This is a genomic window from Actinomycetota bacterium, assembly GCA_030776625.1.
Lineage (GTDB): Bacteria > Actinomycetota > CADDZG01 > CADDZG01 > WHSQ01 > MB1-2.
Genome location: JALYHL010000006.1, coordinates 35,197 through 92,867, shown reverse-complemented (window position 1 = coordinate 92,867; position 57,671 = coordinate 35,197). Strand labels below are relative to the sequence as shown.

Below are 57,671 nucleotides of genomic sequence, written 5' to 3'. Positions count from 1 at the left end.
GTGATCAGCCCGCGTCCGAGCAATAGCTCTCCGAGCTGTCCCCCCGGGCGTGCTGTGGTCACTGTCGAGCCTCCCACCTCAGGGGAGCCGGTCATGGTTCGCCCCATAGCTAGGTTTATCGACCTGGGAAAGCGAGACTAAAGGCGCGACCCGGTCAATCTCACATGTTGACAGAAGTCACGAGGACGGGTCGCTCGGAGGTCGCACGATGTTGTCCACGATGTACTCCAGTCGGTCTTCCAGATCCTGGTCGAGAGCGGGGATCGTGTGGGTTCCGTCGTCGAAGCCGAGCTGTATGCGAGCAGTCCTCGTGGTGCTGTCGGTCGAACCCGCCGGCGGTGCCTCGAGAGAGGGCACCGGCACAGTCAATGGCTTCCTCGCCAGCGGGCTCGCCGCGGGTGCGGGTACGGGAGGCGGAGGTGGGGGTGGCGGCGGAGGTGGCGGCGGTGGCGGTGGCATTAGGCGCGGGCGCGCCGAAGAGCTTCGTCCCGCCGTAGTCGCAACAGGACGAGATCTCGCGCCTAATAGCCGGTTGAGCAGACGACCCAGCAGCGACCGGCCTCCTGGCCGGGTGGCGCCGTAACCGGGGCGGCGACCCAGGGACCTAGGCCTCGGCCGCAGCGGGCGTCTTCTCGAGCCGGTTCAGTACGCCCATGAGGATGTGCAGCATCAATGTCTTGACGTCCTCGCGCTGCCGCGGGTCGACTCCGATCACCTCGACCGTCTCGGGCACCTCCAGGACCTCACGCACCTTGCTGAACACGACCTCGTGGTCCGCGCTTTGCTCGTCGAGGTGCGACACACCCACGACGTAGGGCACGTCCGCGTACGCGCGGAACTGGTCGAGGATGTGAGACGCCTCCTCCACAGAGCGATCGTCCGCCGCATTGACCAGGCAGATGAACCCGATCATCCCCTCCGACAGGATCTCCCACATGACCTCGAAGCGGCGCTGCCCGGGCGTCCCGAAGAGGAACAGGGAGAGGTCCTCGCCGAAGCTGAGCCGCCCGAAGTCCATCGCGACCGTGGTCCGCGTCTTCACGGCTCGGGTCTCGTCGGTGACGTCGCGCTCGGTTCCGACGATCGCGACCTCGCTGATCGTCTTGATCAGGGTGGTCTTGCCGGCTGCGAAAGGACCGGTGATGACAATCTTCATCGGCCGGTTGACCTTGCCGTTGCCGGTCCGTTGCTTCCGGACCATGTTCGCCCGCGCTTTAGCCACGAGCTCGATCCTCTCGATCCGTCACAGCCGTTCGCATTCGCGCCCGCGGCATAGCCATATGTGTTGCCCTCCTGGGCTTAGAGACCTTTGACGCCGTCGATCAGCCGAGAGATAAGGCCTCTGGTGACCTGCTCGTCGTCTTCGACGCGCTTGCGGGTGTCGGGGGCGGCAGGTCCCTCTGCGGGGGCGGCAGCCCTCTGGCGGGATGGCCTCGCGCCCTCGTCGTCTCCTCCTTCGCTGAACAGACCCGCGAGCTCCCGGACCGCCGAGATCCGATCGACGCTTGGTGACTCGCCTGCAGGCTCGGAGCTAACCGGGATCTGAGGAGCTTCTGGCTGTGCCGGTACGGGCGCGGGCGCAGGCGGAGCGACAGGCTCGTCTGCGGGGGCCGCCGGAGCCGGCTGTGAGGCAAGGAGGTCGTCGAAACCGTAGGAGCCGGGCCCCTCGGCAAGGAGGTCGCCTGGTCCGGGTGCGTCGAACGCCTCGACCGGCATCTCTGGCTCATCGAAAGCAGGAGCGTCCGGGACGGGATCGAGGATCGGCTCGTGCGCGACCGGCGCCTCCGGAGCCGCGGCCACCGCGTCGTCTGGGACGGGGTCGGACAGGAACAGGTCTTCGCCGAAGATGCCGTTGTCTGGCGTCGCCGGCTCCACCGGCAGGTCCGCTACCGGAGCTTGCGCGGCGAACTGCCCGTGCACGGGGTCGGGGCTGAAGAAGTCCTCGGCCTCTTGCGCGGGGTCCACCCCGAACGGCTCCGGCTGCAGCTGCGGTTCGACCACCGGCTGGGCCTCCGCCACCGGCTCCATCGCCGGCTGGGACTCGGGCTGTGCGACCGGCTGGGCCTCCGCGACCGGCTGGGCCTCCGCGACCGGCTGGGCCTCCGCGACCGGCCGGGCCTCCGCGACCGGCTGGGCCTCCGCGACCGGCTCCATCGCGGGCTCGGGCGCGGGTTGTGCGGCTGGCGAGGGCTCGACTTGCGCCACCGGCTGAGGCTCGGGCTGGGCGACAGGCTGCGGCTCCGGTTCGGCGACAGGCTGTGGCTCCGGTTCGGCGACAGGCTGCGGCTCCACCGCGGTCTCCTGCGGCGAAGCGTGGACCGGCTCCTCCTCCTCGACCGCCGGAGCGGCGGAGCGGTCGACGGCCGATTCCGCGGCACCGGAACCATGATGCCCCGGCACCTCGATCAGACCCGCGGACACCAACCCGTAGAGCGTGCGCATAGCGGAGAAGTCGTCGAACCCCACCATCTCGCCGATCTCTCTGACGCTCCGGGTCCCGTTGACGAGGACGAGGATCCGCCACTCCTCCGGCGTGATGTTGATCTCGACCGCGCCCTCCGGAGGCGTCGCCGCCATGGCGAGGACCGTGTCCGCCGACGGGATCTTTCGCTGGATGACCTCGAGCTCGTCGAGCCTGCGCGACGCCTCCATGATGAGGTTTTCGACGGTGACGTAGATGGCCACGTCGGGAGACGCCTGGACGCCCGGCTCCCACAGGAATTCGCCGAGCTCCCAGCGGAGAAGGTCGAAGGCCGCGTCTTCGATCTGTTGACGGACGACCATCATGATCTGGTCTTCATCTACGACGCCCGAGTCCAAAAGCACCTCGCCGAGGCGTTTACCGGAGCCGGCGTGCTGGTCGAGAGCTTTCCGCAGCTGCCCCTCGGTAAGCGCCTTCGCCCTGACAAGCTTCTGCCCCAGCGGCTCCTTGGACAGGCTCGACTCGGCGTAGTAGACCTCGCCATCGCGGAAGTAGACCCTTCCTTCACCCGCCGACCGCTGCACGGCCAAGCTCCCCGTCTTCTTCGACAGGGACATCAGCCTGAATATGTCGGGCAGCGTGAAGTCGTCGAGCGTCCCCCTCAGCATGACTGGCCTCCTCTAGGACCCGGAGCCGTTACTGCCAGCTCGGGATGTGTGACTCGGTCTCCGCTGCGGGCTCCGGTTCCGGCATGCGCACGGGAGCGACGGGAGCGGCGGCTCCAGCACCCATGACATCGTGGCCCACCACGGGGCTCGTCTCCGCCGGCCGGTGCGCCGGCTCGTCCATAACTCTGCCGATCGTCGTCGCGGCCTTGCGCATCTCGAAGAGAACCAGACCTACCTTGGTGTTCTTCGAGGTCACGGTGACCAACACGGCGTCCAGCCCTGCCTGCATCAATACGACGTAACCGTTCTTGCCCTCCACGAAGACCTGTGCGAGGTCGCCCTTGCCGAGGCCGTCGGCGGCGCGCTCGCCCAGCGTGAGCAGAGCTGCACTCATGGCGGCGAGGCGATCCTCCTCGACGTCCGGAGGAAGGGCCGACGCCATAGGAAGGCCGTCGGCGCTGACGATCGCGGCAGCCTCGACGTCAGGAGATGTGGCAAGAAACTCGTCGAGCGCAGCTGCGAGCTGGTCGGCCTTCGTCATGTGCGTCCTCCTATGGGTCACAGGCGAGGTGCTGCCTCACCTTCGTACGGCTTTTTCGGCAATCCCGGAGGCCCGGTTGAGCCGCTTGTCCGAATTTATTCACCGAGACCCCGACCCCGCGAGCCTACCTGTGTTAATGGCGCGACATCGCGTGCATGGCCGCGACCGACATGGCCTCGAGCGGCGGCTCCTGTCCGGACCAGATCCGAAGAGACGCAGCCGCCTGGTGCACGAGCATCCCGAGGCCGCCCCACCCTGCCGCGCCCCGGGCACGTGCCCTCTCCACGAGCCGCGTGACCGGCGGGTTGTAGACGAGGTCGACCACCGCCTGTCCCTCCACGAGCTCTGCCTCCGCGACGAGATCGCCGTCGGTCCCAAGTGGCGTCGCATTCACGATGAGATCGAACTCGGCGGCCCGCCGCCAGCCGTCATCCCACCCGAGAGCGACGACCCGTGGGGTCGTCGAGCCCCGCCCCAGCCACTGGGCCTGCTCCGGTCGACGCGCGGCGACGGTCACCTGGGCCGCTCCCAATAGATCGAGGGCGGCCACGACGGCGCGGGCCGCGCCCCCCGCGCCTGCGACCAGACATCTCGCGCCCTCCAGGTCGAGCCCCGCGTCGTCGCGTATGAAAGAGGCGAAACCATCCACGTCGGTGTTATGACCGATCAGCTGATCGCCGATCCTCTGGATCGTGTTCACGGCCCCGATGGCGCGCGCGTCGCCCGAAAGATCATCGAGGTGCTCGATCACGGCTTCTTTGTGAGGCATCGTGACGTTCGCTCCGACGGCACCCAGCGCACGCAGCCCAGCTACGGCATCACGGAGGTGCTCGGGCGCCACCGGGAACGGGAGGTAGACCCAGTCAAGGTCCAGCCTGCGGAACGCGCTGTTATGGATCGCCGGCGACAGCGTGTGCTCGAGCGGCCAGCCGAGTACCCCGAGGAGCGACCTCAACAGTCGAGCGCTTGGTAGGCCCGCTTGTCGTTGAGGAAGTCGTTGTAGTCGACGCTGAACGCATGGTGGCCTTCGCAATCGGACAACACGTAGTAGAGCCACTCGCCGTCCGCTGGGTTCACCGCCGCATGCAGCGACTCTTCGCCGGGCGCGCCGATCGGCGTCGGCGGTAGACCTTGCACGAGGCGCGTGTTGTAAGGGGAGTCGATCTCTAGATCCGACTCGAACAGCTCGGTCCGGTGCTCGCCGAGCGCGTAGATGATGGTCGCGTCGATCCCGAGTGCGATGCCCTGATCCAGGCGGTTGTAGATCACGCGGGCGATCTTGTCGCGGTCGCCGCCCACGCTGGCCTCGCCCTCGATCATGGAAGCGACGATCAGCCCCTCGTACGGCGTCAGCCCGAGTGCCTCCGCTTTGGTCGCGAAGTCGAGCTTTTCCATCTGCTTCTCCATCTGTTCCACCAACCGAGTCGCGATGCTGATCTCCGTGTCCTTCTCGACCACCTGGTAGGTCGAGGGGAACAACAGGCCCTCAAGGGTGTCGATGTCCTCCGGCTTGTACTGCGACGGGACCTTGCCGTTCTCCACGATCGAGAGGAACCTCTGCTCCGACAGGTGCGTCTTGTCCCCCAGCGTGTTGGCGAAATCCGTGAGCCACGACCCCTCGGGGAAAGTGACGGTGACGAACTCGGCCCCCAGAGGGCCGCTCTCGATCAGGGCGTTGAGCGCGTCGCGCGGCGTGAGACCGGTCGGGATCTCGTACCGGCCAGACTGAATGTCCTCGATGCCGTCTTCGAAGTACGTCGCGAGCCGGAACCCGAATGCCGACGCGATCACGCCGTTCTCCTCGAGCAGCCGGCCGATCGTCTCGGTCCCCGCGCCGCGCGGGATCTTGAAGGTCACGGGCGGCCCGGGCTCGCTCTCGCCGAAGAAACCGACCGAGCGCAGATAGAGGTAGCCCCCCATCGCCGGTGCCGCGAACAGCACGAACAACACGAACAGGATCACGAGCGCGCGGCCGCGTCTCCGCTCGCTCATCGCGTCGAATCCAGGTAGCCCTGCAGCATGACCTGCGCGGCGATCGCGTCGCGCAGTCGCTTCCTGTCGGTGGGACGGACGCCGGACGCGCGGAGCGCCCGGTTGGCGAGGACGGTCGTCAGCCGCTCGTCGAACTCCTCCACCGCAACTCCCAGCGCGGCACGAAGCCGCGTCACGAAGTCCGCCTGCACCTTCACCGCCGGCCCCTCTGCCCCCGAGAGCCCGATCGGCTTCCCCACGACGACGATAGACGCTCCCATCTCCGTCACCAACTGCGCGATCCTCTCGATCGGATCCTGGCGCTCGACATCGATCACCTCGACCGGACGAGCGAAGCGCGTCTCTTCGTCGGCAGCCGCAACGCCGACACGGCGACTGCCCACGTCGATGCCAAGCATCACGAGGTCAGTGCCTCCTTCACGGTCCGCGCCACCGCGTCGATCGCATCGTCCAATCGCTCTGAATTGGGCCCCCCCGAGATGGCTAGGTCCGGCTTCCCGCCTCCCCCGCCACCGAGCACCGATGCGCCCGCTCCCAGCAGGTCGCGCGCCGAGACGCCCTTCTCGGTCAGGTCTTTCGTGACGGCCGCCACGAGATTCGCCTTGCCTCCCGCCGACGTGCCGAGGACGACGACGCCCGAGCCGATCCTGCCCTTCAACGACTGCGCGAGAGCGCGCAACGAATCGACCGCGACATCGCGACGCGCCACGATCAGCCTGGAGCCGTTGACGTCGACCGCGGCATCGGCAAGAGCGGCGGCGTCCGATTCAGCGGATTGTCGCTCGATCTCGGAGACTTTGCGCTCCATCTCCTTGTGCGTCGCCAGCAGCCGCTCGATCCGCTCTGCCACCTCGTCGGGCGTCGACCGCAGCGCCGCCGCGGCGCGGTCGAGTACGGCGACCCGCTGGGCGAGGAAGTCGAGCCCGTCGCGACCTACCAGCGCCTCGACGCGGCGCAGGTTCGCGCCGACAGAACCTTCACCGGTCACGACGGCGACGCCGATCGTGCTGGTGTGAGGTATGTGGGTTCCGCCGCACAGCTCCTTCGAGTAGTCACCGACCTCGACCACACGGACGAAGTCGCCGTACTTCTCTCCGAAGATCGCCATGGCGCCGATCGAGCGCGCGAAGTCGTAACTGGTCTCGAAGGCGCGCACGGAGTCGTCGAACAGGACACGTTCCTGCAGCTCGGTGGAGATGTCTCGCAGCTGGTCCTGCGAGAGCGCCTCGAAGTGACTGAAGTCGAACCGCAGCCGGCCGGGCTCGACGAGGGAGCCGGCCTGGCGCGCGTGGTCGCCCAACCGGTCCCGCAGGATCCAGTGCAGAACGTGGGTCGCGGTGTGCGCGCGCTCGGTGCTGCGCCGCCGGTCCGAATCGACCCGCGCCTCCACCTCGTCTCCGACGTGCAGCTCGCCCGCAACGACCTTCACCCGATGCACGATCAGGCCGGGCACGAGACGCTGCGTGTCGAGGACCACCGCGCGGCCCCCGGCGGAGACGATCTCGCCGCGATCGCCCACCTGGCCCCCGCCCTCGGCGTAGAACACGGTCCGGTCGAGCACGACCTCGCCCTCCTGGCCCTCTGTCAACAGAGCCGAGGGCGCGGCACCGTCGAGGACGGCGACGATCCGTCCGTCGCAGGTGAGGTGCTCGTATCCCAAGAAGTCGACGGGCCCCTTCTCTTCCGCGACCGCCAGCGCGGCGTCGAGGGACACGCCGGCCTGGTCGGACCTGCGCGCCGCGCGGGCTCTTTCCCGCTGCTCTTCCATCAACCGGGCGAAGGCGTCGCGATCTACGTCCAGCTCGGCCTCGGCCGCGATCTCCACCGTCATGTCGATCGGGAACCCGAAGGTGTCGTGCAGCTTGAACGCGACCTCGCCCGGAACGGCGGTCGCGGCCGATCGCTTCACGTTCGAGATCTCGTTCTCCAGCAGAGTCAGGCCCTGCTTGAGGGTCGCCTCGAACCGCTCCTCCTCGCGCGCTCCGACCTCCAGTGCCAGCTGTCGCCGGTCGCGGAGCTCGGGATAGGCATCTCCCATCAGCTCGATCGTCCCCTCGATGAGATCGGGAAGGACGGCTCGGCTCTGCCCGAGAAGACGCGCCTGGCGTATAGCGCGCCGCATGATCAAACGCAGGACGTACCCGCGTTCCTCGTTGGAGGGAAGGATGCCGTCGGTGATCATGAAGGTGACGGACCGGCCGTGGTCCGCCAGCACGCGCAGCGCCACGTCAGCCCGGTCGTCGCGCCCATAGGTCGTCCCCACGACGGCCTCGGCTCGGGCGAGCATCGCTCGCAGCAGATCCGTCTCGAAGACGTTCCTCACGCCCTGCAGCGCCATCGCCACGCGCTCGAGCCCGAAGCCGGTGTCTATGTTCTTCTTCGGCAGCTCCGCGATCGGCTCGATGGCGGCGTTGCAGTCGTTCTGCATGAAAACGAGGTTCCACAGCTCGACGTAGCGGTCCTCGTTCCCTCCCGGTCCCCGATCGGACGGCGGCCCGAACGCGTCTCCCATGTCCAGCGAGATCTCGGAGCAAGGTCCGCACGGCCCCGCGACGCCCATCGACCAGAAGTTGTCCTTTTTTCCCAAGCGGATGATCCGGTGCGCGGGAACGCCGACCTCGTCCCGCCAGATGTCGGCCGCCTCGTCGTCGGTCTCGAAGACGGTGACCCATAGTCGCTCCGGGTCGAGCCCATATCCCTCCGTCACCAGCTCCCAGCCCCACGCGCAGGCCTCGCTCTTGTAGTAGTCGCCGAACGAGAAGTTGCCGAGCATCTCGAAGAAGGTGAGATGCCGCGCCGTTCGCCCGACCTGGTCGATGTCGTTGTGTTTGCCACCCGCGCGCATGCACTTCTGCGCCGTCACCGCGCGCTTGAACGGCGGGCTTTGCTCGCCGAGGAAATAGGGCTTGAACTGGACCATGCCCGCGTTCGTCAAGAGCAGCGTCTGGTCATTCGGGACCAGCGACGACGATGCGACGCGCTGGTGGTCGCGCTCTTCGAAGAACGCGAGGAAGCGGTGTCGGATCGTGTTCGTGTCCATCGTCCGGAGGCTTGGAGAAGCTCCGGCCTAGCTGGGCCCGGAGCGTTCCTTCTCGAGACGGCGGTTGGCCCGGTCCAGCGCGGAATCGGTCAGGGCGCGCGGGCTCACGCGTTGCTTCAGCTCGCTCACCCACCGCTCGCCCTGGAGGGCACCTATGGCTCCCAGTGCGACAAGGAAGATCGCTTTGATCATGAACCGAACCCTACCGTGACGGGTCCGCGGGCCCGGCGGAGGAGCCGCGGGCGCGTCTCCGCTCCAGCTCTTTCTGTAGCTCCAGCTCCCGGCCCGCGATCGGCTCGAAGAAGCTGTGGTCGGCGATGTCATCGGGCAGGTAGCGCTGATCGACGTAGCCGCCGTGCGCGTGCGGGTACTCGTACCCCGCACCTGCGCCGAAGGCGCGCGAGGCGGCCGCGTGAGAGTCCCGTAGGTGGGCCGGGACCGGCAGTGGTCCCTGGCTGTTCACCACGTCCTCGGCGCTCCAGATCGCGACTGCGCTCGCGTTCGACTTCGGAGCGATAGCGAGATAAGTAGCTGCCTGCGACAGGTTCAGCTTCGCCTCCGGGAGCCCGACGAACTCGAGGGCGTGGTGCGCGGCGATCGCTACCTGGAGTGCCACGGGATCCGCGTTGCCGATGTCCTCGCTCGCGAAGATCACCATCCGGCGGGCGATGAAACGAGGATCCTCACCCGCATCCAGCATCCGCGCCATCCAGTACACCGCCGCATCTGCGTCCGATCCCCTCATCGACTTGATGAAGGCCGAGATCGTGTCGTAGTGCCAGTCCCCCGCTTTGTCGTATGGGAGCGCCCGGCGCTGGAGCGCCTCCTCGGCGGTGGTGACATCGATCGTTCCACTGCCCGTCGATATCGACGCGGCCGCCTCCAACGCATTCAGCGCGGCGCGGGCATCCCCACCTGTACCGCGCGCGATGTGCGCGAGCGCCGCATCGTCGGCCTGAAGCTCCAACTTGCCCAGCCCCCGCTCCTCGACCAGCGCGCGCCTCAAGATCGCCACCGAGTCTTCCTCGGACAGCGGCTCCAGCCGGAACAAGAGGCTCCGCGACATCAACGGAGAGTTGACCTCGAACGACGGGTTCTCGGTGGTCGCACCCACGAGCACGACCCATCCGTTCTCCACCGCCGGGAGCAGCGCATCCTGCTGGGCCTTGTTGAAGCGGTGTATCTCGTCGAGGAAGAGGACGGTCCGCTGACCCTGCTGCGCCAGGCGATCCTTCGCCGCCGCGATCGCCTTCCGCACGTCGGCGACACCGGCCGCGACCGCAGACATCGGCTCGAAGTAGGCCTTCGTGGCGCGCGAGATGACGTGGGCGAGGGTCGTCTTGCCGGCTCCCGCCGGCCCCCACAGGACTATGGAGGAGAGGTCGCCGGACTCGATCAGCGCCCGGAGGGCGCGGCGCGGGCCGAGAACGTGCTGCTGCCCCACCACCTCGTTGAGAGACCGGGGTCGCATCCGCGCCGCCAGGGGCGCGTACTGATCGAACCGCTCCTCCAGCGCGTTCTCGAACAGGTCCACCGGCCCATCGTAGGCCCGGTTCCGCTACGGCCGCCCTCTAAAGACGGCAGCGGTGGTGTCAGGGCCGCGGGGCGGTCGAGCGCAGATGCACCACCTTCAGCTGCGCGTCGTCCACCTCCGACGGCGCCCCCGTCAACGGGTCGAACGCGGTCTGCGTCTTCGGGAACGCGATCACCTCTCTGATGTTCGTCTCCCCCGCCGCCAGCGCCACGATGCGATCGATGCCCGGGGCGATGCCGCCGTGCGGCGGCGGACCGAACTTGAACGCGTCCAACAGGAAGGAGAACTTCTCCTGGGCCTCCTCGTCCGATATCCCGAGCGCGCGGAAGACCCGCTGTTGCATCTCGCGGTCGTGGATCCGGATGCTCCCGCTCGCGAGCTCCCACCCGTTGAGCGTGATGTCGTACGCCTGCGAGATCACCTTGCCGGGGTCGCTCTCGAGGTGCTTCGCGGTGTCGCCCACGATCCCGGTGAACGGGTGGTGGATGAAGTCCCACCGCTGGTCTTCGTCATTCCACTCGAACCAGGGGAAGTCGACGATCCACGCGAAGCGCCACGCGTCCGGGTCCGATCGTTCGAGCTCGGGGACCAGGCCGAAACGCTCTGCCAGCCTCGTCCGCAGCGCCGCGAGCACCTTGTTCACCACCGATACCCGCTTGTCCGCCACGATGAGGATGAGGTCACCCTCCGCCGCGTCGGCTGCCTTCCGCAACGCCACCCGCTCGTCGTCGGTGAAGAACTTGTCCAGCGGCGAACGCAAGCCCTCGGCTTCAACGGCGACCCAGACGAGACCACCCGCGCCCAACGCTTTGGCTTGGTCGACGAAGGCGTCCAGGTCCCTGCGGCCGAGGCTGCCCTGGCCCGGAACCGTGATCGCCTTGATGGCGCCGCCGGCGTCGAGCACGCCCCGGAACACCTTCACTTCCGTTCCCGCGAACGCGTCTCGCAGGTCCGCGAGCTCCATCCCGAAGCGGAGATCCGGCTTGTCGGTGCCGAACCGCTGCAGAGACTCCTCGTAGGTCAGCCGCGCGAAGTCATGGAGCTCTACGCCCAGCGCTTCCCGCCATACGAACTTGAACATCCGCTCCGTCACGTCCAGCACGTCTTCGACGTCGACAAAGCTCATCTCCAGATCGAGTTGCGTGAACTCCGGCTGCCGGTCCGCGCGCAGGTCTTCGTCGCGGAAGCACTTCACGATCTGGTAGTAGCGATCGAGGCCCGACACCATGAAGAGCTGCTTGAAGAGCTGCGGCGACTGCGGCAGCGCGTAGAAGGTCCCGGGGTGCAGCCGCGAGGGGACCAGGTAGTCGCGGGCGCCCTCTGGCGTCGATCGCGTCAACATCGGGGTTTCGATCTCGAGGAACCCCTCGGCGTCGAAGAAGCGGCGGATGGCCGATACGATCGCGTGCCGGAGCTTGAGGTTCTCCTGCATCTCCTCGCGTCGCAGGTCGAGGTAGCGGTACCGGAGCCTGAGCATCTCGTCGACCTCTTGATGTGCATCGATCTGGAAAGGGGGCGTCTCCGAGCGCGAGAGGATCTCGACCTCGTGAGCGGCAACCTCGATCTCGCCCGTGGCGAGGTTCGGGTTGACGGTTCCCTCTCGACGAGCGCGCACCTCGCCGGACACGCGGATGCAGAACTCGCCCCTGAGCTCCTGCGCGAGATCGTGCGAGCTCCGCGACGCTTCGGGAGTGAAGACGACCTGCACCAGCCCTGTCGTGTCCCGTAGATCGATAAAGGTGACGCCCCCGTGATCGCGCCTCGTATGGACCCACCCGCAGAGCTCCACCCGCTCGCCGGTCTGGTCCGCGCCGAGCCGCCCGCACAGGTGCGATCGCATCATGGCCGCACCCGCGCTTCCAACTGATCCATAGGCATCGTCTCTTGCTCCCCGCTCTCTAGGTCCTTCAGCGTCACGCGACCGGAATCGATCTCGTCGTCGCCGAGGATCGCCGCCCAGCGCGCTCCGGACCTAGACGCGTCCTTCATCTGTCCCTTCATGCTGCGATCCATCAGGTCGAGGTCGGCGCCGATGCCGGCCGCACGCAGGCGGCAGGCGAGCTTGAACGATTCCGACTTCGCGCGATCCCCGAGCGCCACGATGTAAACGTTGATCGCACCGTAGCCCGCGCCGTCGTCCGCGCGCGCCAGCATGATGCGGTCAAGGCCCGGCGCGATGCCGATCCCCGGAAGCGGCGGGCCTCCCAGGGATTCCGACAGCCCGTCGTAGCGGCCGCCCCCTCCGACCGCGTCCTGGGAGCCGAGACCCGCCGCCACCCACTCGAACGCGGTGCGCGTGTAGTAGTCAAGACCTCTCACGAGGCGCGGTTGCAGCTCGAAGCTGACGCCGACGTCGCCGAGCAACCCTTTGACGCTGTCGAAGTGCTCGGCGCAGGACGCGCACAGGTAGTCGCTGATAACCGGCGCCTCCGCCATCACCGCCCTCGTCTTTTCTTCCTTGGAGTCGAAGGTGCGAAGAGGATTCGTCGCGACCCGCTCCCGATCCTCGGACGCGAGCGACGACTCGTGTGCCTGCAGGTACTCCACCAGCAGCTTCATGTAGCCCTGACGACACGACGGATCCACGTGTCCGATCGAGTTCAGCATGAGCTTGGTCTCGAGACCCGCGGCCCTATAGAACCGGGTCCCTAACTCGACGACCTCGGCATCGACCCGAGGGTCGTCGGAACCGATCGCTTCGATACCGACCTGGAAGAACTGCCGGTACCGCCCCTTCTGGGGACGCTCCTGCCGGAACATCGCGCTGGCATACGACAGCTTGACCGGGAGCGCTCCTCGGTGCAGGTTGTGCTCTAGGACGGCGCGCATCACCGGCGCCGTCCCCTCGGGACGGAGCGTCAGCGAGCGGCCCCCGCGGTCGAGGAAGGTGTACATCTGCTTCCCGACCACCTCGCTAGTCGCGCCGACGCCCCGCTCGAAGACCTCGGTGTGCTCGAACGCCGGCGTCTCGATCGGCGCGTATCCGGCTCCGGCGAACGTGGTTAGCGCGAGCGAGATGAGCTCCTGCCACCGCCACGACTCCGGCGGCAGGAGGTCTCGGGTTCCCCTGGGCGCGCTGAGAGCGCTGGTGTCCTCGGCCATCGACTCATCCTAAGAGTCGGTTCCGGCGGGGTCCCGTGGGGGCTGTGGTTGGATGGGCGCATCGCGATCTTCACCTTCCAGGAGGCTCGATGCCGGGGACGCACAAAGAGGACAAAGACGGGCTCGCCACGCGCGCGCGCCGTATCCGCAGGCACATCGTCGAGGCCACGACGGCCGCGGGATCGGGGCATCCGTCCAGCTCGCTGTCGTTGGTAGAGCTCGTCACCGTCCTCTATTTCGGCGGCTACCTCCGCTACGACCCGTCGAGACCGGACGACCCGGATCGCGACCGCTTCATCCTCTCCAAGGGCCATGCAGCACCCGGCTTGTACGCGGTGCTCGCCGAGGCGGGGTACTTCCCCCTCGAGCAGCTGAAGGACCTGCGCAAGCTGGGGTCACCATTAGAAGGCCACCCCAACATGTGCAGGCTGCCCGGCGTCGAGGCATCGACGGGTTCCTTGGGACAGGGGCTCTCGATCGGCATCGGCCATGCCCTGGCACTCCGTCTCGACGGCCGCGACGCGCGCGTGTACGTGTTGGTCGGAGACGGCGAGAGCGAGGAGGGCCAGATCTGGGAGGCCGCTATGTACGCGGGCAACCATGGCCTCGACAACCTCACGGTCATCGTGGACCGCAACGGCTACCAGCAGACCGATGCGGTCGACCGCATCCAGCCACTTGACCCGCTCGACGACAAGTTCCGCGCTTTCGGCTTCGAGACCCGCGTCATCGACGGGCACTCGCTGGACGAGGTAGACGACGCGTTCGCGTGGGCGCGATCGGCGAAGGGAAAGCCGCAGGCGATCGTCGCCAACACGATCAAGGGGAAGGGAGTCGCACTCCTGGAGGCCAAGCAGGGCGGTTGGCACGGGAAGCCGATCCCCCCCGATGAGGAGACGAAGGCGCTAGAGGAGATAGGAGCGGGCGCGTGAGCTTCGGACTTAGCAACCTCGACTTCGAGATGGGACCGGCGACCAGAGAAGCTTTCGGCGAGGCGCTCGCCGAGGCAGGAGCCGACGAGCGCATAGTCGTGGTGGACGGAGACGTCAACAACTCCACCTTCACGAACGGGTTCATGGAGAGGTTCCCGGAACGTTTCTTCAACGCCGGGATCGCGGAGTCCAACATGGTCGGCATGGCGGCGGGACTCGCGGCCGCCGGAAAGATCCCGGTCGCGGCTTCCTTCTCCACCTTCTTGATGTCGAACGCCTTCGACCAGATCCGTATGTCGGTGGCGTTCCCAAACCTCAACGTGAAGCTCGTCGGCAGTCACGCCGGCATCTCGATCGGAGAAGACGGCCCCTCGCAGATGGCGATCGAGGACATCGCCCTCGCGTGCGCTCTTCCAGGCTTCACCGTCGTCGTTCCGGCGGACGGCGCCAGCGCCCGCGCCGCTACGTTCGCGATGCTCGAGCGTGAGGGGCCCATGTTCCTGCGCTGCGGCCGCCCAAAGGTGCCGGTCATCTATCGCGATCAGGACCATCTGCAACTCGGCAAGGCGAACCAACTACGGGAGGGCGAGGACATCACGCTCATCGCCAACGGGATCATGGTGGCGATGGCGCTGGACGCCGCCGAGGCTCTGAGCCGAGAAGGCGTGGACGCTCGCGTACTCGACATGCACACGGTGAAGCCCATCGACGTCGCGGCGATCGAGAGCGCGGCCAACGAGACGAAAGGGATCGTGGTCGCCGAAGAGCACCTCGCGTACGGGGGCCTGGGAGCGACGGTCGCCATGGTGACCGCGGAGAGGCGGGCGACACGCATGGCCTTCGTCAACGTCGGCGACACCTACGCGACCTCGGGCAAGCCGGACGAGCTGCTGGCGCAATACGGCCTCACCCCCGGCGCGATCACGGATGCCGCGCGGCGGGTCTTGAAGGATGCGCACCCGGAGTCGCGTACAGGGCGCGTTTGACGCAGGGGGTTCCGAGAGGTCCGACGTACGTTCTGCGCGAGGCGTCGGCTAGAAGGTCTTCGCGCTGTCGAGGAGGATCGTGACGGGGCCATCGTTCACCAGGGAGACCTTCATCATCGCCCCGAAGCGCCCCGACTCACACGGCACGCCCAGCTTCTGGAGCTCCGCGATGCACCTCTCGTATAACGCTTCTGCGTCTGGCCCCTGAGCGGCCCTGATGAAGCTGGGACGCCGCCCCTTGCGGGCGTCCCCGTACAGCGTGAACTGCGACACGACCAGCGCACTGCCCTCGATGTCCAGCAGCGACCGGTTCATCTTGCCCTCTTCATCGTTGTAGATCCGCAGGTTGGCGACCTTGTCTGCGAACCAGCGCACCTCCGCGTCACCGTCATCCGGGGCGACCCCTAGCAGGATCATGGCGCCCGCGTCGATGCTCCCCACGGTCTCGTCGCCGATGGAGACACTGGCCTCCGTGACGCGCTGCACAACGGCTCTCATCTGACCAGCGGCAGGATCGCCGACAAGATCCTCCCCGCCAGCGGCGCCGCGACCTCGCCTCCCACTCCGCCCAGCTCCGAGACCACCGCCACCGCCACCTTCGGAGCGGAAGAGGGCGCGAACGAGATGAACCAGGCGTGGTTCTTCCTCTCGCCGTCGACGTCGACCTCGGCGGTGCCCGTCTTGCCCGCCACCTGCAGGCCGGGCACGGCGGCGCGAACGCCCGTTCCTTCCTCGACCACACCTTCCATGAGCCGGGTCATCGTCCGCGCTGAAGCTCGCGAGATCACGCGCGTGCCCGCTTGCGCGTCGCGCAGGAGGATGCGGGGCTCCATCCGGCGACCGTCGTTGGCGACCGTCGCGGCAACGGTAGCCATCTGGAGCGGAGTCGCTAGAACCTGCGCTTGGCCGATCGCTCCCCACATCAGGTCGTAGTCGTCCTCGGGGAACGGGAACGACGACGTGGCAGCCCCTAGCGGCATCTCGGGGGCGCGGTTGAAGCCGAACGCGTCGGCGTAGGCGGCGAGGTGTTTCGGCCCCAGGTCCTGCGCGACCTGAGCGAAGGCGGTGTTGACGCTTTGCTTCACCGCGGTGGCGAAGTCGAGTGAGCCGAACGCTCCCGACTCGAAGTTCCGCACGCCCTGATACTCCGCAGGGCCGGACAGGGTCGTGTTCGCGGTCACCACGTCCTCCTCGAGCGCCGCCGACGCCGTCACGACCTTCATCGAGGAACCCGGTGGATAGAGACCCGACAGTGCCCGGTTGAACGGCTGAACGCCGGCGACGCCGACGTAGTCGCCGGGGTCGAAGGGCGATGACGAGACCACGGCCAGGAGATCGCCCGTTGCCGGATCCATCACGATGGCTCCGCCGGTCGTCGCGCCGTACGCCTCTTGCGCGGCACCCTGGACCGCTATGTCCAGCGTGGTCTTGACGTCGGTCCCGCGTTCCCCCGCCCTCTGCCCCACCGTCTCGAGCGGATCTCCCCTGCGATCGACCACCACCAGCTCGGACGCAGGTCTCCCCGCGAGCTGCTCGTCCAGGGCCAGCTCCAGACCGGACGCCCCCACCGGGTCGCCCGCAACGGGGCCCGGTGCCGCGTCCTCCGACTCGCCCCCGGCGGGCGTTGTCGCCGGTTCGACGTCGTCCTCAGCGTCGGACGCGAAAGGCTCTATATGGCCGATCGTGGAGCCCGCGAGGGTCCCGTACGGATACCTGCGCGACTCCGGGCGGCCCGCCGCCAGCTTTCGGCCCCTGCGGTCAAGGATCGCCCCCCTAGCGAGCCACTCGTTCACGACCGTGAAACCTGCTGCCTGCGAGACGCCGGGCCACAGCAGCTGCTTGCTCCATGCGACCTGCCACGCGTCCGCTTCCGCGTTCGCCAGCGACAGCTGGAGCTCGCCGTCGAACAGAACCGGATCACTCGCGGCGCTGGACGAGTACACGATCCGGTACGGCGCGTTCGCGAGGATCGGACCTTCCTGGTTCTGCACCGCCTCTGGGTCCGGCTCCGCGACCGGACCCCGCAGCCCGACCGCGATGTCGTCGATCGCGCCCTCAGCGGCAACCCGGTCGAACAAGCGCTCCAGACGCCGCCCCGACCACGTCTCCGCCGCGATCGCGGCACCCATAGCGGCGAAGTCCTCTTCCATCCAGGAGTCGAGGAACGATGTCGCTGCTTCCTCGGCGCTTGGGAGCGCCGGTTCTTGCCGAAGGAGCTGACATCCCGTCCCCGCAGTCAACGCGACGAGGCCCAGCGCCGCCGCCAGAACCCTCAAGTGGGTGCTCAGTTGCGGGCGCTGGAGGGCACCACGCGATACGCGTCGTACACCGAATCGATGCGGCGGATGCTTTGGATGACGTGATCCAGGTGTGACATGTCGGCCAGCTCGAAGCTGAAACTAAGGGTGGCGATGCCGTCCTTCCCCGACCGGGTCGAAGACGACACGATCGAAAGCCCTTGGTCGGAGATCACCGTCGAGACGTCGCGCAGCAACTTCGTGCGGTCGAGCGCCTCGATCTGGATCGTCGCCACGTACGTTCCTTGCTGGCGATCGTCCCACCACACATCGATCATCCGGCCGCCCTCTTCCTGGGCCTGGAGCGCCTTCGAGTTGGGGCAGTCGCGGCGATGCACCGACACACCCCGGCCCCTCGTCAGGAAGCCGACGATCGGGTCGCCGGGAACCGGAGTACAGCAAAGAGCGAGTCGAACGAGCAGGTCATCCAGACCTTCGGCGATGACCCCCTTGCCCCGCCGGTTGCTGGGTCGCCGCCGGGCCGGCTCCGCGACGACCTCCGGCTCCTCCGGCTGCTCCGGCTCGAACAGGCGGATCACCCGCGTCGCAACCGACTGCGGCGACAGGTGGCCCTCGCCGATCGCGACGTACATCGAGTCCACGTCCGTGTACTTGAGCTGGTCTGCCACCTGTGCCAGGAGGTCGCTCTTCGAGATCTTGTCGACTGGAAGCCCCTGCTTGCGCATCGACGACACCAACGCCTCGCGCCCTTGAGCGAGAGCGTCCTCCCGTCGCTCCCGCGCGAACCACTGCCGCACCTTGTTCCGCGCCCGCGGCGTCTTCACCACCTGCAGCCAGTCCCTGGACGGCGCGGCCGGCCCCTTCGACGTGATGATCTCGACGGAGTCGCCGGAGATCAGCTCGTGGCCCAGCGTTACCAAACGTCCGTTGACCCTCGCGCCGACGGTCCGATGACCGACCTCGGTGTGGATCGAGTAGGCGAAGTCCAGCGGCGTAGCGCCTCGTGGCAGCGACAGCACGTCGCCCTTGGGCGTGAAGACGAAGACCTCGTCCGAGTACAGATCGATCTTCAGGGACTCCATGAAGTCCTTCGGGTCGATCGACTCGCGCTGCCAGTCCATCATCCGCTGGAGCCACGCGATGTCCTCGCCGCCCGCCTTGCCCTTCCGCTGCTCCTTGTAGAGCCAGTGCGCCGCGATCCCGGTCTCGGCCGCCTGGTGCATGGCCTCGGTGCGGATCTGGATCTCCATCGGGCGGCCGCCCGGCCCCATCACCGTCGTGTGCAGGGACTGGTACATGTTGAACTTTGGCATCGCGATGTAGTCCTTGAAGCGACCTGGCACCGGGGTGAACAACGTGTGGATCGCGCCGAGGGACGCGTAGCAGTCCTTCACCGACTCCACCACCACCCGCATCCCCACGAGGTCGAAGATGTCTTCGAAGTCCTTGCCGCCGAGCACGATCTTTTCGTAGATCGAATAGAGGTGCTTCGGGCGCCCGGAGACCTCGGACTTGATCTTCACGTCGCGGAGCTTGTTCTGGATCTGGTTCACGACGTCTTCCAGCACGCGTTCCCGCTCGGGCTGGCGCTGTTGGACCAGAGCCTCGATCTCCTCGAACCGTTTCGGATGCAACGTCGCGAACGCGAGGTCTTCGAGCTCCCACTTGATCGCGTACATGCCGAGGCGGTGCGCGAGCGGCGCGTAGATCTCGAGCGTTTCGCGCGCGATCATTTCCCGCTTCTCGGGACGCAACGGCGCGATCGTTCGCATGTTGTGCAATCGATCTGCGATCTTGATCAACAGGACCCTGATGTCCTTCGCCGTCGCGATGATCATCTTGCGCAGGTTCTCGGCGCGCGTTTGCTCCGCCGACCGGAAGCGGATCTTGTCCAGCTTGGTGACGCCGTCGATGAGAGCGGCGACATCGAAGCCCAGCGAGGCTTCGACCTGAGTCAAGCTGACCTCGGTGTCCTCGACCGCGTCGTGCAAGAGCGCGGCCGCGACCGTCGTCTCGTCCAGCCCCAGCTGCGCGACGATGCCGGCGACCCCTAACGGGTGGATGATGAACGGGTCCCCCGACTTCCGCATCTGTCCTTCGTGGGCGGCCTCGGCCATCTGATAGGCGCGCTCGATGAACTTGAGGTCGGCTTTCGGACGCTGGCGTCGCACCTCGCGCAACAGGTTCTCGAGAGCCGAGACGGTCTGCGGGCGAGCGGGCCGAACCTTCTTCAGCACCGCCTTGACGCGCCGTCGAGAAGGATCAGGTGGAGTGGTGTCGACCCGTACCGCGGGCTCCGGTGGAGAGGCCATACCTCATCTTACGAGTGCTAGGGGTCAAACCTTGACCCGGACGAACTCCACCTCGCGCTAGTGGGCTTAGTAGCGGATCAGGCTGAGGAAGTCGTAGTTCGCGAGGCGCTCGCGGCCCTCCAGGAACGAGAGCTCCATGATCGTGGCGATACCCGCCACCTTCCCCCCGCATCGCTCCGTCAGCTTGGCCGTGGCCAAGGCCGTCCCTCCCGTCGCCAGTACGTCATCCACGATCAGGATCCGCTCGCCGGGTTCGATCGCGTCCCTGTGCATCTCGAGATCGTCGGTCCCGTACTCGAGCTCGTACGTCTCGGTCTCCACCTGCCAGGGAAGCTTTCCCTTCTTGCGGACGGGGATCAGCCCCGCCGTGAACCGGTAGGCAAGCGGCGCCGCGACCATGAAACCGCGCGCCTCGATCCCAAGCACCTTGTCGATCTCGTCGCGGTCGTAGTGATGAGCCAGGGCGTCGATGGTGTACGTGAAGGCTTTCTTGTCGGCCAGCAACGGCGTGATGTCCTTGAACACGATGCCGGGCTTCGGGAAATCCTCGATGTCTCTGATGTGCTCCTTGAGCCACTCGTGATCCGGGTTGAACGGCATCGACTACCTCTTCTTCCGGCGCTTGGCCTTCTTGGCGCCCGCACGCGGACGCGACGCCGGCGAACCCGTGACGGCGGACGCGGTCACCGGAGTCCGTTCGGGGATCTCGCCGCCCGCGAGGGCAGGCTCTCCCTCCGCACGGGCGCGCGCCTGGCGCAGCACCTTCTCGCGCACGTTGCGGTACTTGGGCTCCCGCTCCTTCCACACCGAAAGCAGCGGAGTTGCCACGAAGATCGAGGAGTAGGTGCCGACGAGCGTTCCGACGAGGAGGGCGAGCGCGAGGTCCTTCAGCGTCTCGGCCCCGAGGAAGCCGGCGCCGATGAACAGCAGCGCCGAGATCGGCAGCAGCGTCGAGAGCGACGTGTTCAAGGACCGCATGAACACCTGGTTCAGCGCGACGTTCGCCGAGTCCTGGTAGGTCATGCGGCCGCTCGACGCGAGCGCCACCGTGGTCTCCTCGACCTTGTCGAAGACGACGACGGTGTCGTAGAGGGAGTAACCGAGGATCGTGAGGATCGCAATCACGCTCGACGGCGTGACCTCGAAGCCGACGAGCGAATAGACACCCGCGGTGATCAACAGGTCGTGGATCAGCGCGACGATCGATGCGATCGCCATCTTCCACTCGAACCGCCACGAGATGAAGGCGAAGACCACCAACAGGAAGATCACGAGGGCCCGGAGGGCCTTGCGCGTGATCTCCGCGCCCCACTTGCTGCCGATGCGCGAGCTGTCGGTCTCCTCCACCGACGCTCCCACCGTCTCTCCCACCGCGGCGACGACCAGGGCCTGCTGCTCCGGGTCCGCCACCTCTTTCGTCTGCACGACCGCCGTTCGCCTGTCCTCCGTGCTCGCGATCTGGATCTGAGCCCCTTCGGCGCCGAACTCGCCGAGCGCCTCGCGCAGCTCGGCCGTCACCTCGAGATCGGTCGCGCCGGCAAGAGGTCCGTCCTCCGCGATAGGCGCTTGGATCGAGACGCCGCCGGCGAACTCGATGCCGTAGTTCAGTCCCTTCGTGAGGAGCGATCCCAGGCAGAGCGCGACGACGACCGCCGAGATCGCGAACCAGATCCTGCGCTTGCCGATGAAGTCGACATGCGTCTCGCCGCGATAGATGCGCGATAGGCCGCCGCTCACGAGCTCACCCCCAGGGCCTGTTTCATCCCGATGAACCTGCCCGAGGACATCAACTTCGTCTGACCGAGAAGGTTCACCGCCGAGCGAGTGAAGAAGTACGCGATCAGGACGTCGATCAGCGTCGCGATGCCGAGCGTGAGGGCGAAGCCGCGCACGGGGCCGACCGCCAGGAAGAACAGGATCACAGCGGCGGAACCCGAGACGAAGTCGGCGACGAGGATCGTGTTGAAGGCGCGCGCCATACCTCGATCGACCGCGGCTCGCATCGACTTGCCGGTACGGATCTCGTCCTTCAGACGCTCGAAGGCCACGATGTAGGAGTCGGTCGTGATGCCGACGGAAACGATGATCCCGGCGATGCCGGCGAGGCTCAGCGACAGACCCGCCGTCTCACCGAGAAGGGACATCACGGTGTAGAGGGTCGCGGTGAACACCGCCAAGCCCGCCCATACGATGAACCCCAAAGCGCGGTAGTACAGCACGACGTAGATCATCACCAGCGCCAGTCCGAGCACACCCGCGGTGATGCCGGCCTGGAGTGAGTCGCGGCCGAGCGTGGGCGAGATCTTCTGCACCTCGGACTGCTCGAGCGTGATGGGGAGTGCACCGGTCTCGAGAACCAGCGCGAGCTCGCGGGCTTCGGCCTGGCTGCCGGCGTCGATCTGCGTGTCACCGCCGCTGATGCCGACATCGCACTCGACGCCGCCGGTGGGCGAGGTCCTGGGATCCTCCATGCCCGCGGCGGATTCGACCCTGCCGTCGAGGACGATCGCGACCTGGCTCTTGATCCGCTCGCCCTGGTCGCGCAGACAGGCGAGCTCGCTGGTGAACTTCTCCCACGTCTCCGAACCCTCTTCGTTCATGTCGATCGTGACGAACCAGGCGCCGCTTTGAGGGTCCGGCACGGCTTCCGCGCGTTCGACGATGTCACCCGTCAGCTCCGCGGGCTCGAGCCGGTAGAGGATCTCGGGGTTCTCGGCGTCCGGGTACACGACCTCCTCGTCGTTCACCTCGGATCCCACCTCTTCCGTTACCTCCGGCACCTCCTTGTTCTTGCCCGCGGGAGCGTTGGCGGGGATCTGCTCTATGACCTGGCGGAAGGTCAGCTGCGCGGTGGTGCCGATAAGCTTCAGCGCCTCCTCGTCGTCCTCGACGCCCGGGAGCTGGATCAGGATGTTCTCGTCGCCGGCGACGCTCACCTCGGGCTCGGCGACGCCGAGCGCGTCGATCCTCTGGCGGATGATCTCGACCGTCTTCTGGAGGACGTCTTGCTCGACCTGCTCGCCCTGCGCCGTCAGGATGACGCTGAGCCCACCCTCGAGGTCGAGCCCGAGCCGCGGAGCGGTGTTCGTTGCCAGCACCGCGCCGAGGCCGCCGAACGCGACCAGGATCGAAAGGGCTAGATACAGCTTGTAACGCTTCTTCTTCATCTCGCTCCTTACAGCTTCACAGCAGCTTCGCCCCGTTGATGTCGATCTTGAACCGGCACTCGAGGAACTCCGCTGCGCGCCGGCACATCGCCATCCGGGACAGGAATATCTCGAAGTACTCCATCACACCCGCGAGCTCAGTATCGATCGTGAGCTCGAGGGTCAGGGTACGCGCTTCCGAGTCTACGCGGAGGAACGAGTGCTCCACGGCGTGGTTCACCCGATCGTGGATGTCGAACAGGGTCGGGTCCTTGACGCGGACCCTGCTCCGGTGGACGTCGGACTTGTCGGCGACGATCAGCGCAGCCGAGGCCGGGTTGACCGGGTTCCCGAATTCCTCCTCGTGGTTCCCCACCGCGGCGAGGACGATGCCGATGTCGCCGTAGCTCATCCCGATCTCGCGCAGGATGTCGTACGTGATAGCGGCCCCAGTCTGCGAATGCATCGTCCGGGAAACGAAGTTCCCCATGTCGTGCAGGTACCCAGAGATCGCCGCCAGCTCCGCCATGCGGTCGTCGAACCCGAGGCGGTGGAGGACGTTGTAGGCGATCTTCGCGACGAGCCCCGCATGCCTGAACCCGTGCTCGGTGTACCCGAGCTCTCCCAGGTAGCGGTCCGCCAGCGCGATGAAGGTCTGAACCCCCTCGTGCGCCTGCACGTCGGCGAGCGTGACGCCGGAAGAAGGATCGACGGGCTCGGGGCCAGGCGCCGAAGACACCGGAGCAGCCTGCTTCGCGCTGCGGCCGAGTGCATCTACGCCCTCGTTGCCCGCCTGGACGCCCGGCCCCGATGAGGGGTGAGCCGCCCCAGGAACAGGGGTCACGTTCCCGGGTCCCCCGCGGGCGCGACCTCGTCGTCCTCTTCTTCCAGGGTTTCCGGCTCGAGCCTCCTGGCCACGGCCGATTTCGCCATCCTGATAGTGGTTCCCGGCGCGATCTCGACGTGGAAGTGCTCGTCGTCGATCGTTCGAACGCTCCCGAACAGGCCCCCGATCGTGACGATCTCGTCGCCCTCCTCGATGCTCTCGATCAGCCGGCGGTGCTGATCGATCCTCCTCTTGTTGGGCCGGTAGAGCATGAAGTAGAAAACCGCTCCGACCAGAACGAGAAAGACCAAGCTGCTATCGAGTCCTTGCACTTGACGTCACTTCCTCAGCTATCAATGGGGGCTTCGCCGCGACCCGTGAGGCCCTCGCGCGAACAGAGCCGCGCCTGCGGCCCTGTCGTCCATCCTAGCGTCTGACGGAGATCTGACGGCAGGTCAGGAGCCGAACAAGCGGACGGCTGCGGCCCCCTGAGGTGCAGCCACGCCGACGTGCCGGAACGCCTCTTGCGTGGCGACCCGGCCCCTCGGTGTGCGCCTGATGAAGCCGAGCTGCATCAAGAACGGCTCGTAGACGTCTTCGATCGTGTCTGGCTCTTCGCCTACGGCGACGGCAAGCGTCGACAGGCCGACGGGGCCTCCGGAGAAGCGATTCACGAGAGCGTCGAGGATCGCGCCGTCGGTGCGGTCGAGCCCCCGCTCGTCCACCTTGAACAGCTCGAGCGCGCGGCGGGCGACCGCGCCGTCGACGCTCCCCTGCTCGCGCACCTGAGCGAAGTCGCGCACGCGTCTGAGCAGGCGATTGGCGATCCGAGGTGTCCCGCGGGACCGGCGTGCGATCTCCTCGGCCCCGTCGGCGTCGAGCTTCACGTCCAGGATGCGAGCCGAACGCGCGACGATCTGCGCCAGGTCCGCCGGCGGGTAGTACTCCAGCCGCTCGGCAAGCTCGAAGCGGCTCCGGAGGGGGCCGGTGATCAGCCCGGCTCTGGTCGTCGCACCGACCAGGGTGAAGCGCGGCAGGTCGAGGCGGATCGTGTGCGCGCTGGGGCCCTTCCCGATGACGAGGTCGAGCTGGAAGTCCTCCATCGCCGGGTACAGCACCTCCTCGACCGTCCGAGGCAGGCGGTGGATCTCGTCGATGAACAGGATGTCCGAGTCCTCGAGGTTCGTGAGGATCGCGGCGAGGTCACCGGCGCGCTCCAGAGCGGGACCCGAAGTCGGGCGCAGGTTCGCGCCCATCTCGTTTGCGACCACGTGCGCGAGGCTGGTCTTGCCGAGACCCGGCGGCCCCGACAACAGCAGGTGGCCTGCGGGCTCGGAGCGTTCCCGCGCCGCCTGCAACACGATCCCGAGATGCTCTTTGAGCTCGGCCTGCCCCACGAACTCGACGATCGTGCGCGGTCGAAGCGAGCCCTCCGCCTCGCGCTCGACCGGATCCGCGACGACGGAGAGGACCTCTGCGGCGTGCTCCTCGCCCGGGCTCATCCGGCAAGCACCCGGAGAGCGGACTTGATGACGTCGGCGACGTCCGCGCCGTCGTCGGGAGAGAGAGCCGCCAGCGCAGCCCGCACCTCCGATTGCGAGTAGCCGAGGTTCTGGAGGGCCGAGCGGGCTTCGGCAAGCGCGTCGCGCCCCTTTCCGACAACCTCGAGATCCGGAAGCTGCAGCTTCTCTTTCACGTCGAGCACGATGCGGCCAGCGGTCTTCTTGCCGATCCCCGGAACCGACGAGATCGCATCGGTGTCCTCGCTGACGAGCACGCGCCGGAACGCTTCGGGCGAGAACGCCGAGCAGACCTGCAGCGCGACCTTCGGCCCCACTCCCGCAACGCCGAGCAGAGCCTCGAACATCGCTCGCTCTCCTTCGGAGACGAAGCCGAACAGCGCGAGCGAGTCTTCCCGCACGTAGGTGTGGGCCCACAGACGGACCCGCTGGCCGACCGGCGGCAGGGCGCCGAGGGTCGTCGCGCTGCACGAGAGCCTGTAGCCGACGCCGTTGACATCCAGGTAGCAGCCGTCGGGCGACAGGCCCGCCACCTCGCCGTGCAGGAACCCGATCATCGTGTGCTCGCGGTCCGTAGAGCGCGGGCCAGGCCGCTGCGGTTCAGATGGCAGATCGCGAGCGCGCACGCGTCCGCCGCATCGGCAGGCTTCGGCGGCGCCGCCAGCGACAGCAGCGAGGCGACCATCGCCTGGACCTGGTGCTTCGAGGCGCTGCCGACGCCGACCACCGACTGCTTGACCTCGGTCGGCGTGTACTCGTGGACGGCGAGACCTGCGCCGGCGGCCGTAGCCATGACCACTCCCGCGGCCTGACCCACGCCCATCGCCGTACGTACGTTCGCGTTGAAGAAAACACGCTCGAGGGCGACGACGTCGGGGTGGTGTCTCTCGACCAGCCCGAGGAGGGCGTGGCGGAGCTCCAACAGCCGCTCGGCCTGGGCGAGCGACGGGGTCGTCTTCAACGCACCGAGCGCCACCCCCCGCAGTCGGCCGCCCGACCGCTCGACCACGCCGTAGCCGGTCGTGGCGAAGCCGGGGTCGATCCCCAGGACGCGCAGGTGAGCCTCCTTGGCAGAGTCGAACGCTTGTTCGCCCGCCAGCGTAGCGGAGACCCCCGTCGAAACGACGTCTTTAGGCGCAACCGACCTTCCGTGGAAGCCCGGAGCCGGGTCGGCGCTTAGAGCGGCGTGACCGGGATCCCGCCTGCGTCCCTCCGCGCCTTCTCGGGAGCGGACTCGAGCTCGTCGATCGTCCTGTAGAGGACGGTGTCGGGATCGAGCGCCACCGCCGCGGCGTCGGCATCGGTCAGATGCTCGATCAGGCTCTTGGAGCCGAGGATGGCGCCGTCCGATGCCGACTCCTGGATCCGCGCGCACTCGTTGACGGCATCGCCCAGCGCGGTCACCTCGAGGCGACCGCCGGTCACCAGCTGCCCCATGTAGAGGCGGCCCCCCCAGTGAACCCCCACGTTGATCCTGCAGAGCTCGCTCTCGATCAGGCCGATCTCCTCCGCCAGCTCTCCGGCAACCTCTTTGGCGAGGCCAGAGATCTCTCTCGCCGTCGCGATCGCGGCGCGGGCCGCGGCCGACGCGCTGCCGAGGTCCTCCGCCAGGAAGAACGCGGTCACGCCGTCGCCCGCGTGCTTGCCGACGATGCCGTGTTGCCGTCCCACGACCTCGTCGATCGCGGTCGTCAGTCCTCGGATCAGCCTGAAGTAGGCCGCGCTCGGCAGACGGCGAGACAGAGCCGACGATGCCTGCAGGTCCGCGAACAGCACCGCCGCCTGCTTGCGCCCCGGCTCCACCAGGCGAGCCATCCGCTGGAACATCCCCTCGTCGCCGCGCGACACCAGCGCCAGAACCCGGGCGGGCAACCCCGGGTCGTAGAAGATCACCGTGCCCAGGAAGCTGCCGTCGTCGTCGTGCAGCCGGACGAACACCTCGTTGATCGGCGTCGGCGGCAGGTCGCCCTGGATGTAGCCGAACGTGCTGGACCACACCCGGGGAGGCGGCTGTTCCTCGAGGCTGGCGAGCGGCTCCAGGAGCTGCTCCAGCGCCTCTTGTGAGATCTCGGCCGGATCCGTCCACCACTGCGCCGACGGGTGGCAGTTCTCGAGCCCGCGCTTCAAGATCTCGAGCAGCCCGGCGCGTCCGCCGGGCGTGTCGTGCATCAACCGCGGCCACACCTCGTACAGATCGTGCACCTGGCTCTCGATCGTGATCATCGAAGGCCACGGACCGGTGAGCCACGCCTCGACCACGTGCTTCCCGACGCCGATCGCGGCCGCGTCCTGCTCCCCGATCAGCGCCTGGAGCTCCTCGGAGATCCACACGAGCGTCCACTCACCGTCGCACAACATCGCGGCACCGCGCGTCTTCTCGAGCTCCCGCGCTACCTCCGCGAGCCGCGGATCGTCAGGAAGCGACTGCGGCGAGGACATGGTCGGGGATGTCGAAGTTCGCGTAGACGTCTTGCACGTCGTCAAGGTCCTCCAGCGCGTCGACCAGGTTCAAGACCTTCTTCGCATCGCTCTCGTCCAGCTCGACGGTCGTCTTCGGTAGCTGCGTCACCTCGCTGGACTCGACCTCGATCCCCGCACCCTCGAGAGCCTCTCGGACGGCCTTGATCGCCTCCGGCGGCGTCACCACCTCGAACGAACCATCGCTCGCCCGTACGTCCTCGGCCCCCGCGTCGGCCGCCACGAGAAACACGTCGTCCTCGCTGGCGCTGTCGCTCGGGACGATCACCACGCCCTTGGGCTCGAACATCCACGCGACCGCCCCCGGCTCCGCTAGCTTCCCGCCGGCGCCGTTGAAGGCGGCGCGCACGTCCTGGGAGGAGCGGTTCCGATTGTTCGTCAGGCAGTGAACCAGCAGCGCGACGCCGGCGGGACCGTAGCCCTCGTAGGAGGTCTCTTCGTATGACTCCCCCTGTAGCTCACCCGTCCCGCGCTTGATCGCGCGCTGGATGTTGTCGTTCGGCACCGATGCCTGCTTCGCCTTCTGCACCGCCGTGGCCAGCGTGGGATTGTTCTCGATGATCCCGCCGCCCTCGCGTGCTGCGACCTCGACGAACCGCAAGAGCTTGCTCCACACCTTGGCGCGCTGCGCGTCGACGGCGCCCTTCTTGCGCTTGATCGTGGACCATTTGGAGTGGCCGGACACCTACCGCTCCGTCGCTATCTCGTTCACGAACATGTCGTGAACCCTAGCGTCCGGCGTCATCTCCGGATGGAAGGTGGAGGCGAGCAAACGTCCCTGTCGCACGAGCACCGGATGCCCGTCCACCTCCGCCAGCACCTCGACGCCGTCGCCACACGACTCGACTATCGGCGCTCGGATGAAGACCGCGCGGAAGGCGCCGTCGAGACCGTCGATGTCGAGGTCTGCCTCGAAGGAGTCGAGCTGGCGCCCGTAGCCGTTGCGGCGCACGCATATGTCGAGCACGGCCAGTCGATGGGGCGCGTCATGGGCGCCGGCGATGTCGGCGGCCATCAGGATCGCGCCGGCACAGGTCCCATACAGCGGCATCCCCCGGGCGACCCGCTCCCGCAGCGGCGCGATCAGCTCGTAGCGGTCGAGGAGCTTGCCGATCGTCGTCGATTCGCCTCCAGGCAACACCAACGCGTCGACCTCCGCCAGCTGGTCCGTCCGCTTCACCACCGATGGCGTCGCGCCGACCGCGTCGAGCGCCCTCACGTGCTCGCGCACATCTCCTTGGAGACCGAGGACGCCTACCTTCATGACGTCGGTGCTACCAACCGCGCGTGGCGAGCCGGCTCTCTTGTGGGATGTCGGCGATGTTGATGCCCACCATCGCCTCGCCGAGCCCCCGCGAGACCTTGGCGACGAGGTCCGGATCCTCGAAGTGCGTGGTCGCCTCGACGATGGCGCGTGCTCGCGCCGCGGGGTCTCCAGACTTGAATATCCCGGAGCCGACGAACACCCCATCGGCGCCAAGCTGCATCATCAGAGCGGCGTCCGCAGGCGTGGCGATCCCGCCGGCGGTGAAGAGCACGACGGGGAACCTGCCGGTCTCGGCGATCTCTCGTACGAGCTCGTACGGAGCTCGCAGCTCCTTCGCCTCGCTCATCAGCTCCTCGGCCCCCAGAACAGACAGCTTCTTGATCGACGATGTGATCGAACGCATGTGACGAACGGCCTCCACGACGTTGCCGGTTCCGGCCTCCCCCTTCGAGCGGATCATCGCGGCCCCCTCGCCCAGCCGCCGCAACGCCTCGCCCAGGTTGGTCGCGCCGCACACGAAGGGAACGTCGAAGTTCCACTTGTTCACGTGGTTCGCCTCGTCAGCCGGCGTCAGCACCTCGGACTCGTCGATGTAGTCAACGCCGAGTGACTGCAGCACCTGGGCCTCGACGAAGTGACCGATGCGACACTTCGCCATGACAGGGATCGAGACCGACTCGACGATCTCGGCCACCTTCTCGGGGTCGGCCATGCGGACGACGCCGCCCTCGGCCCTGATGTCGGCCGGCACCCGCTCCAGCGCCATCACCGCAACGGCGCCGGCGTCCTCCGCGATACGCGCCTGCTCCGCGGTCGTGACGTCCATGATGACGCCGCCCTTGAGCATCTCTGCGAGCCCGCGCTTCACGCGCACGCCGCCGGTTTCTCTCTGGATATCGGCCATGGGAGTACTCCTCTGCAAGACGATCGGGCGGAGCCCCGATTCTACCGGGGGCGGGGCCAAGCTCCGGAGGATCAAAGGCCTGCTAAATAGAGTGGCGGCATGGGAGAACGTCTGGTCACCGCCGTGATCGGAGCCGGCCCAGCGGGATTGCTGTTCTGCAGCGCCGCAAGCATCATGTTCGAGGGTCGAGGTGGTCATCGTGGAACCTGGCCGATCCTGCTCTTCGACAAACGCATGACCTACGAGCGCACCCACCGCCTTCGCATGGCGGCCGCCCCGCTACTCGATCTACAACGCGACCTAGCGGATCCGCGGTTCGACGACCTCATCGACTTCTTGAAGAGCTGCGATTTCTCGCCTGCAGTCAACCAGCTCGAGCGACACCTATCCGCACTGGTGCTGGATCTGGGTGTCACGAAAGAGCAACTGCACATTGGTCGCGGGAGCGACGAGGTTCCGCTTCTTGGATTACGCCGTCATCTAGAAAGAGAGCGAGGCATACCCGAGCAGTGTCGACTGACGATCGTAGGCGCCGACTCAGTCCACAGCACAGTACGAGAGACCGTGCGAGGAGGTCACGCGATCGTTGAGCACACGCACGAGACCGTTGCCCGTCTCAGAGTGCTGGGACCGGATCTGCCGACCCGGTTAGGACGCGTTGATCAGTACCGGATATCGAAGGTGCTCGGCTCCATCGTCGACTACCGGCTGAACCCAAACGGCTTCGCCGAAGTCGACGTCTTCCTGCCCGCACTCCACCATCAGCGGTTGGAGGCACTCCGCGCCACCCCAAAGCGTCCTGTTGCCCTGCACCGCGCTCTAGTGAGAGGGCTCAACGCTCCACTTTTCGAGAGACTGGTCGAGCACTTCCGTCACGGCCTGACGCCGCATCTGACGGAAGTCGAGCTCCAGAGCACGTTCCGACTGGAGCACCGGTACATCGAGCGTGTTGTTTACGAAGACCGAGCGCAGAAGGCTCATGTATTCCTCGTCGGCGACGCGGCCATCTCCTTACCGTTCTTCCGTGGGACCGCGTGCCTTGTCAGATGCGTGCACAGCCTGGCGCGCGCGCACTTCGATCTCGTGCACACGGCGATCCCGCCGGGCCGCGATGAACCCTTAGCTTCTGTTGGGTTGCGGAGGGCTCAGCAAGATTCCACTGAACTGCTCAACCCTGCGGTTCGCTACGAGCGGGAGGTGTCGGAGATCCGCAAGTCGGAGCTTGCGACCGTGACAGCACGTTCCCGGCTTGTTCGCGGCGCTCGGGAGTTTGCTCGTATCAGCTCGCTGCTGCCGTTCCCGTTGCAAACATGGTTTCTCAGCATCCCGGATGACAACCCACAGGCGGGCCGCATGTCGGCGGGGGCAGCATTGAACATCCTCGTAGCCGTCTCGGCAGGCGCGCTCGCAATCGCCGGATCGCTGCTCGATCCGATATTCGGATGGTGGGCTGTCCTAACGCAAGCAGCCGGAGGGGTCACCTATCGCGCCGCGCAAGAATTAGAGCCTGTGCCTGACACCCTTCTCCGACGGGTTTGGCTCATACAGATCATCGCCCTCTTCTTGTTGGGGTCGACCTTGACCCTCATGTCGTCATACGAGGCCGGCCGCATCTCGAACGTAGGCCCGGCGTCGCTTTGGCTCCTCCTCGGCTACGTATTCATAGCGGGCATGTTGGTGTACGACAGCCTCGGTCGACGCTGGTTTTCTCGCGCGCGCCTCGAATCGGAAGACGTGTGATCGCCACGCTCCAGCAGATCTCGACGATCAGGGTCGCGACGCGGTCTCCCGCCGCGACTTCTAGTAAGAGAGGACGACGTCGCTCTCGAAGCTGAGCCTCACGAGCACGTCCGGCATCGCCATCTCCGCGGGCTTCCCCTCCAGGTCTTGCGCCGACACCCCGCGCGCCTTGCTGGACATGCCCGACAGATAGAAGCGCCCTCCGCCGGAAACGACCGCGTCGTAGGACTCGCGCAGAGACCCCGTCCCGACCCCGGTCAGCGAGTCGAGAACCGGGTCGCGCAGGAGTTGGACCGCATCCGCCGCGAGGAACATGGATACGTCGTGACCGTCCGCCACCGCGGCCTTCGCAACCAGGAAAGCAAGTGCCGCTCGGGTCGGGTCCTCGGGACCCTTCGTGACGTGGACGAGCATCTTTCCCACCCAGACCTCCTTTGGCGACCGTTCGACCTGCGGAACGATAGCCACCACCGTCTCAGCGGGATAGCTACTTCAGCGAGAAAGACCCTTTGATCTCTCCCTTGCGGTCGGGCACGAGCTCGACCCAGATCGTCCCGGGCGCGAACACCATCGTGTCCCCTCGGGTGGTGACGAACCGCACCGGCGCCTTCAGCCTCTTGCGGATCCAGCGGCCGTGGATCGCCTTGCCGTCGCGCAGCAGCACGGCGGAGCCCTTACCGGTCTGGTCCTTGATCTCGATCGACGGGTTGCCGCCGACGTCGACGATCGTGCGGGAGTTGTTGATCGTGTGCTGCTCGATCACGACGTTGTCAACGCCGATCTGGCCGCCGCCCTCCGCGAGGAGCGGCGAGCCGTTGTCGAAGCGTTTCCACTCGCCCTTCGACCACGTGTAGCCGACGGTGGACTCTCCTCCGAAGTTGATCGTGACGTTGCGGGTCTTCTTCGCCTTCCCTTGGAGAGGACCGAACTCGAAGTTGGTCTGTGGAGGCTCATCGAAGCGCTTCTGGCCAAGCTTCCGGATCACTCCGCTGTTCGCGTAGAGCGTGTGCTCGAGCGCGATCCCCGGACGCGGGATCCGGCGCAGCCCGGGGTTCGACTTCCGCTCGTCGAGGACGACGACCTTTGCTTTCTCCAGCTCTTTCCGCACGATGTCGTTTCCGCCCGCCGCGCCGAGGATGCGAGTGATCGGGATCATGATCCCCGGGTCGACCGCGCGGGCGCTGCGGACCGGCCCGACCTTCTTCGCGTCGGTGCAGTGGTAGATGGCCATGAACCGCGTGACCCCGCCCTCGACGAGCTCCTCGAACACGATCTCGGCGTCCTCGAGGCCCGACAGCGGGTACGCGATCGGGGCGTTCTCGACCTTGATGGCAACCGCGGGGCGCTCGACCAACGCCGGGCTCTTCGCGTCTAGACCGGTCAGCGGGCACTTCGGGTCCGGAGTTGGGCTCGGGGCGGGCACCGGCGTCTCCGGCGCGGCCTCCGGCGCCGCGTCTCCGCTGCAGGCACCGAGAGCGACGAGAGCCGTGGCGATGGCGGCCACCCCGCGCAGACCTCTAGCTCTTGGCATATGAGAACGATCCCTTGGCCTCGCCGTCCTTGCCCGGAACCAGCTCGATCCACGTTGTCCCGGGCGCGAGCACCATGTCGTCGCCGGCCGCGGTCACGAACCGGACCGGCCCCTCCACCGTCTCGCGCTCCCATGACCCCTTGATGGCGCGACCGTCGCGGAACAACACGGCGCGCCCCGTCCCGGTCACGTCTCTGATGATCGTGGAGGCCGCGCCGGTGACGTCGGTGATCTCGGAGTAGTCGATCGTGTGTTCTTCGATGATCACGTTGTCGACTTTGATCTGCTCGCCGGTCTCGCTCATCAGAGGCTGGCCCTCGTCGAAGCGCAGCCAACCGTCGCCGTCCCACTGATAGCTCGAGGACGCGGCGCCGAACTCGATCGAGATCGTCTTGGCCTTCTTCGCCTTCCCCTCCAGCTCGCCGAACCGGAAGAGCTCCTCGGGCGGCGGCTCGTCGAACTCCTTGCGGCCGAGCTTGCGGAGCCCGACGGTGTCGGCATACAGCGTGTGCTCCATGCTGATGCCCTCGCGCGGGATGCGCTGCATCGCTTCCCCCGAATCGGTCTCGTCGACCAAGACGATGCCGCTCTCGGACAACGTGCTGCGGACCGCGGCGTTGCCTCCGGCGGCGGCCAGGATGCGCGTGATCGGCGTCATGATCGCGGCGTCCACCTCGCGCGCGCTGCGGACCGGGCCGGCCTTGGCCGCGTCGGTGCAGTGGTAGAGCGCCATGAATCGGGTCTGGCCGCCCTCGACCAGCTCCTCGTAGACGATCTCGGCCTCCTCGAGCCCCGACAGCGGATATGCGACCGGGTTGTTCTCGATCTTCACGGCAACCGCGGGGCGCGCGAGCAGCGCTTCCTTATCGGGTTCGACCCCCGTCAGCGGACACACGGCGGGCTCGGGATCGACGAGGTTCGCCACCGCGCTGAGCGGTCCTCCCTCTCTGTTACCCATGAGCAGAAAGGCGACCACCGCCAGAACGACGACGCCTCCTCCTATCGCTATCCCGCGCTTGGCCGTCGTCGTCACCGGGCTGGTCCTCCTTGCTTGAGATGTCCGGTTAGCGTCCCTATGCCTGGGCCGCCGCCTCACCGGGTTCCCCTGACAGGGGCCTCACGTGGGCAAAACGACGCTAACACGCACCTCTAGTGGAAAGGCGGATGTTGCGATTGTTATCTGTAACGCACAAGAGCGCGCTAGTGTCGTATCCGTGAGGGGAAGAACAACCGGCGCCGTCGCGGTCGCGGCCGCGTTGGTGCTGGCCGCGTCGATCGCGGTGATGCCATCGCCTCCGCGCGCGAGCGCGGCAGGACGCTACCGGGTCACGGGCGAACGGGTCGCGCCCGGGCTCCGGCTCCTACGTATCCGTGACTCGAGGGGCCCGAACCGCATCCGCGTCCTCAAGCTCAACCTGGACAGCAGCCTGACGCTAGACATGGAGCTTGCCAACGACGAGATCCCGGGTCACGAGACCACGAGCTCGATGGCGGCGCGCAACGGCGCGATCGCGGCGATCAACGGCGACTACACGTTGCTGCCCAGCGATCCGCTTCAGGGCAGGCCGGTTCACATGTTCGCTCAGAACGCGGAGCTCGTGACCTCACCGCTTCTTTACGGACGGAACTTCGCTCTGTCACACGACGAACAGACCGTCTACATCGGCCACCCGAAGTACGACGCATGGCTGACGCAGCAAGAGACGGCGGAGACGTGGGAGGTGGCGGCCTGGAACGAGGTTCCCGCGGAGTTCGGCGAGTTCTCCGTCTACACGATGACGGGCGGCTGGAACCACAAGCCGCCGCTCAACGCGTGTTCGGCGCGGCTCATGCCGTCAGGCGCGCCGGCGTTACGCCTCGAGCAGACGTCGGTCGAGCAGAGCTTCAGCGTGAGCGCGGTGGTGTGCCGTTCGAGGCGGCTCGGTCGCCGCGGGGGAACCGTGATCTCCGCGCCCTGGGGCAGCGCCGAGGGAAAGCAGATAAAGGCAGGGCTCACCGTGGGTGAGCAGGTCACCTTGGGGTGGACCACGGGATGGCGGGGCGTGGACGAGACGATCGGAGGGAACCCGACGTTGTTGGAGAGCGGCGTGATGACGGCCGAGGACTGCAACGACTCGTACTTCTGCGACCGGAACCCGCGCACGGGCATCGGCATCAACGCGAACGGCAAGATCTTGTTGGTCACCGTCGACGGGCGCCAGGAGCGGTCGGTCGGGATGACCCCGGTCGAGTTCGCCCGGCTGTTCCAGTACCTCGGCGCCACGTCGGCCCTGAACCTCGACGGCGGCGGCTCGACCACCATGTGGGCGCGCGGACGCGTGGTGAACCGGTACTCGGGAGAAACCGAGCGCCCCGTCGGTTCCGCGATCCTGGTCGTCGGCGAGGTCCCGGAGCCTGCACCCGCGCCGACCATCTCGCCCGCGCCGGAGCCGACCGAGCTCGGTACCTCGTCGGCGGATCCCGTAGCGTCGCGGTGCGACCAGCTACGGGACCCGGCCTCGACAGGCGGTCTCTTGGACTACCTCGCGAAGAAGAACGGCACGAACACGCTCTTCACCGGCCAGCTGCGGCGCGCTCTCGAGGTCTACCGAGGCGAGACCGGATGCGAGTCGGTTCGCACCGGCAACTGAGGTCGCACGACCCGATCCTCGTCACGGGATCGCACCGCTCCGGCACGACGTGGGTAGGCCGGATGCTGTGTGCATCGGGAGAGGCCGCGTACATCCACGAACCCTTCTGCCCCAACCGCTCGCCGGGGTGGATCACCGAGCCGCTCCCCTATTGGTACATGTACATCTCGCCCGAGAACGAGAGTCCGTACCTGCCCGGCGTCCGGCGCGTCCTCCAACTGCGCTACCCCGTCGCGCGCTCGCTCGTCGCGTCGCGCAGCGCGAGAGACGTAGCGCGCCAGCTGCCCGAGATCCCGCGCGGCCTGAGCTATCGCGTCCGTGGTTTGCGACCGCTCCTGAAGGACCCCTTCGCCCTGTTCTCCTCGGAGTGGTTGGCGGATCGCTTCCGCGTACGGCCCGTGATCATGATCCGGAAGCCGGTCGCGTTCGTCAGCAGCATCAAGCGCCTTAACTGGGGCTTCGACTACGAACAGAATTGGCTCGCGCAGCCCGCGCTGATGCGAGACCACCTCGGTGGCCACGAGGGTTCGTTCCGGGGCTACCAGGGCGAGGTGGACCTCGTCAAAGAGGGGATCGTCATGTGGAACGCTATCTACGACTTCGTCCGCGCCCTGGAGGCGCGACGCCCGGAGTTCCTCTACGTGAAGTACGAGGAGCTCGCTGCAGAGCCGGTCGCAGGGTTCGAGAAGCTCTATGCCGGGCTCGGGCTGACATGGGACGAGGACGCGCGGGCGCGGGTCGCCGACTTCAGCGACAGCACGAACCCAAAAGACGTCTCGACGCGCGACCGCCGAGCCATCAAGCGCGACAGCAGGGCGGCCGCCGAGACGTGGAGGCAGAGGCTGTCGCCCGAGGAGATCGAACGGGTGGAGCGAGAAACCGCGGCGGTCGCCGCACACTTCTACGACGATTGAAGCTGCGCGTCCGCGCGCCGGCGCCGAACCAGCAGGTCCTTGACGAAGTTCAGCTCCTCGACCCGCAACGCGCTCGCGAAGAAGAGGTAGGCGAGGGCTCCGACGAGCGCGCCCGCGACGAGTGTGACGGAGGATCCGACCGTCCCCTCGGAGCCGACCGTAGCCGCCACGATCTCCCGCGTCACCGTAACCAGCACCGCCATAGCGGCCGTCGCGGCAGCCGTTCGAAGGAAGGAGTCCAGCAGCTTGCGGAGGCCGAGGTCGCCTACCCGGCGCGACAGCGACCGCACTAGCAGGAAGACCCCGACGCTGTATGCAGCCGCGTGTCCGGCCGCCAGGCCGGGGACCCCGAGCCACCGATACATGGGCAGGTTGATCGCGATGTTCAGGCCGATCACGGCCGCGTTGATCCAGAACGGCGTGCGCCCGTCTTGCATCGAATAGAAGGCGCGCGTCAGGAGCTGGAAGAGAGAGAACTGGACCAGCCCCAACGCGAGGAACGTCAGCACGTCCACGATCAGCCGCGTAGAGCCGCCGGTGACGATGCCGTGCTCTAGGAACGCTTCGACCAGAGGTTGCGCCAGGACGAGGAAGCCCGCGGTCGCGGGCAGCATCAGGAACAACGTCGCGCGCAGCCCGATAGAGAGGTCTTCCTTGAACTCCGCCCAGCTCTGCGACAGCGCGCTGGCGCTCATCGATGGCGCGAGCGCGGTGGTCAGGGACCACACGAACAACCCGATCGGAAGCAAGAAGAACGTGAACGCGGCGATGTAAGCGGTGAAGCCGCCCTGGCGGCCGTTCGCCAGCCACTGAACCACGACGAAACCGACCTGGTTGGCCGCCACGGTCCCCCCGATATAGAGCGACAACCGCACCAGCTTGCGGACCATCGCGCGCTCTACGTGCAGAGTGAACCGGTAGCCACCCAGCCGCGCCACCGCCGGCAGGAGCATCAACCCCATCGGCGCCACGCTGGCAGTCGTCCCAAGCCCCAACAGAAGTAGCTGAGGAGTCGTAACCGAGGCCAGGTCGACGGGTCCGTAGCGGGCGTTGAACACGATCAGTACCCCGATCAGCACGATGTTGTTGAGGATCGGCGTGAACATCGGCAGAGCGAAGCGCCGGTGCGCGTTCAGAAGCGCGGCCCCCATGAAGTAGATGCCGTAGAGCACCACCTGTGGGATGAACAAGCGCAACAAGAACGTGATCACCCGTTGCTGGTGCACGGCCTCCTGCCCCTCCAGGCGGCTGGCGTAGACCTCCGCGATCCAGGGGGCCGCGAGCACCCCCACGACCGCCAGCACCGCCAGCGCGAGCAACGACCAGTTGACGATGCCGCTGACGTTGCGCCACGCGAGGTCGCGATCCGCGCCCTGGAGCAACTCCACGAACACCGGAACGAACACCGCCGTGATCAGGCCTCCGAGCACGAGCTCGTAAAGGATGTTGGGGGCCGAGTTCGCGAGGTTGTAGCTGTCGGCGAGCCGCGTCTCCGCCACGCCCAACGTCGCCACCACCACCGCCAGCCTCACGACACCGGTCGCGCGGGAGATGACGGTACCGAGCGTCATCGCGGCGGTGGAACGGCCCAGGCCCCGCCGTTGCTCTACCCGATCGGGTGTCTCGGCCGAAGCCACCTACGCGTCGGGTCCGGCCGCGTCCCCGCGCGCCACGACGTCTCGAAGTGATCTCAGCTCCTCCTCGAGCTGTTCGATCCTCCGAACGAGCGACGATGCCTCGCGGCCGGCAGTCACGACCTCGCCGTCGGCGACGTCTTTGGCCACCACCGCGTTGGCGCCGATGAAGCACCCCTTGCCGACTCGGATGGGTCCGAGGAGCTTCGCACCCGCACCGATCTTGGTGTCGTCGCCCACCTCGGGGAACCCGTCCGTGAAGCCCTCGTCGAAGAAGCCGCGCGAGGAGCCGCCCAGAGTCACCTCGTGTAGCAACGTGACGTTGCTCCCGACCCTGGCGCCGCTTCCGATCACGAGTCCGCTCGTATGTGTCAGGCGAAGACCGCCGCCGATCTCGGCGCCCGGGTGGATGTCCGCTCCGGTGAGGAACAGGTTCAGCCTCCACACGATCTCGGCGGGCGTTCGCAGCCCGCTCACCCACAGACGGTGCGACAACCGGTACAGCACGATCGCCAGCGGGCCCGGGCGCGTGATCGCGCGCTGGAGCGCAAGCCACAGCGACGGCCGACCCCCGTGCGTGCCTCGTGCGGAGAAGAGCCTCGCGACGTCGCCGCGCAACCCACGCGGCGGCGTGCCCGGCATCCGTGTCGGCTCTCCCATCACAGTCTCACAATTCCGAGATCGCGGCGACGCGGACGTCGATGGGGTCGTGCGAAGGTGCATCCGCCACGAACCACAGCGGCGCGTACCTCTTGATCCGGGGATCGCTCTTCTGAAGAGCGGCGACCAGCGCCGGTGGATAGCGCGTCAAGGCCGCGGCCCGGACGTCGTCTGAGGTGCCCACCCGTGGCGCGAGCCCTGCCCCCAGATCCGTCCATCGGGCCGCGAGGTTGGAGTAGACGAAGTAGGCGGAGTGCAGGCGGGCGAGGCAGTGCGCGATGACCGCCTCCAGCTCGGTGCGGGTGAAGTGCTCGAGCAGCGAAGAGGTCACGGCTATGACGCCTCCTCGCCCGCCCTTCCGCACGAGCGCGTTGGCTCCGCCGTCGGGGATCAGGTAGAGATGGGGCGGAGGGACCCCGAGGTCGCCCGCCAGCCCGCGAGCGACGTTCTGCAGACGAGGTGCCTCGCCCGGGTCGATCCGACGGGCCCTCAACATCCGCAACATCAGGGGGTCCCGCGCGAACGCATCGCCGCACGTCTTCAGGACCCACGCGCCGGCGAGAAGGGCGGCGAGCCAGGCGAGCCCCGTAAGGACACCGATCACGAGCGCCACGAGGAGCGCCGGCAGAGTCACGAGCGCCAGCAGCGCCGTGCGGTTGCGGCGGGGGTACACGGGGTCCGGCGCGCCCCAATCAGGCAACCGACGGCGCGCCGCAGGCGCCACCGACGTGGTGCTCATCAGGACGCGGGGCTCATCAGGACGCCGGGCTCATCAGAACCCGGGGCCGGAGGTCAGCTGATTCGAGAACTCGGTGATGTAGCGGCCGAACGCGCTGTTCAGCTCGATCTTGCCCTTGGCCTTCACCACCGCTCTGGAAGCGGGATCCAGCCAGATCACCGACAGCCCCGTGCCCTCGAACTCACCCGAAAATTCAGTGACGGTCTGCAGCTTGACCGCGTTCACGCTGGCACCTCCGACCGAGACCGGCTCGGTCCCGAAGACGCGCACCTCGTACGTACCCGAGGTGCTGTCGCGCCACCTCCCGGACCACGACCGCCCGTCTTCCAGCGGGAACCGCAATGCCTCGACCGGAGGCTCCGGCTGGTAGGTGTTCTCGAACGTGAAGCCTTCGTAGTCGAAGCGCGCGTAGACGTTCGTCACGAGAGATCTCGCGCGAGTGAAGGTCGCGGTCGTACGCACCATCCGGTTGTCGGACGGGGTCACCTCGCTCACCACCAGCGCGCGTCCCCCCGCCTTCTCCTTCAGCCTGACCTCGACCGGTTGCTCCCGCGGCAGGTCCTGCCGCTCGCAGGTCGCGGCCTGACAGAAGCTCTCGTAGCCGGTTTGGTCATAGAGGTAGCGGCCGGCCGCGGGGTGAAGCGCCGACGAATGGTCGTCCTCGCTCCCGCCATCGTTGAAGACGCCGTCGTCGTCGTCCCCGCCGCCATCGCCGCCCGGAGCCGCAGCGTCGGCGGCCTCCTCTTCGCCATCCTCATCCGACGCCTGATCGTCGGCGTCCGCGCGGTCCGACGCCGCGGGATCGCCGCTCTCGTCGGCTTCGGGGGACGACTCCGAGGCAGAGCCGCGGTCCGTCGTTGGACTCCCTGCAGCCTCCGGAGCGGGCGCCTCGCTGCACGAGACGAGCAACAGCATCATCAGCAACACCATCGTTGGCTTTCTCATGCGGCACAGCCTTTCATCATTCGTAGCGAAGAGACTCGATTATCGGAGTGCGAACCGCGATGCGGCTCGGAACCACCCCGGCAGCGGCGGCCAGTGCGACCGAGCCGATGAGCGCGACCAGGATCAAGACGACCGGCACCTGGAAGGCGATGACCCAGGAGAACTCTGCCTCCATCGCCTGAGTCATGAAGAAGGCCGTGATCGTGCCGAGCAGGACGCCGCCGACGCCGCCGATCAGCCCGATGGAGCCCGCCTCCAGGAGAACGGTTCCTCCGAGCTGCGACGATCCCATGCCGATCGCCCTCTCGAGGCCCATCTCCCAGCGGCGCTCGAGGACTGCGGTGAACATCGTGTTGGCGATCGTCACGGCGGCAACCACGAGCGCCGCGAGCTGCACACCCTTCGCCAGCTGGAAGGTCCCCCCGACGACCTCGAGGATCCGCCCCACGAGCTCGTCCTTCTCGAACACGCTGGCCGGAGCGCCGGCATCAGCCACGACCCCCTGGAGGTCTCGCTTCACCTGCGCGACCGATGCACCCGGTTCGAGCAGGACGCCGAACTCGTCGGCCTTGTCGTCCTTCCACAGACGCTGGTACGTGGCGAGGTCGAGATAGAAGGAGTTGAAGCTCAACAGGTCGTCGAAGACGGCGGCGACCTCGAAGCTCTGTTCGCCCGAGGGTGTCGGCAGCGCCAGCGTGTCCCCAGCGCCCACCCCCAAACGCTCGGCCGCCAGCCGCGAGATGGTGATGCCGCCGTCGGCCAGGCCGCTCAGGAACGCCTCGGGATCTTGCGTGATGGAGCTCAGCTCGGTCGTTGCCCCCTCCCTCAGCGCCTGCTCGACCGGAAGCGCGTACACCAGGCCCTGCTCGGCCCCCAGGTCGAGCAGGGCGAATCGGATCGGGTAGACGTAGCGGACGCCGGCTGCGGAAGCGAGGTCATCCCGCAGGTCGGCGCGCAGCGGTTGGTCGGAGGTAAGGCCGGTGAAGGATTTCGAGGTCACGTAGATCGGCGCGCCGATCAGAGCGGTAGCCGTGTTCTCGATCTGTCGCTCGTAGGAGCCGAGCGCGCCGGCGACGCCCACCACCAGACCCAGCGTCAGAACGAGAGCCGCCACCGTGAAAGTGCTGCGTCGCGGATTCTTCGCCAGAGCGTCCGACGCCAACCTCCCGATCGTGCCGAAGGAGATCACGAGCAGCGGGCGCAACACGGCGATGGCGAAGGGAACGATGTGTGGGAGCAGGAAGGTCACCCCCGTAAGGCCGAACAGCAGCCCCAAGGTGACGATCCACTTCTGCTCCGGATGCTGGAGGAAGGCGACCAGCATCAGGACCGAGAAGATGATCCCGACGACGCCGGCGCCCAGGGTGACGCGAGACCCGAAGCGGGTGGAATGAGGGTCCCACTCGTACGACGCGACCGGCCTGAGTGACTCGATCGGCGCGACCGCCAGGACGCGTCGAGCCGGGATGTACGCGCCCGCAAGGGATACGGCAACGCCTCCCAGCGCCGCGGCCGCGAGTGCGGAGCCCTGCACCACGACGGGACCCGCCGCCCTGAGGGACAGGATGAGGAAGTCATCCGCGGCCCGCTCGACCAAGAAGCTGGCGAGCCAGCGCCCGCCGACCACCCCCAGCACCGACGCCGTCGTGCCCAACACCACCGCCTCCGCCAGGAACGCGCCGAACACGTGACGCCGGTGCGCGCCGAGTGCGATCGTCATCGAGATCTCACGTCTGCGCTCCGCGAGAGACATCGACATCGTGTTGTAGACGACGAAGAGCGCAACGAACAATGCGACGGTTCCGCCCATCGAGAGCAACGTCGCAAGCGAGGAGAACACCCGCTCGAGGCCTTGCCCACGCTCCCCCGGAGGCCCCACCAGTCCGGCTCCGGCGAGCTCCGCCTCGATCGCGGCGTCGACCGCGGCGAGATCCGCGCCGGGAGAGACGACGACGTAGATGGAGTCGACGCGGCCTTGCCTGTCGAAGGTTTCTTGCGCCGCGGGAAGCAGCATGAGGCCGAGGTCGCCCGCGTTCAGGAACGCCACCGCGCCGCCGGATATCTCTCCGGACACCTCCACGCGCTCGACGCCCGACGGGGTCTCGACGGTCGGACGGCTGCCGGGCGCGAGCCCGATCTTGGCGGCGAGGCTGCGCGCCACGAGCAGCCCTTCGCCCTCTGCGCCGAACCCGCCCGACACCTTCACCTTCGCGAGCGGGCCTGCGTCTTGCGGGAACAAGGAGGTGAAGTCGGGCGTGATCCCGAGCACGAGTGCTCGCTCGGCACCTCGGGGGCCTCGGATCTCGGTCGTGGTTCGCACGACGGGCACGGCTCCCTCGACCCCGGGTATGCCGCTCACCCGCTCGACGAAGGTCTCCGGCAGCCCCGCGGTGTCCGTCGCCGCCACCTCCAGCTCCGCCGCCCCGGCGAGATCCCTGATGCTGGACCGGAACGACGAAAGCAATGTGGCGTTGATGACCGAGATCGAGAACATCAGCGCGACGCCCGCGGCGATGCCCGCGACCGTCAGAGCGGTGCGCAGCTTCTTGCGCGAGAGATGCCGCAGGTTGATCCGACGCAGGAGAACGGCTACGGCCGTCACGTGCCGTCCGAAGCAACGTCCATCAGCACCCCGTCGGCCAGCCGCACGACCCGATCCGCGTAGGCGGCGCTCCTCTCGTCGTGCGTGACCATCAAGATCGTCTGACCCTCGTCCGCGGTGGCCCGGAGGAGACGCAGGATCTCCTGCCCGGTAACGGAGTCGAGGTTCCCGGTCGGCTCGTCGGCCATGACCACCGCCGGGCGCGTGACGAGGGCCCGCGCCAAAGCCACCCTTTGCTGCTCTCCACCGGAGAGCTGCGCGGGCCGGTGATCGCTCCGGTGCCCGAGGCCGACCGCGTCCAGCGACCGCGCCGCTCGCTCCAGCGCGTCGGCGCGCCCGTCGAGCAGCAGGGGGAAGGCCGCGTTCTCGAGCGCGCTGAGCGTCGGCAAGAGGTTGAAGAACTGGAGGACGAACCCGATCCTGCGGCGCCGAAGCAACGCGAGGTCCTCGTCCGAGAGGGCGGCAAGGAGATGCCCTTCGATCGCGACATCACCTTCGTCCGGTCGATCCAACGCTCCGAGCACGTGAAGGAGCGTCGACTTGCCGGAGCCCGAGGCCCCTGTGATCGCGACGAACTCGCCCCTGCCCACCTCGAGCTCGACCCCGCGCAGAGCGCGGATAGCGTCGCCGCCCTGGTGGTAGGTCTTGAACACGCCGCGGGCCGACACCGTTGCCGCTGCAGGCTCGGGTCGAGAGACGGGAGCGGGCTCCGTAAGGCTCACCGGTTGATTATCGAGGAGTCGCGCGCGCGTAGATCGCCTCGACGCCGTCCACGAGCCGCCCCCAGTCGAACGCCTGCGCGATCAGCGCACTCATCTTCCTCATCTCCGCCGCCCGTCGCTCGTCCGTCAAGGCCTCTCTGATCGCATCGGCAAGCGGCCCTGCTTGTCCCGGCGGCACCAGCGTTGCCGCTCCCCCCGCGACGGCGCGGAAACCGGAAAGGTCGGAGCACACGACGGGAACACCGGCCGCCATCGCCTCTACCAGCACGATGCCGAACGACTCCCCTCCCAGACCCGGCGCGCAGTAGACGTCGGCACTGCGGTACAACCCCGGCACGTCCTCATCCGCGACGCGCCCGAGGAACCTGGCCGCGACCTGGAGTCGTTCGGCGAGGGTCTTTGCCGCCCGTTCCTCAGGTCCCGACCCCGCGACCACCAGCTCTGCGTCCAGGTCGCGCAGCCGCGTCATCGCCTGGATCAGAACCTCGAGGCCCTTGCGCCTCTCGATCCGGCCGAGGAACAGCACGGTAGGACGCGATCGCTGCAGCAGGGGCTCGGCCTCCGCGAACCGCCTCGTGTCGACGCCGTTCGGGGTCAACGCGTAGTCACCGGCGATGTACCGGGAGATCAGGTCCCGCGCCGCATCCGACACCGCCGTCTTCACCGCGAGCTTGCGGGCCGCGCGTTGCAACACCGGGGCCGCCAACCGGTAGCCGTAGCTCGCGTCGGCGGCCGCGTGGAAGGTCCCGACCAACGGAGCGTTCGCGTTCCACAAGGCGAGAAGAGAGACACTCGGGATGAGCGGCTCGTGCAGATGGATCACCTCGGGTTCGATCGTCCGCAAGGCGCGCCGCGTAGCGGCTGCGGCGAGAGGGCCGAAGGCGATCGGAGCGACCGAGCCGTTCGCCGGCACACCGATCGCCTTCGCGACCCGGACCGCCCCGTTGTCTGATTCCGGAGGACGCGACCTGTACGGCGCCAGCACCGTCACGTCGTGCGAGCGGGCGCGCAACGCCTCCGCCAACGACCGGACGTGCGACTGCACGCCTCCGTCACGGTCCCAGGCGTACGGACATACCAGCGCGACCCTCACCGCTACGCGACGCGGTCGGCGATCCAGAACGGCTGGAAGACGTGCCACTCCTCCGGACGTCTCTTGATCGCGACCGCTAGATGGTCCGCAACCTGTTGCGTCAGATGCTGCAGCGGCTCGGGCGTTGACGGGTCGGGAAGCTCGATGGGGGCCGAGATCTGTGCGGCCCACCCTCTCTTCCCCGCCTCCAGCTCGACGCCGTAGATGCCGGCGACCACGATCGGGACGCCCGTGCGCATCGCGACCGACGCGGCCCCCGCCGGGAAGGTTGCCTCCTCGCCGCAGAACGTCACCCGCGGCCCCGTCCCTTTCAGGTCCCGGTCGCCGAGGATCGCGACGACGGCACCCGACTCGACGGAGGCAACGAGCCTGTCCGTGACGCCGCGTTCCGCCGGGTAGATCGTCATGCCGAGCCGGGCGCGGTGCTCGACGAAGAAGTCGAACATCCGGCGCGGCCTCAGGACCTCCGCGACCGTGACCAGCGAGTTGCCCCGCGCCCCCACCCAGGCGCCGGCGGCATCCCAGTTGCCCAGGTGACCGATCACGATGATCGCGCCCTTGCCCCGCGCGAGGACGCCGTCGAGGTGCTCTTGCCCCTCACAACGGAACCTGTCCAGGAAGAACTCGGGCCCCTCGCGGACAAGACGGAAGGTCTCCAGCCAGTAGCGCGCGTAGGAGCGGTACGCGGCGACCACCAGCTTTTGCACCCTTGCCGAATCGGGCTCTTCACCCGTCAGCCGGGCGAGGTTCCGGGCCACGATCGCGCGCTTGCTCGATCTGCGAGCAGCAACGCTCCCGACCAACTGCGCCATGGCGTACGCAAGCCCCTCGGGGATCGCGAGGGCGATCCTCGAAAAAGCCAGATAGGCGTAATAGACGAGTTGGATCAGCCTGCCTTCATCCGCAGGCCTGCGGGATCTACGCAACCGTGGCCGACTGCTTGCGGACGTGCAGAAGGCGTTGCAAGAACGTGATCGCCGACGCCACCGCGAGCACCACGATCGCGACCGGGACGAGGTCCAACAACAGGCCCAAGATGAGGAGGATCATGCGTTCCGCGCGCTCCGCCACCCCCACGCGGCACTCGAAACCCAGACCCTCTGCCCGCGCCTTCACGTACGACACGAGGAACCCGAAGACCAGCGCTGTCATCGCAGCCCCCGCGACCCAAGGCTCGTCCCGCTCTGCGACGTCGGGTGCCACGCCGTAGAGCCACGCGAGCGGGAGGAGGTAGAGCGTCTCGGTCAGACGATCGGTCGTCGAGTCCAAGAGCGCGCCGAACTTCGATACCTTCCCTTGTGCGCGCGCGACGGCGCCGTCGAATCCGTCGAACATGGCGCCGACAAATCCGATGAGGCCCGCAGCAAACAATCTCCCCCGGACGATCTCGACCGCAACGAGGACCTGGATCGCGACGCCCAGAACCGTCACCGCGTTCGGCGTCAGACCGAGGCGGCCGAGACCCCGGCCCACCGGCGCCAGCGCTTTGTTCCAGGTGCCTCTGATCTTCTGGTCGAGCACGCGGGCATCTTAGTCACGGGCCGCGGCCGGTCCCTGGGCAGCACGACAGCCCCACCGAGTGCGGAATACGATGGCCGGCCTAACACCAGCGGGCCATACAGGGGAGGTCGCGTGAAGAGTTACCCGACCGAAAACATCCGCAACGTCGTCCTGGTCGGACACGGCGGGTCCGGGAAGACGACGCTCGCCGAGGCCTTCCTCTATCGCTCCGGCGCCACCACCCGCATGGGCAAGGTCACGGACGGGAACACGGTATGTGACTTCGAAGAGGAAGAGATCCGTAAGGGCATCTCGATCTCGACCGCGCTGGCGCCGGTCGAGTGGAACGGACACAAGATCAACGTCCTCGACACGCCGGGCTACGCCGACTTCACGAGCGAGATGCGCGCCGCGATGCGTGTGGCGGACCTCGCGATCTTCGTCGTCTCGGGCGTGGAGGGTCTGGAGGTCCAGACGGAGGCTGCCTGGAACTACGCGGACGAGCTGGAGCTCCCGCGGATGGTCTTCGTCAACAAGCTCGATCGGGAAAACTCGTCGTTCCGCAACACGCTCGAGCAGATGCGCGAGCGGTTCGGGAAAGGCGTTGCGCCACTGTCGCTCCCACTCGGGCGGGAGAGCGAGTTCCACGGCGTCATCTCGGTCATCGATGTAGCGGCCTTCGATTACAGCGGGAACGATGTCGCGCAGGTCCCGGTCCCCGACGAGCGGCAAGCGCGCGTCGACGAAGTTCGGACCGACCTCCTCGACTCCGTCGCCGAATCCGATGACGACCTCCTCGAGCGATACCTGGAAGGTGGCGAGATCTCCCGGGACGAGATCGTGCATGCGATCCACGACGGCGTGGACGAAGCCCAGATGTTCCCGGTCCTCGTCGGCTCGGCGTCGAACCTGATCGGGGTCGACAGATTGCTGGACATCATCGTTGCAGCCGGACCGTCGCCCCTCGAGCGCCCGCCGGTAGAGGGCGAGGGTGGCGAGGTGCGGGAGCCCAAGCCGGACGGGCCGCTGTCCGCGTTGGTCTTCAAGACGATGACCGACCCTTACGTCGGGCGCGTCAGCTTCTTCCGCGTCTACTCCGGCGTTCTCAAGGGAGACACCAGTCTCCACAACGCCACGCGGAAGGTCGACGAGCGCGTCGGACACGTGTTCACGATGCGAGGCAAGACGCAGGAACAGGTCGACGAAATCGTCGCGGGTGACATCGGCGCGGTGGCGAAGCTCGCGCAGACGATCACCGGCGACACGATCGCCGACAAGTCCGCTCCGGTCGTCTATGCAGGCATCGAGCCGCCGGAGCCGCTGCTGCCCAAGGCGATCGCGCCGAAGACCAAGGGCGACGAGGACAAGCTGATGATCGGGCTGCACAAGATCATCGAGGAAGACCCCGCCCTCAAGCTCGAGCGCAGCGACGAGACCCACCAGACGATCCTCTGGGGTATGGGCGACGCGCATCTCGACGTGGTGCTGGAGAAGCTGAAGCGCAAGTTCTCCGTAGAGGTCGCGGAAGTACCGTTCAAGGTGCCGTACCGGTCGACCTTGCGCGGCAAGGCCGAGGTGCTGGGGCGCCACGTGAAGCAATCCGGCGGCCACGGCCAGTACGGGATCTGCAACCTGAGGGTGGAGCCGCTCGAGCGCGGCAGCGGCTTCGTCTTCGAAGACAAGATCTTCGGCGGTGCGATCCCGAACCAGTGGATCCCGTCGGTGGAGAAGGGGGTCCGGGCGGCGATGGACTCCGGCGTCGGGACCGGGTTCACGATGATCGACCTGAAGGTCGAGCTATACGACGGGAAGTTCCACCCGGTCGACTCCTCTGACATGGCCTTCCAGCTCGCGGGATCCCAGGCCATGAAGGAGGCGGTCGACAAGGCGGGGGTCACGCTGCTGGAGCCGGTGTGGTCTCTCGACGTGATGGTGCCCGAGGAGTTCACCGGCGAGATCATGGGCGACCTGCAGAAGCGTCGCGGCATCCCCGAGGGCATCGACACCGTCGGCGGCGGCAAGCAGATCGTCAAAGCGAAGGTCCCGTTCGCGGAGGTCCACCACTACGCCACCGACCTGCGCTCGATGACCGGCGGTAAGGGGACGTTCTCGTGGAGCTTCTCGCACTACCAAGAGGTCCCACACGACGTGGCCCAGAAGGTCCTGGAGGCGGCCAAGGAGACCACCTAGAGGACTCCGCGGCAGCGGTGGTGGACGGTTCCACGGACGAGCCTCTCGACGTAGAGATCCCCCTGCTGGAATCCGCCTGGAGGAGGTGGGGACGACGTGTGTTCGGCGTGATCCTGCTTCTTACGGGTCTGGTTCCCGCGTACTTCAGCGGCGGGATGATCTACGGCGCGCTTACGTCGGATGAACCCGCCATCGTCTGGTTGGCGCTGATCCCTGGGCTCCTCGCTGTCTTGCTGATCGCGCTCGGTGTCAGGGGTATCCGGCTCGGGTTCGCCAAACCTGCACGTATAAGGCTCAGGGAGTCCGCCCTCGAGATCTTTCACCCCGACCACATGACGGCGACGGCAGCGATCCCGCGCTCCTCCGTAAAGGGCGTCCGGATCGATCCGACCCCCTGGAGCACGCCGATCTTCGGTCACACCAGACGGTTCCCTCTCCCCGGGAACAACGCCTGGATGTTCTCCTATCGGGAGGGGAGCCTCCTTCCCGTGATCGGGTCGACGTATCAGATCCCCAACCTTCTCGTTGCGCTCAACGAACCGTTCTTGTTCGAGAGCGCCCGCGAGCAGAAGGAGGGGGTCTCGGAGGCGTGGCAGAGATCGGTGATCCCGGGGATCCATCTCGCGCCGACCTGGGACGTGAGCCGGCTCAGCCCCAAAGATCCGACCTTGGGTTTCATGGCTACCGTCGCCGACCCCTATGTGGCTTCGGCACATCTCCAAACGTGGCTCGCGGCCAGCGCGAGTGCCGCCGGCCCGGGGCCGGATCGGGACTGGCTTACAAGCGTCGTGCACACCGCGCTGGACCTCCGCAGGAGGCGGCGCCGTTTTTGGATGGCCGTGGGCGCAGCCGCCGTCGTCATCGGGCTGGTGATGGAGCGCCTCGTCAACTAGCTCAGTGCGTCGAAGGCGGGCTTCAGCTTCGCGTAGGTGTCGGCCAGCATCTCGGGCAGCACCTTGGTGTTGCCGGTCACCGTCATGAAGTTGGTGTCGCCGCCCCAGCGCGGCACCACGTGCATGTGCAGATGCCCCGGGATGCCCGCTCCCCCGGCGGCGCCGAGGTTCATCCCCGTATTGAAGCCCTGAGCCCCCATCGCATCCCGGACGATGTCGACCGCGCGGCAGGTGAGCTCGAAGAGCTCTCCCCTCTCTGCGACGTCCAGATCGGAGACGTCGGCCACGTGCCGGAGCGGCGCGACCATCAGGTGGCCAGTGTTGTACGGGAACGCGTTGAGGATCGCGAAGACGTGCTCGCCTCTATAGAGGATGTTCGCGGCGGCGTCGTCTCCCTGCGTGAGGTGGTCACAGAAGATGCAGCCGCTGGGGTTGTGCTCACCCGCGGTGCTCATGTACTCCATCCGCCATGGGCTCCACAGCCGCTCCACGGCGTCGCTACGAGACCTTCCTCTCGGCGATCTCGGCGCCGATCTCCTCGAGGAAGTCCTCGACGGTGACGTCGCGTGTCTCGTCGCCGGTCCGGCGACGCACCGACAGCGTCTGCGACGTCCGCTCGTTGTCCCCCACCACGAGCATGTAGGGGATCTTCTGCATCTGGTGGTGGCGGATCTTGGCCCCCATGGTGTTGTCGGAATCGTCGACCTCGACGCGGATCCCGCGCGGTTGCAGACGCTCCAACACCTCTTGCGCGTACGACACGTGCCGGTCCGCGATCGGGATGACGACCGCTTGCACCGGCGCGAGCCAGGTGGGGAACGCGCCCGCGAAGTGCTCGACCAGCACGCCCATGAAGCGCTCGACGGAGCCGAACAGAGCCCGGTGGATCATGACCGGACGGATGCGCTCACCCCGCTCGTCAGTGTACTCGAGCCCGAAGCGCTCCGGTAGTTGGAAGTCCACCTGGATCGTGCACACCTGCCACAGACGCCCGATCGCGTCCCGCACGTGGATGTCGATCTTGGGCCCGTAGAACGTGCCCTCCCCCTCTGCGACCTTGTACTCCAGCCCCGCCGCGGCCAGCGATTTCGAGATCGCCTCCTCCGCGTGCTCCCACTGCTCGTCGGAGCCGACGGCCTTCTCGGGCTTCGTCGAGAAATGCACCTCGTCGGGGCCGAGGCCGACCGTGCCGTAGAGCGCCTTGAAGAAGTCGACGACGCCGAGCATCTCGTCGACGACCTGATCGGGCCGGCAGAAGATGTGTGAGTCGTCCTGGGTGAATCCGCGACAACGCAGCAACCCGTGCACGACGCCCGAACGTTCCCACCGGTAGACGGTTCCCAGCTCGGAGAGCCGCAATGGGAGCTCGCGGTAGGAGCGAGTCTTCGAGCGGAAGATGAGCGTGTGGAACGGGCAGTTCATCGGCTTCGCGAAGTACTCGCCCTCCTCGGCCTCCATCGCCGGATACATGTTCTCGCGGAAGAAATCGAGATGACCGCTCGTCTGCCACAACACGCCCTTGCCGATGTGGGGAGTGAAGACGGGTTTGTAACCCCGCTCGATGTGCATGTCGCGCGCGAGGTTCTCCAGCGTCATGCGAACGATCGCGCCGTTGGGATGCCATAGCGCGAGTCCCGGCCCGACCTCCTCCGGCCACGAGAACAGCTCCAGCTCGCGACCGAGCTTCCGGTGGTCGCGCTTCTCGGCCTCCTCGAGCCGGTTGAGATACCCATTCAGCGCGTCCTTGGACTCCCACGCCGTGCCGTAGATGCGCTGCAGCATCGGACGCTTCTCGTCGCCGCGCCAGTAGGCGCCGGAGCTGCGGAGCAACTTGAAGGCCTTGATGCGGCCGGTCCCGGGTACGTGCGGGCCGCGGCACAGATCCACGAAGGAGACGACGCCGTCGGACGCGACCGCGTTCTTGTAGATGGAGATGACGGTTCCCTCGGCCGCTTCCTCCTGCGTCGGATCACCCGCATCGACGCCCTCGATGATCTCGACCTTGTAAGGCTGGTCGGCGAAGAGCTCGAGCGCTTGGTCCCGCTCGACCTCCTCGCGCTCGAAGCGCTGGTTCTCCTTGACGATGTTGCGCATCTCTTCTTCGATGCGCTCCAGGTCCTCGGGGGTGAACGGCTTGTCTACGTCGAAGTCGTAGTAGAAGCCGTCTTCGATCGGCGGGCCGATGGAGTACTTTGCCTCCGGATACAACCGCAGAACCGCTTGCGCGAGCACGTGCGCGGTCGAGTGCCGCATGATCTCGCGGCCAAGCTCGGTGTCCTGAGCGACAACTTCGACCGGCGCGCCTGCCGGCGGCACGAACGCTAGGTCTCGCTGCTTCCCGTCGACGACCAGCGCAAGGGGGCCGGGCACAGAGGCTTGTTTGGCCAGCCCGAACCCGTCCGTGGCTCCGTCTGCGATAACCGGGCTGCTCATGCTCCGATGCTACTTGTCCACGCTTCTTGGAAAGCCGTGTAGCCGATGCCCGTGGTCGCGCGGAGGGCGCGGTCTATGTGGAACCGCGCGGTCCCGGCCGCGATCTCGACCCGGCCAAGCCTCCGGTAGAAGCGGTTGAACGCGGTGAGCCCGAAGCGATCGATGAAGTACCTGATCGCAGACTGTGATTTCTGATAGCTCCGGTAGATCTCGGTTCCCCCGCCGATCGTGAACTCGAAGTCCTCCGGCAGCTCCCCGTTGAACAGGCCGGCCGCGACGTCGGAGTTGAAGAACGCCAGCGCGCCGGGGGCCGCATCATGGCCGACGTAGTCGGCGAATCCTTCGTCCACAAACACCGGCACGAAGGGACCCGCGGAGTCGCGCGTTGCGACGTGCAGCAGCTCGTGCGCCAGGATCTGCAGGACCGACTCGCTCGCCCGCCCGCTGAAAGCGCGGGGGTTGGGGATGATCCGGTGACCGGTGTAGTCCACACCGTCGGTGCCGTCCACGGTCGAGTACGCGAACGCGACGAAGTTGTCTAGGTCGAACGTTGACTGGATCATCCTCTCGAGCTGTTTTCCCGAGCGTGGGACCAGCACCACGATCCGCTCGTTCCACGGTCCCTGCCAGTAGCGGCGCGCGCGGGCCAGTCCCTGTTCCGCCAGACTGAGGAAGTCATCGCCCAGTCGGTCGCAGTTCCTACAGGGGTGCGAGAACATCAAGAAGTGCTCGCTGCGCTCGGTTTCGAGCGCCCCGAAGTCCCACAGGTGCCGCGCCGAGTACAACGTGAGGTCGTCGAGGTCGGTGTCCTCCGCTATCAACCACTCGTCGTTCTGTTTCACGTACGTGTAGTAGAGGTCCTCCACCGCCTCGCGCCGGTCGAACCCCTCGATGCGATATCGCTCCTCGGTGAGCGGGATCGATACGCGTTCGGCTCCCGGGTAGCGCCGTACGTCCGAACGCCGCACCAGGTCGCCACGCCGCTCCCACGCGAGCCGGTACCGGAACGAGCTCAACGGCACGTCCTGAAGGCCGCGGAAGAGCGTCTTCTGGCGCGCCACGAAATCCTCCGACCACCCGCCGACGGTGGACATGAACGCGGCGCGATCGCCGTCGAGGATCGCCAACGCGCGCCGGTCCAGCAACGCCTGGATCGCGGCGCGGTCTCCTTCCGCTACAGGAGGTTGAGCAGATGCTGGGGCTTCGGGCAGCGTCGCGGCGAGCGACAGCGCGCAAGCAACGGCGACGGCCGCGACCACCTTCCTCAGGCTGCCTCGTTCTCCATCTCCGGGCGATAGGCGCCCGAACGAGCCGCGCCGTTCAGCTTCGCCCGGTGATACAGCGCCCTCTGACCGGCCTCGACGTTCGCGGGGTCTCCCTTCCAGGCAGCAATGGCCGGCGCCTGGAGCGCACGGCCGTACGAGAAGCTCAGCTCCCAGGGGAAGCCGCCGATCTGGTTCATGGCACTGAGGTGAGCCGTCGACTCCTCATCGCTCTGACCACCGGACAGGAAGACGACGCCGGGGATCTCGGCCGGAACCGTCGCCTTCAGGCAATCGACCGTCATGCGTGCGACCTCCTCGACGCCGGCGCGGTCACCTGCCTCCTTGCCCGACAGCACCATGTTCGTCTTGAGCAACGTTCCCTCGAGCGACACGCGATGGAGGGTCAGATGCTCGAACAGCGACGTCAGTGTCTGCTCCGTCACCTCGTAACACCGCTGGATCGAGTGCGGGCCGTCCATCATCACCTCGGGCTCCACGATCGGGACGAGCCCGGCCTCTTGCGAGAGGGCCGCGTAGCGGGACAAGGCATGGGTGTTCGCGTTGAGCGCGAAGCGTGTCGGGATGTCGTCGCCGTCGATGTTGATGACCGCCCGCCACTTCGTGAACCGGGCCCCGAGCTCGCGGTACTCCTCGAGCCGGCCACGCAGGCCGTCCAAGCCCTCCGTCACCTTCTCTCCCGGGAACAGCGCCAGGTCCTTGGCTCCCGCGTCGACCTTGATGCCCGGAATGATCCCTCTGCTCTGCAGCAGCTCGGCGAAGTTCGTTCCGTCGCTTGATGACTGGCGGATGGTCTCGTCGAAGAGGATCACGCCGCTGATGAACTCCTCGAGCCCCGGGGTAGTAAAGAGCATGTCCCGATAAGCGCGCCGGTTCTCTTCCGTCGACTCGATGGAGATCGCCTTGAAGCGCTTCTCGATGGTCGGGAAGCTCTCGTCCGCGGCGAGGATGCCCTTGTTCTCGGCCACGAGGGCCTTCGCCGTCGATGCCAGGTCGGTGGCAGCCATTGATCCTCCTTGATCCGCTGGTCGAGATCCAAACGCGTGTCGGCTTTCTCCAAGCCTACGATTGACGACGTGGACACGGTCCGGGTGGTGAAACAGTTCCTGCGAGCCCAGAACCTCGAGCAGCTGGGGCGCGTGGACGAGGCGACCGAGCTTTACGAGCAGGCGATCGGTGCGGGCTTCGACTCCACCGGCCCGTACGACCGGCTGATCGCGCTCTACTCGGACCAGGCCCTCCACGCCGACGTCGTCCGCGTCGCCGACCTCGCGCTGGAGCACGTGAAGACGCACGGGGACAAGAGGGAGTGGTACGGGCGGATGCGGCGGGAGGCGCAGAAGGCCGCGGCGAAGGTCCCGCCTGCCGCCAAGAAGAGGTCGTGACCCCGCCGCTCGAGCGATATCTCATAGAGCGCATCGAGTCGCGGGGCCCCATGCCGTTCGCCGCCTACATGCAGTTGGCGCTTTATCACCCGCAGCTCGGCTACTACGCGTCGGGTGGAACCCGGACCGGCTGGAACGGCGACTTCGTCACGTCGCCGGAGCTCGATCCCGGCTTCGGGCAACTCTGGGGTCGCGCCTTCGAAGAGGTGTGGGAGCTGTGCGGAGCCCCCGCGCGCTTCGACGTGATCGAGATAGGACCGGGAGAGGGAGGCTTCGCCGCCTCGGTGCTGGAGTCGCTGTCAGGCGCGTGCGCCGCCGCGCTCCAGCTCAGGTTGATCGAGCGCGTTCCCCAGAACGAAGAGAGGCAGCGGCGACTTCTCGACCGCTTCGCCAACGTCAGCTGGCATCGCTCGGTGGCCGAAGCCCCTGCCACCGAAGCCGGGTGCTTCTTCGCCAACGAGGTACTGGACAACCTGCCGGTGCATCTGGTCGAGGCGCGCGACGGGAGCCTGTTCGAGGTCTGTGTCACAACGGATGGGCGGGGCTTGACCACCGAGCTGCGACCGCCGTCGAACCCCGAGCTCAGCCGCTTCCTCGATCGCTGTGGCGTCGAGTTGCCGGACGGTCACCGCTTCGAGGTAGCGCTCGCCGCCGAGTCGCTGGTCGCGCACGCCGCGACGAGGTTCCAGCGCGGCGCGTGGATCTTCATCGACTACGGCGAAGAGGCGGCCGACGCGGCACGGCGTCCGAAAGGGACCCTCGTCTCCTACTCATCCGGAGGTGCCGACGACCTCTCTCTCAGCCGGCCCGGCGAGAAGGACCTGACCGCGCACGCGAACTGGACGTCGATCCGTGTGGCTATGACGAGGGCTCGTCAGATCCCGATCGGGCCGCGGCCGCAACGAGAGGTGCTGAAGAACCTCGGGCTCGACGACCTGCATACCTCCCTCCGTGAGGAGTTCGCCCGCGCATCCTCCGACGGTGAGGGCGCCGTCGCGCTGAAGGCCCTGTCACGACGGCAGGCGCTCGGTGCGCTCGCCGATCCGGCAGGCCTCGGGGGGTTCGGCGTGATGGCCGGCATCCGCGGGATCCCTGCGCCCTCTTTCATCGTCGCCGAACGCGAAGAGACCGGCCCGAAGGCCGGTCTCTCGTGACACCAGTAGCTCAGTTCTGCAGCGCCTTCTCGCTCCCGCGCTGGATCGAGATCTTCTTCGGCTGAACCTCGGCCGAGTACGGGATCGTGAGCTCGAGCACGCCGTTGTCGTAGTGCGCGCTGATCTGCTCGACGTCCAGGCCCTTGCCCAGCGCCACCTTCTGGGTGAAGTCACCGTAGAAGGTCCCGCGGCGCACGAACCGGGCACCCTCGGCGTCGTACGGGAAGTTGCGCTTGCCGTTGATCAGGAGCGTGGACTCCTGGACCGTGACCTCGACGTCGTCCGGGTTCACGCCCGGGAGGTCCATGCGGATCACGAGCTTGTCGCCGCTGTGGAAGACGTCGGTGGGGACGTTGAAGCCGCTCCACCCGGGGGTCGACCCCGCCAGGTCGGACCCGAAGAACCTCTGGAAGACGTCGTCGACGTCGCGCCCGTTGGGGATGGTACCGAGACGCATGCTGCACCTCCTAAGTCTCGCCGTTCTGTTACGCCGCCATCTTAGAACAACTTGTTGTCTTTGTCAACAGGTAATCTGAGTGCTTCCGACTCACATCAGTACCCGGCTGCGGGGTCGACAAGCCCCTCCAGCTCCTCGCCCGAGGCGAAACGCACCACGTTCCGCTCCACGAGCGCCGTGAGCTCCGGGAGCGCCATGTCCCAGGTGTTGGCGACGTGGGGCGTGACGACTGCGTTCGGCAGCGTCCAGAGCGGGTGCCCGTCGGGCAGAGGCTCGGGGTCCGTCACGTCGAGCGCGGCGCCTGCGATCTCGCCGCTGCGGAGCGCTTCGACGAGGGCATCTGTATGGACGAGCGCCCCCCTCGCGACGTTCACGAGCCACGCCGACTCCTTCATCGCCTCCAGCTCCGCCGGCCCGATGAAGCCCGCCGTCTCGGGGGTGAGCGCCGCGGCCAACACGACGAAGTCGGCCTCCGGCAACACGCTTCCGAGCGACTCGATCCTCACGGAGCGCTCGGCCCCGGCCAGCGGCCGGCCCGAGCGGTTGACGCCGATCACCCGCGCCCGCAGGGGCTGCAACATCGTGGCCAGCGCAGTGCCGATGCCCCCGGTTCCGACGATGACGACGGTGCAGTTCGCAAGCCGGCGTTCGGCGGCGCCGAAGCCCGACCCAACGCCGCGCGGGGAAGTCCACGAGGTCGCGCTCACGTGCACGTTCAACCGCCGCGCCGCCATGAGCATCAACGCAAGCGCGTGCTCGGCGGTCGAGTGCCCGTAGATCCCCTTGGCACAGGTCCACGTGCGCGAGGTGTCGATCGCACCAGCGGCGAAGAAAGACTCGATCCCGGCGAACGGCAGCTGGACCCAGCGCGCCGGACAAGCGCGCAACAGCTCCTTCAGACCGTGAGGGTCCGCCGGATCCACCCACACCAGCGCGTCGGCAACGCCCACGTCGACGACATGTCCCCCACCGCGTTCCACCGCGTCGCGCAGGTCCGGGCTCGCGGCCGGCTCTATGGCTACGCCTGCGCGCTTCACAGGAGCGGCTCGTCCGCCAGGTCCACTTCCTCGCTGCCGCAGCTACGACAACGCCGCTCGGCGTCGCTCTCGGTCGTGAAGGTGTCACCACAGGACCGGCATCGAAGCACCCACAGGTCGCCCGGCGCTGCCTCGTGCATCATCCAGGAAGGTTAGGCGGTGTGACGGGCGCCGGATCTCTGGACAGAAAGAGGAGGGGGC

55 protein-coding genes are annotated in these 57,671 nt (G+C 67.2%); 9 read left to right on the top strand and 46 right to left on the bottom strand.

Translation table 11 applies throughout. The annotated features are described in order from the left end of the window. Positions 1–177 precede the first annotated feature (177 nt). From M3N53_10750 to hisS, 12 genes are all read right to left on the bottom strand, one after another. A complete protein-coding gene (locus tag M3N53_10750; protein MDP9068805.1) occupies positions 178–357 on the bottom strand; it encodes a hypothetical protein in 180 nt (59 codons plus the stop codon). 247 nt (positions 358–604) lie between these two features. Further along, a complete protein-coding gene (locus M3N53_10745) occupies positions 605–1,222 on the bottom strand; it encodes an ATP/GTP-binding protein (protein MDP9068804.1) in 618 nt (205 codons plus the stop codon). 77 nt (positions 1,223–1,299) lie between these two features. Continuing rightward, on the bottom strand, positions 1,300–3,090 hold the full coding sequence (locus M3N53_10740) for a DUF4388 domain-containing protein (protein ID MDP9068803.1): 1,791 nt from the start codon (positions 3,088–3,090) through the stop codon (positions 1,300–1,302). Positions 3,091–3,118: 28 nt separating this feature from the next. Beyond that, on the bottom strand, positions 3,119–3,631 hold the full coding sequence (locus tag M3N53_10735; GenBank protein MDP9068802.1) for a roadblock/LC7 domain-containing protein: 513 nt from the start codon (positions 3,629–3,631) through the stop codon (positions 3,119–3,121). 133 nt (positions 3,632–3,764) lie between these two features. Further along, positions 3,765–4,586 (bottom strand): shikimate dehydrogenase, encoded by an 822-nt coding sequence (aroE, locus tag M3N53_10730; protein ID MDP9068801.1) that lies wholly within the window; start codon positions 4,584–4,586, stop codon positions 3,765–3,767. Beyond that, positions 4,583–5,623, bottom strand: a complete 1,041-nt coding sequence (gene mltG, locus M3N53_10725) for an endolytic transglycosylase MltG (protein ID MDP9068800.1) — start codon at positions 5,621–5,623, stop codon at positions 4,583–4,585. Before mltG ends, aroE begins: the two co-directional genes overlap by 4 nt. After that, positions 5,620–6,021 (bottom strand): Holliday junction resolvase RuvX, encoded by a 402-nt coding sequence (gene ruvX / locus M3N53_10720; protein ID MDP9068799.1) that lies wholly within the window; start codon positions 6,019–6,021, stop codon positions 5,620–5,622. Before ruvX ends, mltG begins: the two co-directional genes overlap by 4 nt. Continuing rightward, complete coding sequence (gene alaS, locus M3N53_10715; protein MDP9068798.1) at positions 6,021–8,663, bottom strand: alanine--tRNA ligase; 2,643 nt, start codon at positions 8,661–8,663, stop codon at positions 6,021–6,023. The genes ruvX and alaS overlap by 1 nt, the downstream gene beginning before the upstream one ends. Before the next feature lie 27 nt (positions 8,664–8,690). Further along, positions 8,691–8,855: a hypothetical protein gene (locus tag M3N53_10710; protein ID MDP9068797.1), complete on the bottom strand. Its 165-nt coding sequence runs from the start codon at positions 8,853–8,855 to the stop codon at positions 8,691–8,693. 10 nt (positions 8,856–8,865) lie between these two features. After that, positions 8,866–10,197 carry a replication-associated recombination protein A gene (locus M3N53_10705; GenBank protein ID MDP9068796.1) on the bottom strand — a complete coding sequence of 444 codons (1,332 nt, stop codon included), beginning with the start codon at positions 10,195–10,197 and terminating at the stop codon, positions 8,866–8,868. A gap of 58 nt (positions 10,198–10,255) precedes the next feature. Further along, positions 10,256–12,040, bottom strand: a complete 1,785-nt coding sequence (gene aspS, locus M3N53_10700; GenBank protein ID MDP9068795.1) for an aspartate--tRNA ligase — start codon at positions 12,038–12,040, stop codon at positions 10,256–10,258. Next, positions 12,037–13,299, bottom strand: coding sequence for a histidine--tRNA ligase (gene hisS / locus M3N53_10695; GenBank protein MDP9068794.1), 1,263 nt, complete (start codon positions 13,297–13,299; stop codon positions 12,037–12,039). Before hisS ends, aspS begins: the two co-directional genes overlap by 4 nt. Before the next feature lie 89 nt (positions 13,300–13,388). Here hisS and M3N53_10690 point away from each other — a divergent pair, with 89 nt between their 5' ends. After that, the gene (locus M3N53_10690; protein ID MDP9068793.1) at positions 13,389–14,231 is read left to right on the top strand and encodes a transketolase; all 843 of its coding nucleotides are present in this window, start codon (positions 13,389–13,391) and stop codon (positions 14,229–14,231) included. Continuing rightward, positions 14,228–15,217, top strand: coding sequence for a transketolase family protein (locus M3N53_10685; GenBank protein ID MDP9068792.1), 990 nt, complete (start codon positions 14,228–14,230; stop codon positions 15,215–15,217). Before M3N53_10690 ends, M3N53_10685 begins: the two co-directional genes overlap by 4 nt. A 48-nt stretch (positions 15,218–15,265) precedes the next feature. On the opposite strand, the gene dtd is transcribed toward M3N53_10685, so the two are convergent. The 15 genes from dtd to pdxS form a co-directional block, all read right to left on the bottom strand. Next, positions 15,266–15,715 carry a D-aminoacyl-tRNA deacylase gene (gene dtd, locus M3N53_10680; protein MDP9068791.1) on the bottom strand — a complete coding sequence of 150 codons (450 nt, stop codon included), beginning with the start codon at positions 15,713–15,715 and terminating at the stop codon, positions 15,266–15,268. Beyond that, entirely contained in the window at positions 15,712–17,493 is a 1,782-nt protein-coding gene (locus M3N53_10675; GenBank protein MDP9068790.1) for a penicillin-binding protein 2, read from the bottom strand. The genes dtd and M3N53_10675 overlap by 4 nt, the downstream gene beginning before the upstream one ends. 8 nt (positions 17,494–17,501) lie before the next feature. Continuing rightward, positions 17,502–19,787 (bottom strand): bifunctional (p)ppGpp synthetase/guanosine-3',5'-bis(diphosphate) 3'-pyrophosphohydrolase, encoded by a 2,286-nt coding sequence (locus M3N53_10670; GenBank protein ID MDP9068789.1) that lies wholly within the window; start codon positions 19,785–19,787, stop codon positions 17,502–17,504. Between the two features lie 66 nt (positions 19,788–19,853). Then, entirely contained in the window at positions 19,854–20,387 is a 534-nt protein-coding gene (locus M3N53_10665; GenBank protein MDP9068788.1) for an adenine phosphoribosyltransferase, read from the bottom strand. A gap of 3 nt (positions 20,388–20,390) precedes the next feature. Further along, positions 20,391–21,524, bottom strand: coding sequence for a protein translocase subunit SecF (gene secF, locus M3N53_10660; GenBank protein MDP9068787.1), 1,134 nt, complete (start codon positions 21,522–21,524; stop codon positions 20,391–20,393). Next, positions 21,521–22,954, bottom strand: a complete 1,434-nt coding sequence (gene secD / locus M3N53_10655) for a protein translocase subunit SecD (GenBank protein ID MDP9068786.1) — start codon at positions 22,952–22,954, stop codon at positions 21,521–21,523. Before secD ends, secF begins: the two co-directional genes overlap by 4 nt. A gap of 16 nt (positions 22,955–22,970) precedes the next feature. Then, complete coding sequence (locus tag M3N53_10650) at positions 22,971–23,612, bottom strand: HD domain-containing protein (GenBank protein MDP9068785.1); 642 nt, start codon at positions 23,610–23,612, stop codon at positions 22,971–22,973. 161 nt (positions 23,613–23,773) lie between these two features. Continuing rightward, positions 23,774–24,070, bottom strand: a complete 297-nt coding sequence (yajC, locus tag M3N53_10645) for a preprotein translocase subunit YajC (protein ID MDP9068784.1) — start codon at positions 24,068–24,070, stop codon at positions 23,774–23,776. A gap of 144 nt (positions 24,071–24,214) precedes the next feature. Next, entirely contained in the window at positions 24,215–25,261 is a 1,047-nt protein-coding gene (gene ruvB / locus M3N53_10640) for a Holliday junction branch migration DNA helicase RuvB (protein MDP9068783.1), read from the bottom strand. Next, the gene (gene ruvA / locus M3N53_10635; GenBank protein ID MDP9068782.1) at positions 25,258–25,836 is read right to left on the bottom strand and encodes a Holliday junction branch migration protein RuvA; all 579 of its coding nucleotides are present in this window, start codon (positions 25,834–25,836) and stop codon (positions 25,258–25,260) included. Before ruvA ends, ruvB begins: the two co-directional genes overlap by 4 nt. After that, the gene (gene ruvC / locus M3N53_10630) at positions 25,833–26,336 is read right to left on the bottom strand and encodes a crossover junction endodeoxyribonuclease RuvC (protein ID MDP9068781.1); all 504 of its coding nucleotides are present in this window, start codon (positions 26,334–26,336) and stop codon (positions 25,833–25,835) included. Before ruvC ends, ruvA begins: the two co-directional genes overlap by 4 nt. Before the next feature lie 119 nt (positions 26,337–26,455). Continuing rightward, positions 26,456–27,718 (bottom strand): adenylate/guanylate cyclase domain-containing protein, encoded by a 1,263-nt coding sequence (locus M3N53_10625; GenBank protein ID MDP9068780.1) that lies wholly within the window; start codon positions 27,716–27,718, stop codon positions 26,456–26,458. Continuing rightward, entirely contained in the window at positions 27,693–28,442 is a 750-nt protein-coding gene (locus M3N53_10620) for a YebC/PmpR family DNA-binding transcriptional regulator (protein ID MDP9068779.1), read from the bottom strand. Before M3N53_10620 ends, M3N53_10625 begins: the two co-directional genes overlap by 26 nt. After that, positions 28,443–29,021 carry a pyridoxal 5'-phosphate synthase glutaminase subunit PdxT gene (pdxT, locus tag M3N53_10615; protein MDP9068778.1) on the bottom strand — a complete coding sequence of 193 codons (579 nt, stop codon included), beginning with the start codon at positions 29,019–29,021 and terminating at the stop codon, positions 28,443–28,445. It lies immediately after the preceding gene. Positions 29,022–29,031: 10 nt separating this feature from the next. Further along, positions 29,032–29,928, bottom strand: coding sequence for a pyridoxal 5'-phosphate synthase lyase subunit PdxS (pdxS, locus tag M3N53_10610; GenBank protein MDP9068777.1), 897 nt, complete (start codon positions 29,926–29,928; stop codon positions 29,032–29,034). Between the two features lie 99 nt (positions 29,929–30,027). On the opposite strand from pdxS, the gene M3N53_10605 reads away from it, so the two are divergent. Continuing rightward, the gene (locus tag M3N53_10605) at positions 30,028–31,668 is read left to right on the top strand and encodes a hypothetical protein (protein ID MDP9068776.1); all 1,641 of its coding nucleotides are present in this window, start codon (positions 30,028–30,030) and stop codon (positions 31,666–31,668) included. Positions 31,669–31,728: 60 nt separating this feature from the next. On the opposite strand, the gene M3N53_10600 is transcribed toward M3N53_10605, so the two are convergent. The 3 genes from M3N53_10600 to M3N53_10590 form a co-directional block, all read right to left on the bottom strand. Next, a complete protein-coding gene (locus M3N53_10600) occupies positions 31,729–32,082 on the bottom strand; it encodes a DsrE family protein (GenBank protein MDP9068775.1) in 354 nt (117 codons plus the stop codon). A 73-nt stretch (positions 32,083–32,155) separates the two neighbouring features. After that, entirely contained in the window at positions 32,156–33,199 is a 1,044-nt protein-coding gene (locus tag M3N53_10595; protein MDP9068774.1) for a DUF3048 domain-containing protein, read from the bottom strand. After that, positions 33,186–34,232 (bottom strand): DUF3048 domain-containing protein, encoded by a 1,047-nt coding sequence (locus M3N53_10590; GenBank protein MDP9068773.1) that lies wholly within the window; start codon positions 34,230–34,232, stop codon positions 33,186–33,188. The genes M3N53_10595 and M3N53_10590 overlap by 14 nt, the downstream gene beginning before the upstream one ends. A gap of 181 nt (positions 34,233–34,413) precedes the next feature. Between M3N53_10590 and M3N53_10585 the strand changes: the two genes are divergently transcribed. Together M3N53_10585 and M3N53_10580 are read left to right on the top strand one after the other, a co-directional pair. Continuing rightward, positions 34,414–35,829, top strand: coding sequence for a phosphodiester glycosidase family protein (locus M3N53_10585; GenBank protein ID MDP9068772.1), 1,416 nt, complete (start codon positions 34,414–34,416; stop codon positions 35,827–35,829). Next, positions 35,802–36,743: a sulfotransferase gene (locus tag M3N53_10580; protein ID MDP9068771.1), complete on the top strand. Its 942-nt coding sequence runs from the start codon at positions 35,802–35,804 to the stop codon at positions 36,741–36,743. Before M3N53_10585 ends, M3N53_10580 begins: the two co-directional genes overlap by 28 nt. Here M3N53_10580 and murJ read toward each other — a convergent pair. Genes murJ through M3N53_10535 form a run of 9 tightly spaced genes read right to left on the bottom strand, consistent with a single transcriptional unit; the run spans position 36,731 to position 46,659 of the window. Beyond that, positions 36,731–38,380, bottom strand: a complete 1,650-nt coding sequence (murJ, locus tag M3N53_10575; protein ID MDP9068770.1) for a murein biosynthesis integral membrane protein MurJ — start codon at positions 38,378–38,380, stop codon at positions 36,731–36,733. The genes M3N53_10580 and murJ overlap by 13 nt on opposite strands. Continuing rightward, positions 38,381–39,037, bottom strand: coding sequence for a serine O-acetyltransferase (locus tag M3N53_10570; protein ID MDP9068769.1), 657 nt, complete (start codon positions 39,035–39,037; stop codon positions 38,381–38,383). Between the two features lie 7 nt (positions 39,038–39,044). Beyond that, complete coding sequence (locus M3N53_10565) at positions 39,045–39,776, bottom strand: M48 family metalloprotease (GenBank protein ID MDP9068768.1); 732 nt, start codon at positions 39,774–39,776, stop codon at positions 39,045–39,047. A gap of 33 nt (positions 39,777–39,809) precedes the next feature. Continuing rightward, positions 39,810–40,721 carry a hypothetical protein gene (locus tag M3N53_10560; GenBank protein ID MDP9068767.1) on the bottom strand — a complete coding sequence of 304 codons (912 nt, stop codon included), beginning with the start codon at positions 40,719–40,721 and terminating at the stop codon, positions 39,810–39,812. 16 nt (positions 40,722–40,737) lie between these two features. Then, positions 40,738–43,323, bottom strand: coding sequence for an ABC transporter permease (locus M3N53_10555; protein ID MDP9068766.1), 2,586 nt, complete (start codon positions 43,321–43,323; stop codon positions 40,738–40,740). Further along, positions 43,320–44,045 (bottom strand): ABC transporter ATP-binding protein, encoded by a 726-nt coding sequence (locus M3N53_10550; GenBank protein ID MDP9068765.1) that lies wholly within the window; start codon positions 44,043–44,045, stop codon positions 43,320–43,322. The genes M3N53_10555 and M3N53_10550 overlap by 4 nt, the downstream gene beginning before the upstream one ends. Before the next feature lie 7 nt (positions 44,046–44,052). Continuing rightward, positions 44,053–45,138, bottom strand: coding sequence for a glycosyltransferase family 4 protein (locus M3N53_10545; GenBank protein MDP9068764.1), 1,086 nt, complete (start codon positions 45,136–45,138; stop codon positions 44,053–44,055). A gap of 2 nt (positions 45,139–45,140) precedes the next feature. After that, on the bottom strand, positions 45,141–46,064 hold the full coding sequence (locus tag M3N53_10540) for a phosphatidylinositol mannoside acyltransferase (protein MDP9068763.1): 924 nt from the start codon (positions 46,062–46,064) through the stop codon (positions 45,141–45,143). Next, positions 46,057–46,659 (bottom strand): CDP-alcohol phosphatidyltransferase family protein, encoded by a 603-nt coding sequence (locus tag M3N53_10535; GenBank protein ID MDP9068762.1) that lies wholly within the window; start codon positions 46,657–46,659, stop codon positions 46,057–46,059. The genes M3N53_10540 and M3N53_10535 overlap by 8 nt, the downstream gene beginning before the upstream one ends. Positions 46,660–46,770: 111 nt before the next feature. Between M3N53_10535 and fusA the strand changes: the two genes are divergently transcribed. Further along, positions 46,771–48,828 (top strand): elongation factor G, encoded by a 2,058-nt coding sequence (gene fusA, locus M3N53_10530; protein ID MDP9068761.1) that lies wholly within the window; start codon positions 46,771–46,773, stop codon positions 48,826–48,828. Positions 48,829–48,848: 20 nt separating this feature from the next. Then, entirely contained in the window at positions 48,849–49,721 is an 873-nt protein-coding gene (locus M3N53_10525) for a hypothetical protein (protein ID MDP9068760.1), read from the top strand. Here M3N53_10525 and M3N53_10520 read toward each other — a convergent pair. The 4 genes from M3N53_10520 to M3N53_10505 are packed head-to-tail and all read right to left on the bottom strand — an operon-like array spanning position 49,718 to position 54,444. Beyond that, positions 49,718–50,185 (bottom strand): HIT domain-containing protein, encoded by a 468-nt coding sequence (locus tag M3N53_10520; protein ID MDP9068759.1) that lies wholly within the window; start codon positions 50,183–50,185, stop codon positions 49,718–49,720. The two genes, M3N53_10525 and M3N53_10520, sit on opposite strands and share 4 nt — an antisense overlap. Positions 50,186–50,219: 34 nt before the next feature. Beyond that, positions 50,220–52,154, bottom strand: a complete 1,935-nt coding sequence (gene thrS / locus M3N53_10515; protein ID MDP9068758.1) for a threonine--tRNA ligase — start codon at positions 52,152–52,154, stop codon at positions 50,220–50,222. Beyond that, entirely contained in the window at positions 52,151–53,413 is a 1,263-nt protein-coding gene (locus M3N53_10510; protein ID MDP9068757.1) for a hypothetical protein, read from the bottom strand. Before M3N53_10510 ends, thrS begins: the two co-directional genes overlap by 4 nt. 5 nt (positions 53,414–53,418) lie before the next feature. Next, positions 53,419–54,444 carry a fructose-bisphosphate aldolase class I gene (locus M3N53_10505; GenBank protein ID MDP9068756.1) on the bottom strand — a complete coding sequence of 342 codons (1,026 nt, stop codon included), beginning with the start codon at positions 54,442–54,444 and terminating at the stop codon, positions 53,419–53,421. A gap of 69 nt (positions 54,445–54,513) precedes the next feature. Here M3N53_10505 and M3N53_10500 point away from each other — a divergent pair, with 69 nt between their 5' ends. Continuing rightward, the gene (locus M3N53_10500; protein MDP9068755.1) at positions 54,514–54,822 is read left to right on the top strand and encodes a hypothetical protein; all 309 of its coding nucleotides are present in this window, start codon (positions 54,514–54,516) and stop codon (positions 54,820–54,822) included. After that, positions 54,819–55,976, top strand: a complete 1,158-nt coding sequence (locus M3N53_10495) for an SAM-dependent methyltransferase (protein ID MDP9068754.1) — start codon at positions 54,819–54,821, stop codon at positions 55,974–55,976. Before M3N53_10500 ends, M3N53_10495 begins: the two co-directional genes overlap by 4 nt. A gap of 10 nt (positions 55,977–55,986) precedes the next feature. Here the strand turns inward: M3N53_10495 and M3N53_10490 are convergent, their stop codons facing one another. The 3 genes from M3N53_10490 to M3N53_10480 all read right to left on the bottom strand — a co-directional run bounded on the left by M3N53_10490 (position 55,987) and on the right by M3N53_10480 (position 57,613). Continuing rightward, complete coding sequence (locus M3N53_10490; GenBank protein MDP9068753.1) at positions 55,987–56,433, bottom strand: Hsp20/alpha crystallin family protein; 447 nt, start codon at positions 56,431–56,433, stop codon at positions 55,987–55,989. Between the two features lie 95 nt (positions 56,434–56,528). Further along, the gene (locus M3N53_10485) at positions 56,529–57,470 is read right to left on the bottom strand and encodes a D-isomer specific 2-hydroxyacid dehydrogenase family protein (GenBank protein MDP9068752.1); all 942 of its coding nucleotides are present in this window, start codon (positions 57,468–57,470) and stop codon (positions 56,529–56,531) included. Next, the gene (locus tag M3N53_10480) at positions 57,467–57,613 is read right to left on the bottom strand and encodes an NOB1 family endonuclease (GenBank protein ID MDP9068751.1); all 147 of its coding nucleotides are present in this window, start codon (positions 57,611–57,613) and stop codon (positions 57,467–57,469) included. The genes M3N53_10485 and M3N53_10480 overlap by 4 nt, the downstream gene beginning before the upstream one ends. Positions 57,614–57,671 lie beyond the last annotated feature (58 nt).

Bases quoted from the DNA above. Each gene is read 5' to 3' on its own strand.
- M3N53_10740 (MDP9068803.1), bottom strand. From the start codon at position 3,090: ATGCTGAGGGGGACGCTCGACGACTTCACGCTGCCCGACATATTCAGG.
- M3N53_10735 (MDP9068802.1), bottom strand. From the start codon at position 3,631: ATGACGAAGGCCGACCAGCTCGCAGCTGCGCTCGACGAGTTTCTTGCC.
- mltG (MDP9068800.1), bottom strand. From the start codon at position 5,623: ATGAGCGAGCGGAGACGCGGCCGCGCGCTCGTGATCCTGTTCGTGTTG.
- ruvX (MDP9068799.1), bottom strand. From the start codon at position 6,021: ATGCTTGGCATCGACGTGGGCAGTCGCCGTGTCGGCGTTGCGGCTGCC.
- alaS (MDP9068798.1), bottom strand. From the start codon at position 8,663: ATGGACACGAACACGATCCGACACCGCTTCCTCGCGTTCTTCGAAGAG.
- M3N53_10710 (MDP9068797.1), bottom strand. From the start codon at position 8,855: ATGATCAAAGCGATCTTCCTTGTCGCACTGGGAGCCATAGGTGCCCTC.
- aspS (MDP9068795.1), bottom strand. From the start codon at position 12,040: ATGATGCGATCGCACCTGTGCGGGCGGCTCGGCGCGGACCAGACCGGC.
- hisS (MDP9068794.1), bottom strand. From the start codon at position 13,299: ATGGCCGAGGACACCAGCGCTCTCAGCGCGCCCAGGGGAACCCGAGAC.
- M3N53_10690 (MDP9068793.1), top strand. From the start codon at position 13,389: ATGCCGGGGACGCACAAAGAGGACAAAGACGGGCTCGCCACGCGCGCG.
- dtd (MDP9068791.1), bottom strand. From the start codon at position 15,715: ATGAGAGCCGTTGTGCAGCGCGTCACGGAGGCCAGTGTCTCCATCGGC.
- M3N53_10670 (MDP9068789.1), bottom strand. From the start codon at position 19,787: ATGGCCTCTCCACCGGAGCCCGCGGTACGGGTCGACACCACTCCACCT.
- M3N53_10665 (MDP9068788.1), bottom strand. From the start codon at position 20,387: ATGCCGTTCAACCCGGATCACGAGTGGCTCAAGGAGCACATCAGAGAC.
- secD (MDP9068786.1), bottom strand. From the start codon at position 22,954: ATGAAGAAGAAGCGTTACAAGCTGTATCTAGCCCTTTCGATCCTGGTC.
- ruvB (MDP9068783.1), bottom strand. From the start codon at position 25,261: ATGAGCCCGGGCGAGGAGCACGCCGCAGAGGTCCTCTCCGTCGTCGCG.
- ruvA (MDP9068782.1), bottom strand. From the start codon at position 25,836: ATGATCGGGTTCCTGCACGGCGAGGTGGCGGGCCTGTCGCCCGACGGC.
- M3N53_10625 (MDP9068780.1), bottom strand. From the start codon at position 27,718: ATGTCCTCGCCGCAGTCGCTTCCTGACGATCCGCGGCTCGCGGAGGTA.
- pdxT (MDP9068778.1), bottom strand. From the start codon at position 29,021: ATGAAGGTAGGCGTCCTCGGTCTCCAAGGAGATGTGCGCGAGCACGTG.
- pdxS (MDP9068777.1), bottom strand. From the start codon at position 29,928: ATGGCCGATATCCAGAGAGAAACCGGCGGCGTGCGCGTGAAGCGCGGG.
- M3N53_10605 (MDP9068776.1), top strand. From the start codon at position 30,028: ATGGGAGAACGTCTGGTCACCGCCGTGATCGGAGCCGGCCCAGCGGGA.
- M3N53_10600 (MDP9068775.1), bottom strand. From the start codon at position 32,082: ATGCTCGTCCACGTCACGAAGGGTCCCGAGGACCCGACCCGAGCGGCA.
- M3N53_10595 (MDP9068774.1), bottom strand. From the start codon at position 33,199: ATGCCAAGAGCTAGAGGTCTGCGCGGGGTGGCCGCCATCGCCACGGCT.
- M3N53_10580 (MDP9068771.1), top strand. From the start codon at position 35,802: ATGCGAGTCGGTTCGCACCGGCAACTGAGGTCGCACGACCCGATCCTC.
- M3N53_10570 (MDP9068769.1), bottom strand. From the start codon at position 39,037: ATGGGAGAGCCGACACGGATGCCGGGCACGCCGCCGCGTGGGTTGCGC.
- M3N53_10565 (MDP9068768.1), bottom strand. From the start codon at position 39,776: ATGAGCACCACGTCGGTGGCGCCTGCGGCGCGCCGTCGGTTGCCTGAT.
- M3N53_10560 (MDP9068767.1), bottom strand. From the start codon at position 40,721: ATGAGAAAGCCAACGATGGTGTTGCTGATGATGCTGTTGCTCGTCTCG.
- M3N53_10520 (MDP9068759.1), bottom strand. From the start codon at position 50,185: ATGGAGTACATGAGCACCGCGGGTGAGCACAACCCCAGCGGCTGCATC.
- thrS (MDP9068758.1), bottom strand. From the start codon at position 52,154: ATGAGCAGCCCGGTTATCGCAGACGGAGCCACGGACGGGTTCGGGCTG.
- M3N53_10505 (MDP9068756.1), bottom strand. From the start codon at position 54,444: ATGGCTGCCACCGACCTGGCATCGACGGCGAAGGCCCTCGTGGCCGAG.
- M3N53_10490 (MDP9068753.1), bottom strand. From the start codon at position 56,433: ATGCGTCTCGGTACCATCCCCAACGGGCGCGACGTCGACGACGTCTTC.
- M3N53_10480 (MDP9068751.1), bottom strand. From the start codon at position 57,613: ATGATGCACGAGGCAGCGCCGGGCGACCTGTGGGTGCTTCGATGCCGG.